Source organism: Bizionia sediminis, from assembly GCF_042684585.1.
Classification (GTDB): domain Bacteria; phylum Bacteroidota; class Bacteroidia; order Flavobacteriales; family Flavobacteriaceae; genus Algorimicrobium; species Algorimicrobium sediminis.
This window is the reverse complement of record NZ_JBHULS010000007.1, coordinates 1-57,288: the sequence shown is the minus strand read 5'-3', so window position 1 is coordinate 57,288 and position 57,288 is coordinate 1. Positions and strand designations below refer to the sequence as shown.

The 57,288-nt window shown below is 38.3% G+C and carries 56 protein-coding genes (1 of these 56 only partly in view); 20 read left to right on the top strand and 36 right to left on the bottom strand.

Annotated features, from left to right (window positions below; translation table 11 throughout):
* Both ftsH and rsfS read right to left on the bottom strand, forming a co-directional pair.
* A protein-coding gene (gene ftsH / locus ACFSQP_RS12280; RefSeq protein ID WP_376894937.1) for an ATP-dependent zinc metalloprotease FtsH crosses the window boundary here: on the bottom strand, window positions 1-917 show its 5' portion. Its footprint begins 1,030 nt before the window's first position; 917 of the gene's 1,947 nt are visible here — the first part of the coding sequence; the start codon lies at window positions 915-917; its stop codon lies off the left edge, out of view.
* A 9-nt stretch (window positions 918-926) separates the two neighbouring features.
* A complete protein-coding gene (gene rsfS, locus ACFSQP_RS12275) occupies window positions 927-1,298 on the bottom strand; it encodes a ribosome silencing factor (RefSeq protein WP_376894935.1) in 372 nt (123 codons plus the stop codon).
* A 95-nt stretch (window positions 1,299-1,393) separates the two neighbouring features.
* On the opposite strand from rsfS, the gene ACFSQP_RS12270 reads away from it, so the two are divergent.
* Window positions 1,394-2,125, top strand: coding sequence for a biotin--[acetyl-CoA-carboxylase] ligase (locus ACFSQP_RS12270; RefSeq protein ID WP_376894933.1), 732 nt, complete (start codon window positions 1,394-1,396; stop codon window positions 2,123-2,125).
* On the opposite strand, the gene ACFSQP_RS12265 is transcribed toward ACFSQP_RS12270, so the two are convergent.
* On the bottom strand, window positions 2,122-2,517 hold the full coding sequence (locus tag ACFSQP_RS12265; RefSeq protein ID WP_376894931.1) for an SRPBCC family protein: 396 nt from the start codon (window positions 2,515-2,517) through the stop codon (window positions 2,122-2,124). The genes ACFSQP_RS12270 and ACFSQP_RS12265 overlap by 4 nt on opposite strands.
* Before the next feature lie 19 nt (window positions 2,518-2,536).
* Entirely contained in the window at window positions 2,537-3,181 is a 645-nt protein-coding gene (pyrE, locus tag ACFSQP_RS12260; RefSeq protein WP_376894929.1) for an orotate phosphoribosyltransferase, read from the bottom strand.
* Between the two features lie 126 nt (window positions 3,182-3,307).
* Here pyrE and ACFSQP_RS12255 point away from each other — a divergent pair, with 126 nt between their 5' ends.
* Window positions 3,308-3,889: an NUDIX hydrolase gene (locus ACFSQP_RS12255; RefSeq protein WP_376894927.1), complete on the top strand. Its 582-nt coding sequence runs from the start codon at window positions 3,308-3,310 to the stop codon at window positions 3,887-3,889.
* A 5-nt stretch (window positions 3,890-3,894) separates the two neighbouring features.
* Here ACFSQP_RS12255 and ACFSQP_RS12250 read toward each other — a convergent pair whose 3' ends face one another.
* The 4 genes from ACFSQP_RS12250 to ACFSQP_RS12235 form a co-directional block, all read right to left on the bottom strand.
* A complete protein-coding gene (locus ACFSQP_RS12250) occupies window positions 3,895-4,593 on the bottom strand; it encodes an N-formylglutamate amidohydrolase (RefSeq protein WP_376894925.1) in 699 nt (232 codons plus the stop codon).
* On the bottom strand, window positions 4,590-5,816 hold the full coding sequence (locus ACFSQP_RS12245; RefSeq protein ID WP_376894923.1) for a glutamate-cysteine ligase family protein: 1,227 nt from the start codon (window positions 5,814-5,816) through the stop codon (window positions 4,590-4,592). The genes ACFSQP_RS12250 and ACFSQP_RS12245 overlap by 4 nt, the downstream gene beginning before the upstream one ends.
* A gap of 2 nt (window positions 5,817-5,818) precedes the next feature.
* Window positions 5,819-7,264 carry a RimK family protein gene (locus ACFSQP_RS12240; protein ID WP_376894921.1) on the bottom strand — a complete coding sequence of 482 codons (1,446 nt, stop codon included), beginning with the start codon at window positions 7,262-7,264 and terminating at the stop codon, window positions 5,819-5,821.
* 146 nt (window positions 7,265-7,410) lie between these two features.
* Window positions 7,411-9,147 (bottom strand): M14 family metallopeptidase, encoded by a 1,737-nt coding sequence (locus tag ACFSQP_RS12235; protein WP_376894919.1) that lies wholly within the window; start codon window positions 9,145-9,147, stop codon window positions 7,411-7,413.
* 98 nt (window positions 9,148-9,245) lie between these two features.
* On the opposite strand from ACFSQP_RS12235, the gene ACFSQP_RS12230 reads away from it, so the two are divergent.
* Window positions 9,246-10,910, top strand: coding sequence for a SulP family inorganic anion transporter (locus tag ACFSQP_RS12230; protein WP_376894917.1), 1,665 nt, complete (start codon window positions 9,246-9,248; stop codon window positions 10,908-10,910).
* Between the two features lie 6 nt (window positions 10,911-10,916).
* Here ACFSQP_RS12230 and coaD read toward each other — a convergent pair whose 3' ends face one another.
* On the bottom strand, window positions 10,917-11,372 hold the full coding sequence (gene coaD, locus ACFSQP_RS12225) for a pantetheine-phosphate adenylyltransferase (protein ID WP_376894915.1): 456 nt from the start codon (window positions 11,370-11,372) through the stop codon (window positions 10,917-10,919).
* Between the two features lie 51 nt (window positions 11,373-11,423).
* Window positions 11,424-12,401, bottom strand: coding sequence for a D-alanine--D-alanine ligase (locus tag ACFSQP_RS12220; RefSeq protein ID WP_376894913.1), 978 nt, complete (start codon window positions 12,399-12,401; stop codon window positions 11,424-11,426).
* A gap of 210 nt (window positions 12,402-12,611) precedes the next feature.
* Here ACFSQP_RS12220 and ACFSQP_RS12215 point away from each other — a divergent pair, with 210 nt between their 5' ends.
* The 3 genes from ACFSQP_RS12215 to yaaA all read left to right on the top strand — a co-directional run bounded on the left by ACFSQP_RS12215 (window position 12,612) and on the right by yaaA (window position 15,081).
* Window positions 12,612-13,154 (top strand): PASTA domain-containing protein, encoded by a 543-nt coding sequence (locus ACFSQP_RS12215; RefSeq protein ID WP_376894911.1) that lies wholly within the window; start codon window positions 12,612-12,614, stop codon window positions 13,152-13,154.
* Between the two features lie 2 nt (window positions 13,155-13,156).
* Window positions 13,157-14,197 (top strand): RluA family pseudouridine synthase, encoded by a 1,041-nt coding sequence (locus ACFSQP_RS12210; protein WP_376894909.1) that lies wholly within the window; start codon window positions 13,157-13,159, stop codon window positions 14,195-14,197.
* Window positions 14,198-14,322: 125 nt separating this feature from the next.
* Window positions 14,323-15,081, top strand: coding sequence for a peroxide stress protein YaaA (gene yaaA, locus ACFSQP_RS12205; RefSeq protein ID WP_376894907.1), 759 nt, complete (start codon window positions 14,323-14,325; stop codon window positions 15,079-15,081).
* A gap of 23 nt (window positions 15,082-15,104) precedes the next feature.
* Here the strand turns inward: yaaA and ACFSQP_RS12200 are convergent, their stop codons facing one another.
* Window positions 15,105-15,236: a 30S ribosomal protein THX gene (locus ACFSQP_RS12200; protein WP_376894906.1), complete on the bottom strand. Its 132-nt coding sequence runs from the start codon at window positions 15,234-15,236 to the stop codon at window positions 15,105-15,107.
* A 262-nt stretch (window positions 15,237-15,498) separates the two neighbouring features.
* On the opposite strand from ACFSQP_RS12200, the gene ACFSQP_RS12195 reads away from it, so the two are divergent.
* Both ACFSQP_RS12195 and ACFSQP_RS12190 read left to right on the top strand, forming a co-directional pair.
* Window positions 15,499-16,743 (top strand): fibronectin type III domain-containing protein, encoded by a 1,245-nt coding sequence (locus ACFSQP_RS12195; RefSeq protein ID WP_376894904.1) that lies wholly within the window; start codon window positions 15,499-15,501, stop codon window positions 16,741-16,743.
* Window positions 16,744-16,899: 156 nt separating this feature from the next.
* A complete protein-coding gene (locus tag ACFSQP_RS12190) occupies window positions 16,900-17,211 on the top strand; it encodes a hypothetical protein (protein WP_376894902.1) in 312 nt (103 codons plus the stop codon).
* Between the two features lie 54 nt (window positions 17,212-17,265).
* Here ACFSQP_RS12190 and hemL read toward each other — a convergent pair whose 3' ends face one another.
* From hemL to ACFSQP_RS12175, 3 genes are read right to left on the bottom strand one after another with little or no spacing between them, the layout of a single operon-like run.
* Complete coding sequence (hemL, locus tag ACFSQP_RS12185) at window positions 17,266-18,552, bottom strand: glutamate-1-semialdehyde 2,1-aminomutase (RefSeq protein WP_376894900.1); 1,287 nt, start codon at window positions 18,550-18,552, stop codon at window positions 17,266-17,268.
* A gap of 16 nt (window positions 18,553-18,568) precedes the next feature.
* The gene (locus tag ACFSQP_RS12180) at window positions 18,569-19,384 is read right to left on the bottom strand and encodes a glucosaminidase domain-containing protein (RefSeq protein WP_376894898.1); all 816 of its coding nucleotides are present in this window, start codon (window positions 19,382-19,384) and stop codon (window positions 18,569-18,571) included.
* Between the two features lie 2 nt (window positions 19,385-19,386).
* Window positions 19,387-20,277, bottom strand: coding sequence for a 1-aminocyclopropane-1-carboxylate deaminase/D-cysteine desulfhydrase (locus ACFSQP_RS12175; RefSeq protein ID WP_376894896.1), 891 nt, complete (start codon window positions 20,275-20,277; stop codon window positions 19,387-19,389).
* A gap of 272 nt (window positions 20,278-20,549) precedes the next feature.
* Here ACFSQP_RS12175 and ACFSQP_RS12170 point away from each other — a divergent pair, with 272 nt between their 5' ends.
* Genes ACFSQP_RS12170 through ACFSQP_RS12160 form a run of 3 tightly spaced genes read left to right on the top strand, consistent with a single transcriptional unit; the run spans window position 20,550 to window position 23,261 of the window.
* Window positions 20,550-20,699, top strand: coding sequence for a DUF5522 domain-containing protein (locus tag ACFSQP_RS12170; RefSeq protein ID WP_376894894.1), 150 nt, complete (start codon window positions 20,550-20,552; stop codon window positions 20,697-20,699).
* 10 nt (window positions 20,700-20,709) lie between these two features.
* The gene (locus tag ACFSQP_RS12165; protein WP_376894892.1) at window positions 20,710-22,704 is read left to right on the top strand and encodes a urocanate hydratase; all 1,995 of its coding nucleotides are present in this window, start codon (window positions 20,710-20,712) and stop codon (window positions 22,702-22,704) included.
* A gap of 20 nt (window positions 22,705-22,724) precedes the next feature.
* Window positions 22,725-23,261 carry a DUF4136 domain-containing protein gene (locus ACFSQP_RS12160; protein ID WP_376894890.1) on the top strand — a complete coding sequence of 179 codons (537 nt, stop codon included), beginning with the start codon at window positions 22,725-22,727 and terminating at the stop codon, window positions 23,259-23,261.
* Window positions 23,262-23,329: 68 nt separating this feature from the next.
* On the opposite strand, the gene ACFSQP_RS12155 is transcribed toward ACFSQP_RS12160, so the two are convergent.
* Window positions 23,330-23,677, bottom strand: a complete 348-nt coding sequence (locus tag ACFSQP_RS12155; RefSeq protein ID WP_376894888.1) for a hypothetical protein — start codon at window positions 23,675-23,677, stop codon at window positions 23,330-23,332.
* Window positions 23,678-23,902: 225 nt separating this feature from the next.
* Here ACFSQP_RS12155 and ACFSQP_RS12150 point away from each other — a divergent pair, with 225 nt between their 5' ends.
* The gene (locus ACFSQP_RS12150) at window positions 23,903-24,094 is read left to right on the top strand and encodes a cold-shock protein (RefSeq protein ID WP_007646460.1); all 192 of its coding nucleotides are present in this window, start codon (window positions 23,903-23,905) and stop codon (window positions 24,092-24,094) included.
* A 135-nt stretch (window positions 24,095-24,229) separates the two neighbouring features.
* Here the strand turns inward: ACFSQP_RS12150 and ACFSQP_RS12145 are convergent, their stop codons facing one another.
* The 15 genes from ACFSQP_RS12145 to ACFSQP_RS12075 all read right to left on the bottom strand — a co-directional run bounded on the left by ACFSQP_RS12145 (window position 24,230) and on the right by ACFSQP_RS12075 (window position 41,309).
* Window positions 24,230-26,314, bottom strand: coding sequence for an alpha-ketoacid dehydrogenase subunit alpha/beta (locus ACFSQP_RS12145; RefSeq protein ID WP_376894887.1), 2,085 nt, complete (start codon window positions 26,312-26,314; stop codon window positions 24,230-24,232).
* Between the two features lie 148 nt (window positions 26,315-26,462).
* A complete protein-coding gene (locus tag ACFSQP_RS12140) occupies window positions 26,463-27,779 on the bottom strand; it encodes a dihydrolipoamide acetyltransferase family protein (RefSeq protein WP_376894885.1) in 1,317 nt (438 codons plus the stop codon).
* Window positions 27,780-27,950: 171 nt separating this feature from the next.
* Window positions 27,951-28,547, bottom strand: a complete 597-nt coding sequence (locus tag ACFSQP_RS12135; protein ID WP_376894883.1) for an acyltransferase — start codon at window positions 28,545-28,547, stop codon at window positions 27,951-27,953.
* 110 nt (window positions 28,548-28,657) lie between these two features.
* Window positions 28,658-29,407 carry an enoyl-CoA hydratase/isomerase family protein gene (locus ACFSQP_RS12130; protein WP_376894881.1) on the bottom strand — a complete coding sequence of 250 codons (750 nt, stop codon included), beginning with the start codon at window positions 29,405-29,407 and terminating at the stop codon, window positions 28,658-28,660.
* Window positions 29,408-29,488: 81 nt separating this feature from the next.
* Window positions 29,489-31,990, bottom strand: a complete 2,502-nt coding sequence (gene paaZ / locus ACFSQP_RS12125; protein WP_376894879.1) for a phenylacetic acid degradation bifunctional protein PaaZ — start codon at window positions 31,988-31,990, stop codon at window positions 29,489-29,491.
* A gap of 201 nt (window positions 31,991-32,191) precedes the next feature.
* The gene (locus ACFSQP_RS12120) at window positions 32,192-33,403 is read right to left on the bottom strand and encodes an acetyl-CoA C-acyltransferase (protein ID WP_376894877.1); all 1,212 of its coding nucleotides are present in this window, start codon (window positions 33,401-33,403) and stop codon (window positions 32,192-32,194) included.
* Window positions 33,404-33,674: 271 nt separating this feature from the next.
* A complete protein-coding gene (locus tag ACFSQP_RS12115; RefSeq protein ID WP_376894875.1) occupies window positions 33,675-34,079 on the bottom strand; it encodes a PaaI family thioesterase in 405 nt (134 codons plus the stop codon).
* A gap of 117 nt (window positions 34,080-34,196) precedes the next feature.
* Entirely contained in the window at window positions 34,197-35,414 is a 1,218-nt protein-coding gene (locus ACFSQP_RS12110) for a 3-hydroxyacyl-CoA dehydrogenase NAD-binding domain-containing protein (RefSeq protein ID WP_376894873.1), read from the bottom strand.
* A gap of 217 nt (window positions 35,415-35,631) precedes the next feature.
* Complete coding sequence (locus ACFSQP_RS12105) at window positions 35,632-36,417, bottom strand: enoyl-CoA hydratase-related protein (RefSeq protein WP_376894871.1); 786 nt, start codon at window positions 36,415-36,417, stop codon at window positions 35,632-35,634.
* Between the two features lie 111 nt (window positions 36,418-36,528).
* A complete protein-coding gene (gene paaD, locus ACFSQP_RS12100; RefSeq protein ID WP_376895037.1) occupies window positions 36,529-37,029 on the bottom strand; it encodes a 1,2-phenylacetyl-CoA epoxidase subunit PaaD in 501 nt (166 codons plus the stop codon).
* A 77-nt stretch (window positions 37,030-37,106) separates the two neighbouring features.
* Window positions 37,107-37,859 (bottom strand): 1,2-phenylacetyl-CoA epoxidase subunit PaaC, encoded by a 753-nt coding sequence (gene paaC, locus ACFSQP_RS12095; RefSeq protein WP_376894869.1) that lies wholly within the window; start codon window positions 37,857-37,859, stop codon window positions 37,107-37,109.
* A 257-nt stretch (window positions 37,860-38,116) separates the two neighbouring features.
* On the bottom strand, window positions 38,117-38,401 hold the full coding sequence (gene paaB / locus ACFSQP_RS12090; RefSeq protein WP_376894867.1) for a 1,2-phenylacetyl-CoA epoxidase subunit PaaB: 285 nt from the start codon (window positions 38,399-38,401) through the stop codon (window positions 38,117-38,119).
* A 62-nt stretch (window positions 38,402-38,463) separates the two neighbouring features.
* Window positions 38,464-39,420 (bottom strand): 1,2-phenylacetyl-CoA epoxidase subunit PaaA, encoded by a 957-nt coding sequence (gene paaA / locus ACFSQP_RS12085; RefSeq protein ID WP_376895035.1) that lies wholly within the window; start codon window positions 39,418-39,420, stop codon window positions 38,464-38,466.
* A 176-nt stretch (window positions 39,421-39,596) separates the two neighbouring features.
* Complete coding sequence (gene paaE, locus ACFSQP_RS12080) at window positions 39,597-40,670, bottom strand: 1,2-phenylacetyl-CoA epoxidase subunit PaaE (RefSeq protein WP_376894865.1); 1,074 nt, start codon at window positions 40,668-40,670, stop codon at window positions 39,597-39,599.
* 69 nt (window positions 40,671-40,739) lie between these two features.
* Window positions 40,740-41,309: a TetR/AcrR family transcriptional regulator gene (locus ACFSQP_RS12075; RefSeq protein ID WP_376894863.1), complete on the bottom strand. Its 570-nt coding sequence runs from the start codon at window positions 41,307-41,309 to the stop codon at window positions 40,740-40,742.
* Window positions 41,310-41,383: 74 nt separating this feature from the next.
* On the opposite strand from ACFSQP_RS12075, the gene ACFSQP_RS12070 reads away from it, so the two are divergent.
* Complete coding sequence (locus tag ACFSQP_RS12070) at window positions 41,384-41,695, top strand: rhodanese-like domain-containing protein (RefSeq protein WP_376894862.1); 312 nt, start codon at window positions 41,384-41,386, stop codon at window positions 41,693-41,695.
* Between the two features lie 35 nt (window positions 41,696-41,730).
* On the opposite strand, the gene ACFSQP_RS12065 is transcribed toward ACFSQP_RS12070, so the two are convergent.
* Genes ACFSQP_RS12065 through alaS form a run of 3 tightly spaced genes read right to left on the bottom strand, consistent with a single transcriptional unit; the run spans window position 41,731 to window position 46,052 of the window.
* Window positions 41,731-42,357 (bottom strand): DUF4230 domain-containing protein, encoded by a 627-nt coding sequence (locus tag ACFSQP_RS12065; protein WP_376894860.1) that lies wholly within the window; start codon window positions 42,355-42,357, stop codon window positions 41,731-41,733.
* A gap of 40 nt (window positions 42,358-42,397) precedes the next feature.
* A complete protein-coding gene (locus tag ACFSQP_RS12060; RefSeq protein WP_376894858.1) occupies window positions 42,398-43,360 on the bottom strand; it encodes a GSCFA domain-containing protein in 963 nt (320 codons plus the stop codon).
* 55 nt (window positions 43,361-43,415) lie between these two features.
* Window positions 43,416-46,052, bottom strand: coding sequence for an alanine--tRNA ligase (gene alaS / locus ACFSQP_RS12055; protein WP_376894856.1), 2,637 nt, complete (start codon window positions 46,050-46,052; stop codon window positions 43,416-43,418).
* A 214-nt stretch (window positions 46,053-46,266) separates the two neighbouring features.
* On the opposite strand from alaS, the gene ACFSQP_RS12050 reads away from it, so the two are divergent.
* From ACFSQP_RS12050 to ACFSQP_RS12030, 5 genes are all read left to right on the top strand, one after another.
* Complete coding sequence (locus ACFSQP_RS12050) at window positions 46,267-47,238, top strand: M23 family metallopeptidase (RefSeq protein ID WP_376894854.1); 972 nt, start codon at window positions 46,267-46,269, stop codon at window positions 47,236-47,238.
* The gene (locus ACFSQP_RS12045) at window positions 47,238-47,567 is read left to right on the top strand and encodes a MerR family transcriptional regulator (protein ID WP_376894852.1); all 330 of its coding nucleotides are present in this window, start codon (window positions 47,238-47,240) and stop codon (window positions 47,565-47,567) included. The genes ACFSQP_RS12050 and ACFSQP_RS12045 overlap by 1 nt, the downstream gene beginning before the upstream one ends.
* Before the next feature lie 156 nt (window positions 47,568-47,723).
* On the top strand, window positions 47,724-48,320 hold the full coding sequence (locus ACFSQP_RS12040) for a LemA family protein (protein WP_376894850.1): 597 nt from the start codon (window positions 47,724-47,726) through the stop codon (window positions 48,318-48,320).
* A 5-nt stretch (window positions 48,321-48,325) separates the two neighbouring features.
* The gene (locus tag ACFSQP_RS12035; RefSeq protein WP_376894848.1) at window positions 48,326-48,763 is read left to right on the top strand and encodes a TPM domain-containing protein; all 438 of its coding nucleotides are present in this window, start codon (window positions 48,326-48,328) and stop codon (window positions 48,761-48,763) included.
* A 5-nt stretch (window positions 48,764-48,768) separates the two neighbouring features.
* Window positions 48,769-49,593, top strand: coding sequence for a TPM domain-containing protein (locus ACFSQP_RS12030; protein ID WP_376894846.1), 825 nt, complete (start codon window positions 48,769-48,771; stop codon window positions 49,591-49,593).
* A 32-nt stretch (window positions 49,594-49,625) separates the two neighbouring features.
* On the opposite strand, the gene ACFSQP_RS12025 is transcribed toward ACFSQP_RS12030, so the two are convergent.
* Complete coding sequence (locus ACFSQP_RS12025; protein WP_376894844.1) at window positions 49,626-52,454, bottom strand: outer membrane beta-barrel protein; 2,829 nt, start codon at window positions 52,452-52,454, stop codon at window positions 49,626-49,628.
* Window positions 52,455-52,693: 239 nt separating this feature from the next.
* Window positions 52,694-53,998 (bottom strand): ribosome biogenesis GTPase Der, encoded by a 1,305-nt coding sequence (der, locus tag ACFSQP_RS12020; protein WP_376894842.1) that lies wholly within the window; start codon window positions 53,996-53,998, stop codon window positions 52,694-52,696.
* Window positions 53,999-54,129: 131 nt separating this feature from the next.
* Between der and ACFSQP_RS12015 the strand changes: the two genes are divergently transcribed.
* Window positions 54,130-54,630 (top strand): GTP-binding protein, encoded by a 501-nt coding sequence (locus ACFSQP_RS12015; RefSeq protein ID WP_376894840.1) that lies wholly within the window; start codon window positions 54,130-54,132, stop codon window positions 54,628-54,630.
* Between the two features lie 148 nt (window positions 54,631-54,778).
* On the opposite strand, the gene era is transcribed toward ACFSQP_RS12015, so the two are convergent.
* Window positions 54,779-55,657 (bottom strand): GTPase Era, encoded by an 879-nt coding sequence (gene era, locus ACFSQP_RS12010; RefSeq protein ID WP_376894838.1) that lies wholly within the window; start codon window positions 55,655-55,657, stop codon window positions 54,779-54,781.
* Window positions 55,658-55,943: 286 nt separating this feature from the next.
* On the opposite strand from era, the gene ACFSQP_RS12005 reads away from it, so the two are divergent.
* Window positions 55,944-57,134, top strand: a complete 1,191-nt coding sequence (locus ACFSQP_RS12005; protein ID WP_376894836.1) for a tyrosine-type recombinase/integrase — start codon at window positions 55,944-55,946, stop codon at window positions 57,132-57,134.
* Window positions 57,135-57,288: the final 154 nt, after the last annotated feature.

The following is a 57,288-nucleotide window of genomic DNA, read 5'->3' as shown; positions in this document are numbered from 1 at the left end:
CGTGCACGACCAATGGCGTCTATTTCATCGATAAAAATTATGGCTGGCGATTTTTCTTTGGCTTGCTTAAATAAATCGCGCACTCTAGAAGCTCCCACGCCTACAAACATTTCTACGAAATCTGAACCAGACAATGAAAAGAAAGGTACTTTAGCTTCGCCAGCTACAGCTTTGGCTAATAAGGTTTTTCCTGTACCTGGAGGGCCAACAAGCAGTGCCCCTTTTGGGATTTTTCCACCAAGTGTAGTATATTTATCCGGGTTTCTTAAAAAGTCGACAATTTCTTGTACCTCTTCTTTAGCACCTTCTAAACCTGCCACGTCTTTAAAGGATGTTTTTACTTCTGTATTTTCATCAAACAATTTGGCTCTGGATTTTCCAATGTTAAACAATTGGCCACCAGCACCGCCACCGGCACCACCAGACATACGTCTCATAATAAAAATCCAAACAGCAATTAAAATAATGAAAGGTAGTAGGCCAATTAAAAAGTCGCCCCACAAATTTTGTTCTGTTTTGTATTCTATTTTGGGCTCCGGATCTAAATTTTCAGACTGAATTATTTTAGATATTTCATCCTCGAAATTCTGAAGGTCTCCAAATTCAAAACGGTAATTAGCCACCTTTGTTGCAGAGGGCAATAATGGTGCTGGCTTGGATTTTTTGTGAACCTCTTTCGTTTCTGCCTCGGGCGTTAAGTATACTTTTGCCTCGCGCCTGTTTACTATTTCAACTTTATCTACATCGCCATTTCTTAAAAATGTCATGAATTGAGAGGGCGTTGTTTGCTTGACTTCATCAAAGCCACTGCCTCCCAAAATTTGCATTGCTAAAAAAATTACGATGGCGCCACCATAAATCCAATACATATTGAATTTAGGTTTCTTGTTTTTGTTGTTTTTGTTATCCTTTGTCATTAATATGCCTTAATAGTTTGTTTCAATTACCGTTGTTTTTGCGTCGCCCCACAAACCTTCAATATCGTAGTACTCCCGAATGTGCTTTTGAAAAACATGAACCACTACATTTATGTAATCCATTAACACCCACTCGGCATTATCAGTACCCTCAATATGCCATGGTTTATCCTTAAGTTCTTTACTAACTTTTTTTTGTACGGCGTTTACAATGGCATTTACTTGTGTATTAGAAGAGCCTTCACAAATTATGAAATAGTCGCAAACCGTGTTTTCAATGTCGCGTAAATCTAAAATTCTTATTTCCTTACCCTTTACGTCCTCAATACCGCTTAAAATGGTTGCAATTAGCTGGTCTGCATTGGTTTTTTTTTCTGCCATTCAATAAAATTAATTTGTGCAAAGTTATTATTTTTTAGTTCTTTATAACCTAAAAAAATCATAAGTTTTTACGCACGTTTTCAATAAATTCTAGAATGCTTATAATCAAACTTAATGCCACCAATTCCACCAACTCGTATTTACGGGAATTAAGCAATAATAAGCAACTAGAAGACTATACGGTTGTAACAGCTAAACACCAGTTACAAGGACGCGGCCAACGGGGTACCAATTGGGAATCTGAAACAGGAAAGAACTTGACATTTAGCGTCTTAAAGGACATTTCGGGTATACCTATTACCGATAACTTTTTTGTTAGCGTGGTAACGGCTTTAGCGGTAAGGGCTACTTTAAATGATTTTTTAATTCCCAATTTAAGCATTAAATGGCCTAACGACATTTTGTCAGCAAACAAAAAAATTGCTGGCATATTAATAGAAAATAATATTAAAAAGAATGCTTTAGGCTCCAGCATAATTGGTATTGGCATAAACGTGCACCAAACATATTTTGAAAACTTACCACAAGCATCCTCATTACAACTTATTACCGGAAAAACATTTAATCCAGACCATTTGCTTTTAGGCACCATTACGCACCTAAAATTTTATTTTGAACAATTAAAACAACATAAACAAAAGTTATTAAAAGCGGAGTATGAATCCTTTTTATTCAGAAAAAATAAACCATCTACTTTCAAAAAAATAGATGGTTCGGTTATAACGGGGTACATTCAGGGCATTACGGATTCAGGTCGTTTATGTGTGTTGGAACAAGACGCCGCTATTGAGACGTACGACCTAAAACAAATAAGGCTGCTTTATTAAACAGCTTTTGGCATATTGGTAGCCAAGGTTTCAATAAATTTTGAAATAGGGCCTTTAATCATCATAGCCATCATACTATTAAATTCGCCCGAAAAAGCAAGCTGCACTTCACTGGAATTGGCATCTATTTCTTGAATATGGCCGGTTAACGAAAAATCTAATTTTCCGCCAGCGGCACCCAAAACAATTTTACTATTTGGAGTAACTTCCTTTTTTTTCAAAATAATTTCTGGCATGCCTTTTAAAGCAAAAAGAAATTTATCGTCTCCTAAAACCTCAAATTTGCTGATGTTTTCAGGCATTAATTTTTCGAAATTTTTAATATCCGACAAAAAGTTAAAAACTGTATCTGCCGATTTTGGAATGGTTGTTTTTGGCGATTCTAAATGCATATTATTGTATTTTAATAGGTTATTGGGCTTGCCATTTGGACGGATTCGCGTTCCACGATGCCAAAACAGCTTGTTCCTTATTTGATATATAATTGGTATTGTAGGCTTCTTCCAACAACGATTCGTAGTCGCTTAAGGTATGAACTTGAAGCTGCTCTTTGTCAAAATTTTCTTTGGAAATAGCAAAACCATAGGTAAAAATTGCCATCATACCCTTAACGTTGGCATGATTGTCTTTAAGCGCTTTTATGGCGTTTAAACTGCTTTGTCCGGTGCTAATTAAATCTTCTACCACAACCACATTTTGGCCTGGTTCCAGATGACCTTCTATTTGATTTTGGCGTCCATGTTGTTTTGCCTCTGGCCGCACATAAATAAAAGGTAAACCTAAATACTCTGCCACCAACATACCAATACCAATAGCACCAGTAGCCACACCCGCTATAACGTCTGGCTTCCCATAAAGCGTTTCTATTTGCTTGGCCATGGTTTCGCGAATATAATTTCTAATTGGTGGGTAGGATAATATAATGCGATTATCGCAATAAATAGGCGATTTCCAACCGGAAGCCCAAGTAAATGGCTTGTTTGGTTGCAATTTTATAGCATTAATCTGAAGCAGTACTTCAGCAGTTTTACGAGCGGTGTGTTTATTAAAAATCATACGGGCAAAATTACACTTTTTTACCTAATTTCATTTTTTAAATTACTTTTAAAATATTTTTTTTAATTGTAACGCCTTCTCTTATTTTTTTTACATTTACCAAACTTAATAGCAACTAAAAGCCCTATGTATAAAGTTTTTGTTAACGATAAACCAATTATCTTAACAACAAAAGTTGAAAAAGAAACAGCATTTAAAAATTATTTGCTAAAATCTGTTTCAATAGAAAAGGTTATCAAAACACTTCATAAAAAATCTGTTAACGAGGTTCACTTAATACACGAAAAAGAGGACAAATTACTAAAACACTTTTTAAAAAAACTACCAAATGTAGTGGCCGGAGGTGGCAAAGTATACAATAACCAGGGCGCGGTGCTTTTTATTTACCGCAACAATAAATGGGACTTACCCAAAGGTAAAACCGAAAAAAAAGAACCCATAGAAACTACCGCTATTAGGGAGGTAGAAGAAGAAACAGGTGTTACTGGTTTAAGCATAACCAAGCCCTTGGAAACAACTTATCATATTTTTAAACGCCACGGTAAGTATAAAATTAAAATTACCTATTGGTTTGAAATGACTACAAATTATGCTGGCCCTTTAGAACCACAAGAAAATGAAGGCATTACTAAAGTAGCTTGGTTGAATGAAACAGAAGTAGCCCATGCTTTGGAAAATAGTTACGCCAATATTAAATTACTTTTTTAGTAACATTACAAAAGCGCATATAGCTGCCTTTCCGTGGCGCTTACCGCTTGAATAAGCGCTTTTTTAAGATTGTTTGGCATGGTATTATTGGCAGCAAATTTCTGATTAATTTCTAACTCAATGCCTATATAATTCCCTGGGAACTGTTTGCGTAAAAAAGTTGGAAAGCCATCAGATTTCCCTAAATAAGGTTTATTAAACCGAATGCGATAAGGCACCATTTTCTCCAATTCCTTTTTAAAAAAGTTACAAACCTGCCTTTCTGTTGCGTTTCTTGAGTCGAAAAGCAACCCAATATCCACAGGGCGCTCCACCCCATTCCATACAGGTGTAAAACTATGTACCGCTACATGCAAAACGGTTTGCTGTAAACTAACAAGTGTTTCTATTTTCCGAATTACAGCGCTTCGATAGGGTGTGTAATACGTTTGCAATAGCTGTTGTTTTTCTGATTGTGATAACTTTTGGGTATATTCGGAAAACAATTGAATGTGATGAACCGACCTGTTTAACTCCACCAATAATCTAGATGTTGTACTATGTGCCGAAAATACGGCTGCTGGTTTTAAGCTATGGTACACATCTAAAGCTCCAATATCCCAACCACGATGTGTATTTAAAATAGCTTCATGCCCTTCAAATAGGTACTTGTAAGCTGCAGGAATAAAGTTTCCACCATGCTCACAGGTTACTAGTAAACTCATGGTTTAAACATAACATTGTTATTTAAACAAGCTGCCAATTCTTGATACACATTTTTTATATGCATTTCCGAATAATTGTTATTTACTGCCTTTAAGATACGTGTGGCTAACGTACCTTGACTTAAAATACAGTCTAAAGCCTCGTAATGACTTGGGTGAATACTATCCTTGGAAATTTGATACAAATGCTGCCAAAGCGCTTGAGCAGAGATAGGTTGGGCAATTCCAAAAAGTTTTAAATAGGCTGTATTTGAAATTTGACACCGCTCTCCTTCCCGAATAATAGGATCTAACAGGGCAAATAAATCTTCTTTGGGCCATTGTTTTTGTTCGTTTAGTGGCGCCAGTTTCTTGCCAACAAGCAGCTTTAAAACAGCTATAATTAGTGCGCATATAGCTAAATCTGCTTTTGGACATTCTTGAACATCTACCAAACGAATTTCAATAGCATTTCTGTCAAATCGGGCAATAGCGCCACGCGAATTCAAGAAATGATGATCTAAAATACCCTGCGAATCGTGCGGTTTTATAGCGCGTTTTATAGGTTCAAAAATAGTTGCGTAATAATCTACTTTCGTAAAAGCACGCTCTGGGATTACCATACCGGTAAGCTCTGGAACCGCTTTCTGATTGGTTTTGTAATATTGTAAACGGGTATCCAGAAACCCTGTGTTTTTACCTTCTAAAATTGGTGAACTGGCACACAAACCAGGAATAAGTGGTAAAAGCACCCGAATAGCTGCATGTAATTTTTCGAACTCTTTATCGTCATAAAACGGCAGATTTATATGTGTACTTTGCACGTTACTCCAGCCATGGCCTTTGCAATTAAAAATTTTGTTATACAACTGATAAACATCACTATAACTGTGTTTCCAAAGTTCTGTATCGGTTAATGGATTTAATTTAGGATGGGCCGCTGTAGGTAATAAATGTGCCTGAAAGTATTCCAACAACCTATTAATTTCTAGAATATTGTTATGAAATAATTCCGACAAATTATCTAAACTTTGTGCAGGACCATTTGTTTTTAGCTCCACCACATGAGCCACCAACTCATTACTCCAAGCAACTGGCCCATTCTCTATATCGGCCATAAGTTTGCCCGCTTTTTTTGTGAATAACTTATCTACTATAGGTGCCGGTTTAAACGAATTATAAACCAACATATACTCTAATTCGATACCGTAAACCTCAAACAAATGGTAACGTTTAGCACTCATAATTAATCAATTCTGTTTTTTAAAGCCGTTAAAATAGTGGTATAAACGGCATCGCCATAATGGGCGTCTTCCACACCAAAATCTATATTTGGATTGTCGTTAATTTCAATAACCATTGGTTTATTGTTTACCACTTTAATATCTACGCCGTACAATCCTTTTCCCATGAGTTTGGCCGATTTTAAAGCCATATTTAATACGTTTTTGGGTACTTTTTCCAGAGGCAAACATGCTGCATTACCGTCTTGGTCGTCTTTACGCTTGGCATTCCAGTTGTAAATTTGCCAGTGGCCTTTAGCCATATAGTATTTACAGGCATAAAAGGGTTTATCGTCTATAATACCAATACGCCAATCGTAATCCGACGGACAAAATTCTTGAGCAATAATTAAATCGGACTCCTTGAGCATGCTAGTAACAAGTGCCAAAAATTCAGCTTCTGTTTCAGCTTTTTTTACACCAAACGAAAAAGTAGAATCTGGTGCTTTTAATACGCAAGGCAACCCTACTGCCGCAAGAACCTCATGTTTGTTATCCTTATGAACAATAATTGTTTTAGGTGTTGCTATATTGGCGTTATTTAAAGCCTCTGCCATAAAAACTTTATTACAGCATTTTAAAATAGCATCTGGGTAGTCCACTATAGCAATGCCATCTTGCTGCGCTTTTCTGGCAAATGCATAGGCTTCGTTATTAACCTCGGTGCTTTGCCTAATAAGTAAGGCATCGAATGAGGTTAAACGCGATAAATCCTTGGGCTCTATAATTTCCGCATAGATGTTCATTTTTTCGGCCAAATCAACAAATTTTTTAAGCGCCTTGGCATTGCTAGGTGGCGCCGGATCGTTGGGGTTAACCAAAATAGCTAAATCGAAATCCGATTTGTTTAATTTTGGAATATCGTAGCGCTTTTTAGCAAAATACTGATTGGCAAACTCATGCACACTGGCCATGTGCTCGTTAGGAATTTCCGATTCCGAAATAGCGCGTATGCTTTGTATATGCCATTTAGTGGTATGATTGAATTTAATGCGCAAAAAAGGGACTTGAAAATGCTTGTAAAATAAAGCGCTTAACTCCTTGTATTTTTGTGCCACATTCTGACCAAAATAAATACTTAACGTAAAGTCTTGCGATTTAATGTTTTTAAGACTTGTTTGGATAACGTCGTCAAATTCATCCGAAACAATACGCACCAGTTTTAAAGCTTTTAAGTCTACAATATTTTTAACCGTAGGAATTGGCAAATGCCCCCTAGCTTCAGCCAAAAGAGACACATAATAACCTTTAGATTGGTAGGAGTAATCTTTACAAAGATTAAAAATTCTTGCTTTCTTTAAAAGCGCATACTTTGGGTTTGTTAAGTAATCTTGTGAGGAAATTACGGTGATGTTTTCAATTGAAAAATTCCATTTTTCTGGTTGATTAACAACAATATATTTATTCATTTTTACGCATCAAGCGATTTTGTATTTTTATCAAAATTAGTCTTTTTTTAAATAGAAAATACATCTTCAAAAAAAGTTTTTTAATTTATGAGATAAAAATACAAATAACTAATATTCAGTGTACTAAACTTAAAAAAAACAGTTATTTAATCGACTCTATAAACTGGATATTGCTTGTAGGCGGGCTCTGAATTACTGGAGTGTTCGTACAGCCAATATAATTGCGCATAGCTATTGGAAGCAAAGGCGGTATCGGTTAGTTTCTTTTGTTCAAACGCTTTCCTCAACGGAGTGTTATTAGTTAGCATTTTTTCGGCTGTATCCTCAAAAACATAGGGCGAAAATCCTTCCTTTCGCTGCAAAATGGTATCAAAAAAATTCCAATTAAAAAATGAATCTGGCGCGATTGGTTCTAAAGTTTCCAAAAGATAGCGCCTACTAGCTTGGTTGGTAGGCACCCAATAGTCGCCTGCTCTAAATGTACGTGTTTCCTTAATGCCGGACACCTGCGTATTGTAATGCTGATAATGGCCTTCGTAGGGCGTTTTTCGGGTATCGAAATTAGTTATTTTATACAATGTAACAGCCATTGTAGTATCGGTTTTAAAGCGTTTCATAAATACCCTATTTCGTTTTAAACGCGCTATTACCTGGTGCCAGCCTTGCGGAATAATATATGCCTCTGGTATGGAAACCTCCTGTTTTGGTTGGTAGGTATTTTGATACTTAACCGGTTTTTCAAAGGGCCTATTTTTATGAAACTTTAATCGTAGTTTTCCCGTTACTGCGCTGGTTTCCATGGTACTTTCATAACCTTTAAAATTAAAAACAGTAGCTTTGGTAGTATCCACTTCCCAATCTAAAACATAGTTCAGGTCATTGGCTTGTGCTTCAAAAGCAGCTTTTCTTAAAGCCGTTATACGGTATCCCTCGCGTTCGGTAATGGCTAGCATGCTGCGCATAATTTCGTAAGTTCCTTCCACACGTTGTTTGTAGGGTTTTAGCATATGTGTTTCCACCATCATACCCAAAACATGCCACAAAGCTGTATACCCAGTAGAATACCGAGGGTAATCTATAAATTGCTGGAAACCGAGTTCTGGCGGCCGATTAAAAACATTTACATAAGGCGTTATGTCCCAATTTTTTTGTTTCAAATCGGTTTCTAAAGCAGGTATGATAGTTGTTTGCAAAAAAGCTCCTAAAGGACCACCAAGTTTGTTATGTTGGGTAAATAAATGGGTAAGTGTATACTGATAATCGGCACCATTACTTACGTGATTGTCTATAAAAACATCCGGCTGAACCAAATGAAATATATCTGTAAAGGTTTTTGCATTCTCGGTATCTAATTTTATAAAATCCCGATTTAAATCGTAATTCTGGGCATTCCCGCGAAAACCATAAGCCTTTGGTCCTATTTGGTTGGCCCTAGTACTGGAGTTTCTATTTAAACTACCGCCCACATTATAAATAGGTATGGTGACTAAAACGGTGTTTTGTGGCGTACTAATTCCACCTTGTGCTATATCCCGAAACAACATCATGGTCGCGTCTATTCCGTCACTTTCGCCAGGATGAATACCGTTATTTATTAAAATCACTCGCTTATTGCGGCGTATTTTTTCAAAATCGAATTGGCCATCTCTATTAAAAGTTACTAGGTGAAGCGGCTCACCTGAATCTGTGTTACCAATAGGCATAATATGAATTGTGGCATGGGCGCTTGCTAAATTTTCATAAAATTGAATGGTCTCGGAATACGTAGCTGTTTCCGTGCCATTACTCTGCTCAAAAACAGTTAAAAAGGTGTTGGTAGTGGATTGTGCCTTGGTAAAATTAAACCAAAAAAACAGCAGAAAAAGCAGACCAAAAAAACGCATAATTGAGTATTTATTGGGTAAAATTAGGCAAAATATTGGAATATAACCTTGTAAGTGTACATATTAACTGTACTTTTGCACCCTCAAAAAAAAGCATCATGACGGCATTTTTAAAAACCTTTACAAACAACCCGAAAAACGATATTTTAAGCGGCATAACCGTTTCGTTAGCCATGATTCCTGAAGTGGTAGCCTTTGCATTTGTTGCACAAATAGATCCATTAATGGCACTATCTGGCGCGTTTATAGTTGGTTTAATTGCGGCTATTTTTGGAGGCAGACCTGGTTTAATTTCTGGTGCCGCAGGTGCCGTAGCGGTTATTTTTGTTAGCATGATAGCAGAAGGCCACACCAAAGGCATGCTATTTGAGCAACCCGTTGAAAACATGGGGTTCTTTTACTTAATGGCTTGTGTTATTTTAATGGGAATAATTCAAATTTTAGCTGGGGTATTTAAATTGGGGCGTTTTGTTCGCCTTATTCCGCATTCTGTCATGCTAGGGTTTGTAAACGGTTTGGCCATTGTCATATTTTGGGCACAGGTTAAAATGTTTTCGCACAAAACCTTAAAAGTTTCAGAGGAAGGTGTAAAAGAATACGTAAGCACCTTTATGACCGGAACAGAATTATACCTTATGATAGCCCTTGTTTTATTAACCATGGGCATAATTTGGGGCTTACCAAAACTAACAAAAAAAATTCCAGCTGCCTTAACGGCTATTTTGGTAACAACCTTAATCACCATTGGATTTAATTTAGATGTTTCTACGGTTGGTTCCTATATTATTGAAGGTGGCGGCACGGGTTTAAAAGGCGAACTGCCGACTTTAAATTTAGAACTTTGGGAAAAATTACCACTCAATTTAGACACCTTAAATTTTATTTTGCCTTATGCATTTTTAGCAGCTTCTGTGGGCTTAATAGAATCTTTAATGACAATGAACTTGGTAGATGAACTAACCGACACCAGAGGCAACGGCGACCAAGAGTGTATTGCTCAAGGTACTGGTAATATTATGTCGGGGCTTTTTGGAGGTACTGGTGGCTGCGGTATGATTGGCCAAACAGTCATTAACATTAATGCTGGAGGTCGTGGGCGTTTATCGGGTGTTATAATGGCCCTTACCCTTTTAACCTTTATTTTATTTACCGATAAACTAATAGAGCAAGTCCCTATTGCAGCCCTGGTGGGCGTTATGTTTATAATGGTGATTGAAACCTTTGCGTGGTCCAGTTTCCGTATTATTAAAAAAATACCAAAATCCGATGCCTTTGTACTCGTAATTGTATCCACCGTAACCGTAATTTTCGATTTGGCCATTGCGGTATTTGTTGGGGTTATTATTTCGGCCTTGGCCTTTGCCTGGGAAAATGCAAAACGTATTAGAGCGCGCAAACGCATGCGTGAAGATGGCACCAAAATATACGAAATATGGGGACCCTTGTTTTTTGGAAGTATAAGCGCTTTTAACGAGAAATTTGACCCAAAAAACGACCCAGAATACATTGAAATCGATTTTGTAGAATCACGCGTTAGCGATCATTCAGCATTAGAAGCCATTTACAATTTAGTAGAAAAATATGAAGCCGAAGGCAAGTCTGTAAAACTAAAACACCTAAGCGAAGACTGTAAACAATTGCTTCGAAAAGCCAGTCCTAAATTTAAAGACCTGATTATTGAAGATGTAGACGACCCGCGTTATCATTTAGCTGCTAATCCAGAGGAGTTTCCAAAACCCTTATCCGAGTACACCTTTAAATAACAAAAACTATTTTACCCGAACGCTACTAGGCACCAATTTGGTATAATCTCCCTTATTACGAATTACATCCCGAACAATGGATGACGATATGTAGGACGTATTGGCAGCAGTTAATAAAAATACGGTTTCAATAGGAGCTAAATCTCGGTTTGTATGCGCAATTGCTTTTTCAAATTCGAAATCGCCTGGATTACGCAAACCCCGCAAAATAAAATCGACGTTATTTTCTAGGCAGAAATCTACCGTCAGCCCTTTATATGAAACCACTTTTACACGCGGCTCTTGGGCAAAAGCGCTTTCTATAAACTGAATGCGTTGCGCCAAGGAAAACATATATTGCTTATCGGCATTGACACCTATGGCCACAATAACCTCATCAAATAAATTGACGGCGCGTTTTATTATATCGTAATGACCCAGTGTAATAGGATCAAAAGAACCAGGAAATATAGCTTTTTTCATATCCGCGTTAAGTTAGTAAATTTTTAGTTATTGTAGTTGCTTTTGCTTGGGCTACTGTAAAGCTTCGTTAATAGCATTTTGAAACAATTGTGCTCGGGAAATGCCAGCTGCTTCAGCCTGCTGCGGTAAAATACTTGCTTTGGTTAGGCCTGGAACGGTGTTTATTTCTAATAAATGTGGTTCGCCGTTTTTAAAAATAAATTCGCTTCTGGTAAAACCAGTCATCTTTAAAATTTCGTATATTTTTTTTGCTATAAGGCGCACTTTTTCGGCATCTTCTTCCGAAATACGGGCAGGTGTAATTTCCTGCGATGCCCCTAAATATTTGGCTTGGTAATCGAAAAAATCATTTTCGCTTACAATTTCAGTAATGGGTAATACCGTAGTGTTTCCTTGATAGGAAATAACACCAACAGACACTTCAACCCCATCCAAAAACGATTCAATAATAACCTCATTATCTTCTTTGTAAGCAATTTCTAAAGCAGCTTTAAAATCGGCTTTTTTGTACACTTTTGTAATACCAAAGCTACTTCCAGCGCGGTTAGCTTTTACAAAACACGGCAAACCAACCTTATTAATTATGGCCTCCTCGTTTAGCTCATCGCCTTTGTTTATATAATAACTTTCAGCTGTTTTTATTCCAAATGGCTTTAAAACACTTAAGCAGTCGCGCTTGTTAAAAGTTAAGGCAGCCTGATACATGTTGCAACTGGTATGAGGCATGTTAATTAGTTTAAAATACGCCTGCATGATGCCATCTTCGCCAGGCGATCCATGAATAGCATTAAACACGCAGTGAAATGTAATTTTCTTGTTGGAAACGGTTACCGAAAAATCGTTTTTATCAATGGTAAACTCCTCAGACGTATCGGTAACGTAAACCCATTTCTCTTTAAAAATATGTACTTTGTAAACATGGTACACCCCTAATTCTTGTAAGGTTTCATAAACTACTTGTCCGCTTTTTAGCGAAATTTCGTACTCGCTAGAGTAACCACCCATAATAATGGCAATATTTTTTTTCATATTTTTAAAAACTACTAACAGGAACCTTTTTTTGCATCGTAAACGAATTAAAATAAGTACAAACCTTATTAAAGTTGAACCAAATTTACTAGCTACCAACAGGCAGTATTATGGCAGCGAAAATATCACATATAAATCAAAACTAAAAACAGTTCTGTTTTTATATCTTTGTCCAATAAAACCAAATGCATGAGCCTTTTAAAATTTTTAATGAGTAAAGTTTTTCTTAAGCAGATTATTCTGGCTATTGTTGGGGTAGTTGTTATATGTTTCATTTTACTAAAATGGCTAAAAATTTCTACCAATCATGGCGAATTTAAAACCGTTCCAGATTTAAAAGGAGCTTCTATAGACGTGGCTAAAATGCACCTTGAGGACAACAATTTACGTTTGGAAGTTCTCGACTCTTCAAATTTTAACCCCGATTATCCTAAATTTTCAGTTATCGAGCAAGACCCTATTGCCGGAAAAAAAGTAAAGGATAATCGCAAAATATACGTTACTTTAAATCCGTCTGGCTTTCGAAAAGTAAAAGTGCCGGACCTTAAAGAAAAAACTTTCAGGCAAGCAAAACCAACTCTAGAGGCGCTTGGCTTTTCAATAGGAAACATTACCTACACCGATTTTTTAGGTGAAAATGAAGTAGTTACTTTAAAACACAACGGCATTGAACTAAAGGCCGGCGACGAATTACCAAAAACATCAAAAATAGATTTGGTATTGGGTAATGGCAACAGACCAAGTTCCGAATAATTATGGCAAATTACACCCCAGAGGACACAAACGAATCGGACGATTTATTTGAACATTACGCATTTACTGCCGAAAAAGGGCAAACACCACTACGAATAGATAAATACCTCATGAATTTTATTGAAAACGCCACGCGCAATAAAATTCAGGCAGCAGCAAAAAACGGTAATATTTATGTAAACGACCAACCGGTAAAATCCAATTATAAAGTAAAACCACACGACAGTATACGGGTTCTTTTTGAGCATCCACCTTACGAATATTTACTAACCCCAGAAAATATACCACTAAATATTGTGTATGAAGATGCAGATTTATTGGTTATTAATAAAGAAGCTGGTATGGTTGTGCACCCCGGGCATGGCAATTATTCTGGGACCTTAATTAACGCTCTAATTTATCATTTCGAAAATTTACCAAACAATTCTAGTAATAGACCAGGATTGGTGCACCGGATAGACAAAGATACTAGCGGCTTGTTGGTTATTGCTAAAAATGAAGCGTCTATGGCTCATTTATCCAAACAGTTTTTCGATAAAACAAGCGAACGCGAATACATAGCCTTGGTTTGGGGAAATGTAGCAGAAGACGCCGGCACCATTACTGGGCATATAGGACGACATCCCAAAAACAGACTTCAAAACACCGTATATTTGGGCGATGAAAGCCATAAAGGCAAACCCGCCGTTACGCACTATCACGTTTTAGAACGATTAGGCTATGTTACCCTTGTTTCCTGTAAACTAGAAACTGGACGCACACACCAAATTCGTGTCCATATGAAGCATATTGGCCATACCCTATTTAATGACGCACGCTATGGCGGCGAACGTATTTTAAAAGGTACCACTTTTACAAAATACCGCCAATTTGTTGATAACTGTTTTAAAGCTTTACCCAGACAAGCTTTACACGCAAAAACACTGGGTTTTAAACATCCTAAAACAGGAGAAACCATGCGTTTTGATTCTGAAATTCCGGAAGATATGCAGGTTTGTATAGAAAAATGGCGTAACTACTCCAAACATCAAGAATCCGAATAGGTTTCATTTATAGTAATATAAAAAAGAATAGCCAACGTCATGGTTTTAATTCGGTTTGTAATTGTAACTTTACAGATATCAGGAATTCGATAGTGAACTAATTTGAAATTTTAAGCTTTATATTCATGAAACTTCTTATATCGCCAGCCAAATCGTTGGATTACGAAACTAAAGTACCAACCACCAAACATACCGAGGCTGTTTTTTTAAACGAAGCCGAACGCTTAAACAGTGTTTTAAAAACGAAATCGGCTAAAGACTTGTCCGAACTTATGGCAATTTCAGCCAATTTAGGACAGCTTAACTATGAGCGCAACCAAGAATGGGCTTTACCCTTTAACACCAAAACAGCTCGGCAAGCTATTTATGCCTTTAATGGCGATGTTTACCGCGGTTTAGACGCTTATACCATTCCCGCAGATAAAATTGAAACCATGCAACAAACGGTACGCATTTTGTCTGGCCTTTACGGTGTATTAAAACCGCTAGACTTAATTTTGCCATATCGCTTAGAAATGGGCACCAAACTTGGCGTAGATGAAAACAAAAACCTGTATGAATTTTGGAAAACTAAAATAACAGACGCTTTAAACGCCGAACTGGAAGATGATGATATTTTGTTAAATTTAGCTAGTAATGAATACTTTAAAGCGGTAAACACGAAGGAATTAAAGGTGCCTGTGGTACAAATAGATTTTAAAGAATATAAAAACGAGACCTACAAAACAATTGCCGTATATGCCAAAGCAGCCCGCGGCTTAATGGCACGTTTTGTGATAGATACCCAAGCTAAAAACTTGGACGATATAAAAGCGTTTAATTTAGATGGTTACGGATTAAGTGATGCCTTATCATCCAAAAACAAACTGGTATTTACCCGCTAAAAAACACAAAGGCCTGATTTATTTCAGGCCTTTGCTTTTTTGTCTACACTAATTTTGTCCTCCGGCCTAACACGTTTTTTAATTTTAGGACGCCTTACGCCATAAGACCCTCTGTTAATTTTTCCTCGCTTTGTTTTTTTATCGCCTTTTCCCATTTTATCTGTTTTTTTATTGACCTTAAGTTACCAAAAATTAATGAGGTTAAAAAACTATTTTCGTCTTGTTTTTAAATGACTTCAATAGTTTGTTACTCCTAAAAACATCCCTATTTTTCTGATCCACCTGTGGTTGATAAAAATAAATTCAATTAAAAAAAGGCAGAATTCATACTAAAAAATTAATATTTTAGATAAATTTTTACATTTATTTAGGTTTTTAAGTCTTAAAAATAGTATTTTAACACCCAAAAAAATAAAAATGAAATCTACTAGTTTATTCTTACTTATGTGTTTGGTGCTTATGGCATGCTCCAAAGATGACGAAACAGTTACCGTACAACAGTGTTCAAAACCAACCAACGGTACGGCCATTAATATAAGCGATACTAGTGCGCAAATTACTTGGAACGATAGTAACGGTGTTAGTAATTTTACATTGGAATATGGTCCTACAGGGTTTAGTTTGGGTTCGGGAACCATTGTAAATAGCACCAACCCGTTAGCCACTTTAAATAACCTAGCAGCTAATACAACCTACGATGTATACCTTAAAACAACCTGCACGGTAGATAACGTAAGTATGTATTCCGAGGTTATAAACTTTACCACCGCGGCACCAATGGTAATACCACAACTATTACCAAACTTATCTGACTTAAATTTATTTGTTGGAAATTTAGCCGATTTAACACCGAGCTCGCGCGCTTTTGAATATAACCTAAACACACCATTATTTACAGACTACGCGCACAAGCAACGCCTAATTGCCTTGCCTCCTGGCACGAGTTTAGATTATGTGGATAACGATTTTCCTGACTTCCCAGATAACACCTTAATTTCTAAAACCTTCTTTTACTTCAACGATGAGCGTAATGAAGCGTTAGGAAAGAAAATAATAGAAACGCGTATCCTAATTAAAATTAATGGTGAATGGGAACTGGGTAACTACAAGTGGAACGCAGCGCAAACAGATGCTGTTTTAGATGGTAATTCGCATACGGTTCCGGTTTCATTCACGAACACAGCAGGCGCAACGCTTTCAGTAAATTACGGTATCCCATCTATGTCTCAATGTATCGAGTGCCACAACAATAACAACATAATTACACCTATTGGTCCTAAATTAAGAACCATGAATTTTAATAACCAGCTACAAGATTTTATTAACGCTGGCTATTTAACCAACTTAACAAACCCAGATAATGTAACCACCCTACCTAATTGGGAGGATACTAGTTACACATTAGAGCAACGAGCAAGAGCTTATTTTGATGTAAACTGTGCCCATTGCCATTCCGATGGCGGTTTATGCGAAATTCAATCGGATTTACGTTTAACCTACGAAACCCCATTTGCCGAATCTATGATATTAGAGCGAAGCGGTAGTATTAATAATAGGATGCGCAATTACAACGAAGGGTTTAGTATGCCTTTAACGGGTACTAGCATGGTACACAACGAAGGATATGGCCTAATTAGACAGTATTTAAGCTCTTTAGAATAACATAACAAAAAACATAAAAACATACAACGTATTTCAAAAAAAAGGCGTGCGTTGTTGTTATAAAAGCTACTAACCAAAACCCCAAAAAACATGAACTTAAAACGCATTTTTACACTTGTGCTTTTTATATGCAGCGTGCCATTTTATGCACAGAATATGGCCGATAGCGATGCGCTGATTGCTAAATCAGCAGAGCTGCAAGTGCTCCATTTCGCCCAAGCATTGCAGCTTAACGACAAACAACAAGAACAAGCTCAAAACATTATTTTGAACTATTTAAAAACAGAAAAATTTAAAAACCTTATTACCAATAAACCAGACAAATTTCAGCCCAATCAAAATAAAGAACAGCAGGTTAAGCAAATTAATAGAGCACTTTTAGATATACCACAGTTTCAAAGGGAACTAACAAGTATATTAAATGAGAGTCAGGAACAAAAAATTAATAAATTAATTCCAAGAGAATAATTTACACCTGTTGAAAAACTAAAAAGCGATCTGATTTTCAGATCGCTTTTTTAATTATAGGCTCGCAGCTACTACATTCACGGCTTCAATAGTTTTGTCTAAATCTTCATAGCTCAAAGCATCAGTTATGAACCAAGTTTCAAAGGCACTTGGGGCAATATAAATCCCTTCTTTTAGCATGCCATGGAAAAAGGCTTTAAAAGTATCGTTATTACCTTCTGCTGCCGATTTAAAATCTACCACCGGTGTTTTGCTAAAGTGCACAGAGATCATGGAACCAATTCTATTAATAGTATGCACCACCCGATGTTTTTCTAGGGCCATAGCCATACCTTTATGTAAATAAGCTGTTTTTTCTTCTAACCTGTTATAAACAGCATTATCTGCATTTAAAGCTTCTAACATGGCTAGTCCGGCCGCCATAGCCAATGGATTTCCACTTAAAGTACCCGCTTGGTAAACAGGCCCAATAGGTGCCAGATAATTCATAATTTCCTCGCGTGCAGCAAAGGCTCCCACAGGCAATCCACCTCCAATAACTTTGCCAAAGCACACAATATCGGCTGCAACACCTAATAGCTGTTGTACGCCGCCTTTGGTTAAACGAAAACCGGTCATTACCTCATCAAAAATAAGTAAAATATTATGTTCGGTACACAGGGCTCTTAGACCTTCCAAGAAATTACCTTTTGGAGGAATACACCCCATGTTACCGGCTACAGGTTCAACAATAATGCAAGCTATTTCATCTTTATTGGCATTAAGTAGTGTGCGAACACTCTCCAAATCGTTATAGGTAGCCAGTAAGGTATCCTTGGCCGTACCTTGCGTAACACCCGGACTGTTAGGCGCACCAAATGTAACGGCGCCACTACCTGCTTGAATTAAAAAGCTATCGCTGTGTCCATGATAACAACCAGCAAACTTTATTATTTTATCCTTACCAGTAAACCCTCGTGCTAATCTTACCGCACTCATGCAAGCCTCGGTACCCGAATTAACAAACCGTATTTTATCGATGTTTGGAACCATAGAAACAGCCAATTCTGCAATTTTTGTTTCTATTTCGGTAGGCGTCCCAAAGGAGGTTCCTAGTTTTGTTTTTTCAATAACCGCGTCCACAACAGGCGGATAAGCATGACCCAAAATCATGGGGCCCCATGAGTTAATATAATCTATATAAGTGTTATCATCGGCATCAATTAAATACGGTCCATGCGCTTTTTTAATAAAAATTGGTGAACCTCCAACGGCTCCAAACGCTCTTACTGGCGAATTGACACCACCTGGAATTACCTTTTCTGCTTGTGCAAATAGTGCACTACTTCTTTTATATTGCATATAATTTGCTTAAAATTTAGTTGGCTTTAACAATAAGTATGTCGCCAATTTGTAAATTATTTGAAGTTAAGTTGTTTAGTTTTTTTAAGGTTTCAACCGATGTATTATAGCGGCGTGAAAGTGAGTATAACGTATCGCCTTTTACCACCCGATGACCGTTAATTGGTTCAGATACTGCGGATACTGTGGTTCTTTTTCCTACCACCACCTCGTCATATTCGTACAAGTTGTAGCGCTCAATTAAGCTAATTAATTTATCCGGATATTTTCTATCGGTGGCGTAACCAGCCGCCTTTAATTCGCGTGCCCAGCCTTTATAATCTGTAATATCTAAATCAAAAAGCTTGTAATAACGGCGGCGCTCGGTTAAAAACAAGGAATGATCGCGGTAGGAATATTTGGCATCTGTGTATTTTCGGAAACATTCCTGGGCTTCGTCATCATCATGATAAATTCGAGCACCAGTCCATTCATGACATTTAATACCAAAATGGTTTTTAGCTTGAACAGCTAGCCGCCCACGCCCGGAACTCGACTCTAAAATGCCCTGTGCCAATTTAATACTGGCTGGGATTTTATATAAACGCATTTCATCTTGCGCGATGGCGCTGTAGGTAGCAATATAAGCTTCCACAGGACTTAAATTTGCCACAGGTTGTTCTGGTTTGGAAGCAGGCGTTTCTGCAATTACCTTGGGTGTTATTACTGGTTTTTTTGAAACAACACGCTCCTTTTTATGCTGTTGTTTTTTAGATTTTGAACGAATATTCTTTTTCGAACCACAACCAAAAAGCAATAGCCCCATTATAAGCAAGATAACAATACGCCTCATTCTTATTTTATTTTTGTCATGTTTTTATTTTCTAAAACACGATTCATTCCTACAATACCTTGTAAACCTCCTGTATGAATCATTAATATCTTGGAACCTTCCGGAAAATAGCCTTTTTGTAACATATGAAACACCCCATAAACCATTTTACCCGTGTAAATGGGATCTAACGGTATGTTAAATTGTTCTTTAAAGTTGTTAATAAAACTAATTAATTCCGAATTTATTTTAGCATACCCACCAAAATGATATGCCGTTATTAGTTCCCAATTTTTTTGTTGTGCAAATTTACTAATATCTTTTGTTAAAAAATCACCTTTTAACGCCGGAAACCCCAGAATTTTTTGATGCACGTTTGCCGAATTAATTAAACCAGAAATGGTTCCGCCTGTACCCACAGCACAAGTAATATAATCGAATTGCGCATCGGCTTGTGTTAAAATTTCTTCGCAGCCTAAAACAGCCAATTCATTTGTCCCGCCCTCTGGTACGATGTAAAAACTACCAAACTTGTTTTGTAACAGTTGTAAAAATGCGGGGGTAGCCTTTTGCCTGTAGGCCTCACGCGAAACATAATATAATTGCATCCCCTGACTTTCGGCAAAGGTTAATGTACTATTAGGTTGTTTTTTATACTGTAATTCCTCGCCGCGTATAACACCAATTGTACCGAAACCGAAACGCTTCCCTGCTGCTGCCACTGCTGCAATGTGGTTGGAATAAGCACCTCCAAAGGTTACTAATTGCGAAAAATTTTGCGCTTTAGCCTCCAAAATATTGTATTTCAGCTTTCTGTATTTGTTACCAGAAACAAACGGATCTATTAAGTATTCGGGTTTTAAATACAATTGGTTTTGCAGCTGAATGTTAGAAATATCAGGAATTTTGAACATTTTTTAATTGTTTAGCACTCGTTTTGGAGTTGGCTATTTGGTTGTAAATTCAAAAATAACCGCAATTTTTAGAAAACCCGTTCAATTGGCTATTTTTAACACTTAATCAGGCAGCTTTTTAGCTACGGTTTCTAACAAATTGCAAGCCTAAAGTCACCCTAATATTGTTGACCAAAAAATTGTAAAATACGTTACCAGATTTGAAACTATATCCCGCCAAAAATGTTGCTAGCTGTTCTTAAAAACCGTCCAATTTGCCCTATATTTGTAATATGAAAAAGATAATACCGTTAGAAGAGGGCGATTTCTACCTAACTCCGGAAGGATATCGCTGTTTTACAGAGCAATACCATTTAAAGCGCGGCTACTGTTGCGAAAGTGGTTGCAGACATTGCCCTTATGGTTTTAACAAAAAAAAATAACACCTTACTTATGACATTTCAAGAACAAATACTTCAAGGAATACCAGACAATTTACCACCAGTAAAGCCCTACAATCCCGACATTAATCATGCCCCCAAACGAAAGGCTATTTTAAGTCCGGAAGAAGAAAAATTAGCTTTACAAAATGCGCTGCGTTATTTTGAGCCCAAACATCACGAAACTCTTTTGCCCGAGTTTAAGGAGGAACTAAAAACGTACGGCAGAATATATATGTACCGGTTTCGTCCAGAATATGAAATATACGCCAGACCCATAGATGCTTATCCGGCCAAAACAAAGCAAGCTGCAGCCATTATGCTAATGATTCAAAATAATTTAGATCATGCGGTGGCGCAACACCCACACGAACTAATAACCTATGGTGGTAATGGTGGCGTGTTTTCAAACTGGGCACAGTACCGGTTAACTATGAAGTATTTAGCTGAAATGACCGAAGAACAAACATTAGTTATGTACTCTGGTCACCCAATGGGCTTATTCCCATCTCATAATAATGCCCCACGGGTAGTAGTAACTAACGGCATGATGATTCCTAATTATTCCAAACCAGACGATTGGGAAAAATACAATGCCTTGGGTGTTACCCAATACGGGCAAATGACAGCTGGCAGTTATATGTACATTGGACCACAAGGTATTGTACATGGCACAACCATAACCGTTTTAAACGGCTTCAGAAAAATAAATAAATCGCCTAAAGGACACCTTTTTGTAACTTCTGGATTAGGTGGCATGAGTGGCGCGCAACCTAAAGCTGGTAATATAGCTGGCTGCGTTACGGTATGCGCCGAAGTAAACCCAAAAATAACCCAAGTTAGACTAGACCAAGGTTGGATAGATGAAAAAATAACCGATTTAGACGCCTTGGTTAAGCGCGTTAAAACCGCCAAGGGGAATAAAGAAGTGGTATCTATTGCCTATTTAGGAAACATAGTAGATGTTTGGGAGAAATTTGATGAAGAAAATATCCATATCGATTTAGGCAGCGACCAAACCTCCCTACACAATCCATGGGCTGGTGGCTATTACCCAGTAAACATGAGCTTTGAAGAAGCCAATAATTTAATGGCTAGTAATCCTGAATTATTTAAAGAAAAAGTACAAGAAACATTACGTCGCCATGCCAAAGCAATAAACAAACATACAGCAAAAGGCACCTACTTTTTCGATTACGGAAACGCTTTTCTACTAGAATCGTCCCGGGCTGGAGCCAATGTTTTATCCGATCACCCAAGTCACGGCCGCGAGTTTAAATACCCAAGTTATGTGCAAGATATTATGGGACCTATGTGTTTCGATTACGGCTTTGGTCCTTTTAGATGGGTGTGTGCCTCTGGTAATCCAGAAGATTTGGCCAAAACCGATGCCATTGCATGCCAAGTTCTGGAAGCTATAATGAAAGAAGCACCAGAAGAAATTAAACAGCAAATGGCAGATAACATCCAATGGATTAAAGGCGCTCAAGAAAATAACCTTGTAGTGGGTTCGCAAGCGCGTATTTTGTATGCCGATTCTGAAGGCCGCATAAAAATTGCACAAGCCTTTAACGAGGCTATTGCGGCGGGCAAAATAGGACCAGTAATACTGGGCCGCGACCATCACGATGTATCTGGAACCGATTCACCATACAGAGAAACTAGTAATATTTACGACGGCTCCAGATTTACAGCCGATATGGCTATCCATAACGTTATTGGCGATAGCTTTAGAGGTGCTACTTGGGTAAGCATTCATAACGGCGGTGGCGTTGGCTGGGGCGAGGTTATAAATGGTGGCTTTGGTATGATTATTGATGGTTCTAAAGAGGCGGAAACACGATTAAAGTCCATGCTTTTTTGGGATGTAAACAATGGAATCTCGCGCAGAAGCTGGGCCCGAAACGACGAAGCTATCTTTGCTATAAAACGGGCTATGGAAGCGGAACCTAATTTAAAAGTTACCATACCAAATAAAGTAGACGATGCATTAATGGATTCGCTTTAACCTTTAAACATATCGGTATCATGAAAAAAACAATTTTAACTACGGTAATGGCGCTTGTTTTAGCTGTTAGTTTTACGTCTTGTAGCTCGGTACAAGTAGTTGCAGATTACGACAAACAAGTAAATTTTGACACCTTTAAAACATTTGCTTTTTATAAGCCTGGGATAGACAAAGCCGAAATTAACGATTTAGATAAACGCCGCATTTTAAGAGCTATCGAAGCCGAAATGCAAGCAAAAGGTTTTACTAAATCTGAAAACCCAGATTTATTGGTAAGTATTATTGCCTCCTCACGCGAAAAAATTGACGTTTATAACAACTACTACGGTGGTTGGGGCTGGGGCTGGAATCCTTATTTTTATGGTAATTACAATACAGTGTCTACCTCAACAGAAGGAAGCTTGTATATCGATTTAATTGATGCCAAAAACAAAGCTTTAGTATGGCAAGGCCAAGGGGTTGGTTACCTAACCGGAAATATGGAAACCAAAGAAACCCGTATACAAGAGTTTGTGACAAGTATTTTGGCAGCATACCCGCCACATCAGAAAAAATAATGTTGAGAAAATGGTACAAAAAAAAAGCGACAAAATATGTCGCTTTTTTTTATACTATCTTTACTTGTTTACTTTTTATTCTGTAAAGAAGTTTGATATGTTTTAAACTGGCTAGCTGTTAAAACCTTTTTTAAACCTTCTTCTGCACGTTGGTTCATGGTCTTAATACCTTCTTGTCTAAATGAATCCGAAACATCTTTCTTTAGCAATTCACTCATGTTTTGCTCAAAATCAACTAGCACCTTAAATACGTCGCCTTGCTGATCGCCTGTTAAATTCACAAGCTGGTGTATTTCATATGTTTTTTGTTTCGCAATAGCCTCCGGACCTACTTGTCTGTCAGTTTGTGCGCTTGACATTTGCATGCCCACAAAAAACAATGCTATAAAACTAAAAAGTGAAATGTATTTTTTCATAATAAGTAAAAATTTATATACATGATTAATAAGGTCTAAATATACAAAATATATCCATATTTTAACAAAAACGTATTTTTTATTAAAAAAAACTAACAACTCCCTAGTAATAAGTCGCTAACATATTAAAAAGTCTGTTTTAAATAATCATAAAAATACTTTACAAAAACCACTTGGGAACCAATTTATTACGCTACCTTTGTGACTTAATTTAATAAATATATTATGAGTACTGGTACAGTAAAATTTTTTAATGACTCTAAAGGTTTTGGATTCATAACAGAAGAAGGAAACAATAAAGAGCATTTTGTTCACATTTCTGGCTTAATCGATGAAGTAAGAGAGGGAGACCAAGTTGAATTCGATTTAACAGAAGGTAAAAAAGGATTAAACGCGATTAACGTAAAAGTTATCTAATTATATACTTTTAAGACTTTATTTAAAAAGCCTATCATTTTCATGATAGGCTTTTTTTGTTGGTATAAATTTGGTTGTATTTTCGCTTATTTAGTTTTCCCTATCTTCATACCAAGGTCACTACAACCTTACATACTAATAATTTAATAATGCAGTTATTTTATTTTTAACTTTTTCGGTGGACGGAATCATGGTCTTCTCTAAAGTAGCATTTAACGGAATAGCCGGCATATTTTCACTTCCAATAACCATAACAGGCGCATCTAACTGCTTAAAGCATACCTCCTGAATTTTTCCTGCCAAGGCACCAGCAAAACTGTTGCTACTTGGTTCTTCAGTAACTACCAGACATTTGCCTGTTTTTTTAACAGACGCCATAACCGTGTCTTCGTCCAGAGGGTATAAAGTGCGTAAATCTATAATTTCAATACAATCTTGCAGCCCTAATTCTTCCGAAGCATTCATAGCCCAATGAACCCCCATACCATAGGTAACAATGGTAAGCGTTTCCATATGCTCTTGTTTCCATATTTCTTGCAAAACCCAAGCTTTTCCAAATGGCAGCATATAATCCTCCGCTGGTTCTACAGAGGTTGCCCCTTGTGCTCCAGGTACTTTGGACCAGTACAAGCCTTTATGTTCCAATATCACAACTGGATTGGGGTCGTAATACGCCGCTTTCATTAAACCTTTTAAATCGGCGCCATTACTTGGATAAGCTATTTTAATCCCTCTAATGTTTGTTAAAACACTCTCTACCGAGGAGGAATGATAAGGCCCACCACTACCATAAGCACCAATAGGCACGCGTAAAATCATACTAACGGGCCATTTACCATTGCTTAAATAGCAACTTCTGCTAACCTCGGTAAATAACTGATTTAAACCAGGCCAAATATAATCGGCAAACTGTACTTCCACAATCGGTTTTAAACCAACCGCACTCATACCAACCGTAGACCCCACAATAAAAGCCTCCTGTATAGCCGTATTAAAAACCCGTTCATCGCCAAATTTTTGTGCCAATGTAGCCGCCTCTCTAAACACACCACCTAATCTGCCTCCCACATCTTGTCCATATAAAAGACATTCTTTATGTGTTTTCATAAGTTCTTCTACGGCAAATAAGGCACAGTCCACCATAACCACCTTTTCTGCACCCTCTGGCGCACGCTCACCCTGCTCCTGGGTAATAGGAGTTGGCGCAAAATCGTGTGTAAACAAGTCCTCGGGCTGTGGATCGGAAGCCTGTAAAGCCGTTTCAAAATCCTTTTGTACCGTTTTTTTGGCTGCCTGCTCCAACGCCGCTATAGCCTCTGCGGTAAAACCATTATCCACCAATTGCGATTTAATAACTGGATACGGGTCTCTGGTTTTGGCCTCTTCCAAATCATCGCGATACCATTCCATTCTTACACCAGATGTATGATGATTTAATAAGGGCACTCTGGCATGTACTAAAAATGGTCGGCGTTCCGTGCGCATTGTATTAATTACGGCTTCTAAGGTTTCATAACAAGTAGTAAAATTAGCACCGTCAATACTTATAGCCTCCAAACCATGAAATCCTTTGGCATATTCATAGGCGTTTTGAGCGCGGGTTTCTGCAGCATTTGCAGAAATATCCCAACCATTATCTTGCACTAAAAACAAAATTGGTAGTTGCTTTAATGCAGCCATTTGAAACGCTTCAGCCACCTCGCCTTCTGTAACAGAGGCATCGCCTAACGAACATACCGTAATAGGCCGTTTTTTAGCCAACTCCATGTCTGATACCGCTACATGCGTATTGGTTAAACCCTGTTGCTCTATATATTTCATACCCATGGCAGCCCCTGTTGCCGGAATAGCTTGCATCCCCGTTGCAGAAGATTGATGCGGTATTTTTGGTTTATCGGCGTCCTTTAAACTGGGATGACTGTAGTAGGTCCGGCCCGCTGAAAATGGATCGTCTTTTTTGGCGAGTAATTGCAACATTAACTGTTCAGGTTTTACACCAAACGACAATAACATCGCATCATCTCGGTAATACGGATAGGCATAATCCTGTGGCAGCAATTGCATACCTAAAGCCACTTGGATGGCCTCATGACCGCGCGAAGTAGCATGCACATATTTGGATACTTGCTTAAAATTTGCCTCATACAACTCTGCCATACTTTTGGCCGTGCTAATTATGGAAAATCCTTTTTGTAATATATTTTTGTTTATTTTACTCATAGCTTATTTTTTTATGGCGTTACCCAAGGGGTCGGGCTTTCCGCTATATCTTTTTTGAAAAACCAAAAAAGGATGCCGCATCAATCCCTAACGCAATACAACACAAACATGCTTGTTATTTACAAAAACATGTGTCGTTTGTTGCTTATTACACATTTCTATTTACATCAAACTGTTCAAAGTAATCGGCTACCCGGCGCACAAAACTACCTCCCAAATAACCATCCACAACGCGGTGATCAAAGGATAAGGATAAGTACATCATGCTGCGTATAGCAATTTCATCGCCTGTTTCTGTTTCTATCACTTCGGCACGTTTTTTAATTATGCCCAAAGCCAAAATAGCTACTTCTGGCTGATTAATAATTGGCGTGCCCATTACGCTACCAAAAGTTCCCACGTTCGAAATAGTAAACGTACTGCCTTTAATATCGTCCGCCGCCAATTTGTTATCGCGTGCCTTAGCTGCTAAAGCGTTTACGTTTGTGGCTAGCGCTCTTAAATCTTTTGTATCGGCATTTTTTACCACCGGAACAATTAAATTACCGCTTGGTAACGCGGTTGCCATACCAATGTTAATGGCGTCCTTAATTATAATTTTATTACCATCTACAGATGCATTTATATTTGGGAAATCTTTTACGGCTTTTGCTACAGCTTCCACAAATAAAGGGGTAAAGGTTAAACGCTCGCCATATTTTTCTTCAAAAGCTTTTTTATGCTTGTTGCGCCAATTTACCATATTGGTCATATCTGCCTCTACATAAGCCGTTACATGCGGAGCCGTGTGTTTGGAATACACCATATGATCCGCAATCATTTGGCGCATTCTGTCCATTTCTACAATTTTGCCTTTACCTTTATCGAAGGTCAATTGCGGTATTCTGTAAGCTGTTGGATCATGGGCTACTGCCTGGCTAAATTGATAAGGCCGGCCTGTATCCAAATACTTAAATAGATCGCTTTTTCGGAGACGCCCCTCATGTCCTGTACCGGGAATTCGGGCCAGTTCTTCAAAACTAATATGTTGTTGTTTGGCTATTTCTATAATAAGCGGCGAAAAAAATGTATTCGCATTAACCGCAGCCGTTTTAAAACTAGGTGCCGCGCTTGGTGCTCCTGCCGCTTTGTTGGCATCTTTTTTAAGTTTTTGGGCTTCCGGGGCAACTTTGGTTTCAGACTTTTTAACTGGTTTTAAGGCCTGTTCTGCATCCTCTGCTACTTCTATAACAGCTATTTCTTGCCCTACTGGAACCACATCTTTGGCTTTATGGTGTATCGTTATTAGTTTACCACTTACGGGAGCTGGCACTTCATTATCTACTTTATCTGTGGCTACTTCCAAAATTATATCGCCTTCTTCAAAATATGCGCCTTCAGAAACCAACCAATTTATAATGGTTCCTTCGGTGATACTCTCGCCCATTTTGGGCATTTTTAATGAAAATGTATTGGTTGTGCTCATGTTTTCTATTTACCTTGTTTTAACAGCGGTTTTCAATCTGTTACATTTTATCTGGTTGTTTTACAAGTTTGTGTGTGTTTTATGCGTTAGCGATTGAACGGTTTGTTTGAGCTCTCTCGACTTTTGTCGTGAAGCGAGTAGTGAAAGCGCGACCCCTGCGGTAACGCCCCACTAATTTTTCATAAAATCGCGTAAGGTTTTATACACATTTTCTTGAATTTTCATGTTTTCGGGTACCTCGCGCAAAGGTTCTACCGCTTGCAAGCTATCATGGCATTGGGCTGGTAATTGCTGGTACAACTGGGTTCCCTTTGTTTTCCATGCTATCATAGCGTCCGATACTTGTTTAACTACCTTGGCCGGATTTCCTACTACTAAACTGCGTTTTGGTATTTTGGTTTCTGCTTTTACAAACGCCATAGCACCAACTATACTTTCGTCGCCAATTTCGGCATCGTCCATTATTACTGCATTCATGCCAATTAAACAATTTATACCCAAATTAGCGCCGTGAATAATGGCGCCGTGACCAACGTGGGCACTTGCTTTTAAGGTAATAGATTTACCAGGAAACATGTGTACCGTACAGTTTTCTTGAACATTTACGCCATCCTCCAGTATAATTTGCCCCCAGTCGCCACGAATAGCCGCACCAGGACCTATATAGCAATTTTTTCCTATGATTACGTTTCCGGTAACGGCAGCTAGCGGATGCACAAAACTTGATGGATGCACCACAGGGGTAAAGTTGTTAAATTTATAAATCATAGTTTGCCGTATATTTATCGGGGTTGTTTACTTTGGTTTTGTGCGCTGCAACCCAAAATAGCACGGGCGTTTTGTCTGCAAAAACAAATTTGCAAATACCTGCTATTTTATTATTTAAATCCTTTTAATTTTTCTTTAGTAAATTCGGATAACACCAATCGGCCGCTAGTGGCAGCACGCTCGGCTAGCAAGGCATCCCAATTACTGGTACCTGTCCAAAATACTTTTTTCATTTCGGCCATAGCCTCTGGATTATAAGTGCACAGTAATTGCGCTGTTTGATGCACAGCTTCATCCAATGCCTGGGTGTTTTCGTACACCTCGGTATAAAGTCCTTTTTGTTTGGCCCATTCTGCCGGATAAAAGGTATTGGCATTTATAGCTATTTGCGACATAGCACTTAAGCCCATTTTACGCTCTATAGCAGGACCTACAACAAAGGGACCAATACCAATGTTTAGTTCGCTTAACTTAATGGCTGCAAATTTAGTTGCCATACAGTAATCTGTTGCGGCGGCCAAACCAACACCACCACCAACGGTTTTACCCTGTATACGACCAATTATAAATTTTGGGCAGGTACGCATGGCATTAATTACATTGGCAAATCCAGAGAAGAAAACTTTCCCTGTGGCTTCGTCGTTTATGTTAATGAGCTCGTTAAAGCTAGCGCCGGCACAAAAGGTGCGGTCGCCCCCACTTTTTAAAACCAGTACTTTTACTTCTTTATTTGTACCAGCATTGGTAATGGTTTGGGCTAACTGGGCTAAAACATTGCTAGGCAAAGAGTTATGCGCTGGATGAAAAAACTCGATGTGCGCGATACCATTGTTTATGGTTTGTGTTACGTATGGTTCCATTTGTAATTTTATGCTTTCCCTAAAAAAGGGTTTTAATTATACGGTTAATTTAATGGTTACTGTTTAATAAAAACTTGATGTTTACAGCAGCTTAAACTGTTCAAAATGATGGTTTAAATGTTTACGCTCCAACAAATACCATTCGTATTTGTTTAAATGGCCAAACACAATATTTTTTAAAACAGCTTCTGGATGTTGTTCAAAATACAACAGATACTTGTCGCGCTGTTCTATTAATTTAGTAATAGCTGTTTCTAAATCTGGGTGTTGTAATGGCGCTAGAGTATTTGTTTCCAACAACGGAAAATTGGTACCTTTTGGAAACTTCTCGTAATTGTATAAGCTGTTGTGAACTTTTTCTAATATTTTTTCGGGTGTGGCTATTTCAAAATCTTGAATGTCGCCCGCCGCTATTTTATAGGTAAACTCCAAATGTTCAACCATGTGCTGCGGTGTCATTATACCCCATTGTGGTTTTGTATCTGGTGTTAATTTTTTAAGGTATTTAGTAATTGTTTCTGTGGTAAGCTCTTCAAAAACCGTTTGCTTTTTCTCCACCATAGTAAGTACGGTTGCAAAGGCAACTTTTTCGTGTGTAAGTGCATCAAAAACTTCTACATACCATTTTACAATACCACTTGGATGCTCGGCGGAGGCCACATCGCGATCAATTTTTTGCTGACAAGTTAAGCGTACATAAATTGTATCGTTATGGTATAAAGGGCGTAAAAAACGACATTCTTCCAAACCATAATTAGCAGCAACAGGCCCTTTGTTAGGGTAAACGAACAAACCTGCCGCAGCCGAAATTATAAAATAACCGTGAGCGGTTCGTTTTTCAAAAATACTGCCATCCAATGAGGTAATATCGGTGTGCGCGTAGAAATGATCCCAGGTTACATTGGCAAAATTAATAATATCCGTATCGGTTAAAGTCCGGTTATGCGTTTTTAACGACATACCCGGCTGAATATCTTCCCAATGGTATTTAAAAGGGTGTTGTTCTGCCTCCTTATAGTCTGCATTTTGCTGATAAATACCAGTAATTTCGGTTAAAGTAGTGGGCGACCCTTGTATAGCAGTGCGTTGCAAGTAGTGTTTTATGCCACGCATACCGCCCATTTCCTCGCCACCACCAGCACGTCCTGGACCACCGTGTACCAAATTAGGGAGTGGCGAGCCATGCCCTGTACTTTCCTTGGCCATATCGCGGTTTATAACCAAAATCCGACCATGATGACTGGCTGCTTGCACCACATAATCTGTTGCTATTTTGTTATTGTAAGTTGCTATAGAAGACACTAACGAACCTTTACCCATGTGGGCCAGCGTGATTGCTTCGTCCAAATTTTTATAAGGCATTATGGTGCTTACTGGACCAAAGGCTTCCTTTTCATGAACCGCTAAATTGGTAAAAGGCTGGTCTTCGCGAAGCAAGATAGGTGCTAAAAAAGCGCCTTTTTGGGCATCGGCACCAATGGTTTCCACGGTATCTAAATTACCGTACACTATTTGTGCTGTTTTTGCTAACTCCTGAACACAGTCTTTAACCTCATTAACCTGATCTTTACTTACTAAAGCGCCCATACGTACTTCTTTTAACCGCGGGTCGCCAATGGTAATTTTATCCAGAGCCTTCCCTAAGGCTATTTGTACGTCTTCTACTAGGTTTTCTGGAACAATTATACGGCGAATGGCTGTACATTTCTGACCACATTTTACGGTCATTTCATTGCGCACTTCTTTAATAAATAAGTCGAATTCTGGGGTACCAGGCACGGCATCTTCTCCTAATACCGATGCATTTAGCGAATCTGCTTCCATATTAAAGGGTACAGACTCCTCCAAAATACGTTTATGCGCTTTTAATTTTTTTCCAGTCGCTGCCGATCCGGTAAAAGTCACCACATCCTGCGATTCTACGGTATCCAAAATAGTACGAGCCGAACCCGTTATTAACTGCAAAGCACCCTCTGGTAAAATACCCGAAGCAATAATTTCGCGCACAACAGCTTCTGTTAAAAAAGAAGTGTTTGTGGCTGGCTTTACTACTGCCGGCACACCAGCCATCCAGTTGCTAGCACATTTTTCCAGCATGCCCCAAACCGGGAAATTAAAGGCATTTATATGCACGGCAACCCCTCGTTTTGGGACCATGATATGATGGGCCATAAACCTACCACCACGCGACAAATCGATTGGATCACCTTCCACATGGTATGATTGATTTGGAAATAATTTTCGTAACGAAGCATTTGCAAATAAATTTCCAAAGCCTCCTTCAATATCTATCCAACTATCAATTTTTGTAGCGCCGGTGCGGTAACTTAATTCGTAAAACTGATTTTTTCGTTTGGTTAAATATAGCGCCAAGCTTTTAAGCATATTGCCGCGTTCTTGAAAAGTCATTTTTCGCAATTTCTCGCCACCTTTCGTCCGACCGTAATGAAGAATTTCTTCAAAATTTAGGCCTTCGGTATCGGACAAAGCCACAATATCTCCAGTAACGGCATCAAACATAGGTACGCCTTCGCCTGTACCTTCAACCCAATTGCCTGTTACGTAATTCTGTATTTTTTTCATCTTTAGTGCCATGCTTCCTTAAGAGAAGGCTTGTTTAGTAATTTATATCTTATCTTAAAAGTTGTATAAGCTTTGTTTTGTCTTATTTAAGGCTTAATTCTGTTCATTGTTACTTTTTAAAACGCTGTTAGCTTCTTTACTGCTAATTAGTTTTGCCCCATTAACAAGCTGTTATAAAAAACAAAAACCAACTGCAATTTGTTAGGCTACGTTTTCAATTATAGCCGCATAACCCTGTCCTACCCCAATACACATAGTTATTAAGGCATATCGTTTTCCAGTTTCTTTAAGCTGTAACGCCGCCGAATAGGCAATTCTGGTTCCTGTTACGCCCAAGGGGTGCCCAATAGCAATGGAACCTCCGTTAGGATTTAAACGCGGATCGTTGTCGGCCAAGCCCCAAGCTCGCGTGCAGGCCAAAGCCTGTGCTGCAAAGGCCTCATTAAGCTCAATAACATCCATGTCCGCCAGCGTTAAACCGGCCTTTTCCAAGGCTTTATTAGCTGCTTCTACAGGACCAATTCCCATTATACGTGGCGCTACACCAACAACCGCCGAACTTACAATGCGTGCTAACGGCTTAAGTTGGTATTTTTTTACAGCTGCATCCGAAGCTATAATTGTAGCGGCAGCACCGTCGTTTAAACCAGAAGAATTTCCGGCGGTTACGCTACCACCTTCCGGCTTAAAAGCACCTCGTAACTTTCCTAAAACAGCCAAGGTTGTTTGTGGTTTTACAAATTCGTCTGTAGCAAACAGAATAGGCTCTTTTTTTCGCTGTGGAATTTCAACGGTCATAATTTCTTTTGCTAATCGGCCATTTTTTTGAGCTTTAGCAGCTTTCATCTGGCTCCAGTAGGCAAATTTATCTTGGTCTTCCCGAGAAATTTGATACATATCTACCAAATTTTCAGCTGTTTGCCCCATGCCATCCGTGCCATAAAGTTTGTGCATTTTTGGATTAACAAAGCGCCAACCAAAGCTAGAATCGTACATTTTGGCATCTGTACCAAAACCTTTAGAAGGTTTGGCTATTACATAAGGCCCGCGGGTCATGTTTTCTACACCACCAGAAATAAAAATATCGCCATCGCCAGCCTTAATGGCGCGGTTAGCATGAATAATTGCCGATAAGCCAGAACTGCACAATCTGTTTACAGTTTCGCCAGGAACGGTTACTGGTAAGCCTGCTAACAGCAAAGCCATACGCGCCACATTTCGGTTATCTTCGCCTGCTTGATTGGCACAGCCTAAAATAACATCGTCGTAGGCACTTGCTGGAATGTTTGGATTTCGTTTTACCAGTTCGGCTATAACCAATGCTGCCAAATCGTCCGTGCGGACTGCAGATAAAGTACCTTGATAACTTCCTATTGGTGTTCTAATACCATCTATAATATATGCGTCTTTCATTTGTAATACCCCAAATTTGGGTGTCTTTTAATGTTGTTTTTTTGGCATTCCCTAAAGGTCGGGCTTTCCGTTATATCTTTTTTACATGTTTAGTGGCTTCTTTTCAATCCACTTTGTCATTTATTTTAAATTTTCAACCAAACTAATTAGTAGTAGCTTGTAAAAAAGGATGCCACTGCAATCCCTAATGCAGGCTTTTACCTGTTTTTAAAATTTATCAAATTTAAGAAAGTCTTTTTACTTATTAAAAATCCTTCGTAAACAGTCTGTTTTAAGTCCACTCTTTCCCAGTTCGGTAAACCACGCCTTTAAAAAGGGCTACTAGTTGGTCTGCGCGTTTTACTTCAATTATATTAAAACCAAGCTTGTTTTTTACGCTTTCTATTACCGATTCGGCTATAATATAATCACCTTCGTTTAAAGCTTCTATATGGTTTATACTCGTTTCAATAGATACGGCGTATTTTCCATGGGTGTTGGCCGCAAAACCAAAGGCAGTATCGGCTAGTGCATAACTAATACCACCATGGGCCTTATTCATACTATTAAGCATCTCTTTTCTAATAGTCATGCCCAACTTTACCCGGCCTACTTGGCAGTCTAAAATTTCTATGCCCAGCCACTGGCTGTAAGCATCCAAACGCAACATATTATGCGGTATTTTTTCTCCGTCCATGGGTTTGTGTCAATCTATTAAATCAGGTTATATAACATGGCCGTTTTGCATTATTTCTATTCCATGCATACCGTTATCAGCCTGTTTTTTTTTAAGTCTTACTAAATTCTGTTTTCGTTAAAAAAAGGTTGTTTGCTCGGTTTGCATTTGGCGTAACAGCGGACTACAGCGGTAGCGGTCTTCCCGATAGGTATTGTAGAGCGCATCCATTTCAGTTACGCACCAATCGATGCCTTTATCATCTGCCCAAGCCAATAAACCTTTCGGGTAGTTTACACCTTTAGTCATAGCATTATCAATATCCGTAGCCGATGCAATATTTAAAAATAAGGCATCAGCAGCCTCATTAATAAGCATTACTAAAATACGGTTACAAATACTTTGCATTTGTTCTGTATTGGCAGGTTTTTGGGTTTCTTCCGGCAATACCATTTTGCCGTTATTATCGTATTCATAAAAACCAATACCCGATTTTCTACCCAGGTAACCAGCTTCTGAAAAACGCTTTTGGGTAAACGAAGGCTTGTAACGTGGATCGAAGTAAAAGGCATTAAATACGGTTTCGGTAACGGTATAGTTAACATCGTTACCAATAAAATCCATAAGCTCAAAAGGCCCCATTTTAAAACCACCAATGGTTTTCATGGCCGAGTCGATTGTAAAAAAGTCGGCTATCCCTTCTTCGTAAATACGCAAGGCTTCGCCATAAAACGGCCTAGCCACTCGGTTTACAATAAAACCTGGTGTATCTTTGGCAACCGCAACGGTTTTGTTCCAACTAGAAATTGTATCGATGGTTAGCTCCAGCGTTTCGTAAGATGTTTGAATAGCCGGAATAACCTCCACTAACTTCATTAGTGGTGCCGGGTTAAAAAAATGAATCCCAACGCAACGTTTTGGCTGTTGTAAGGAAGCGGCTATGGATGCCACAGACAAACTTGAGGTGTTTGTGGCTATAATACAAGATTCGGATACATAGGATTCCAATTCTGTAAACACCGATTTTTTAACCTCTAAATTTTCTACTATGGCCTCGATAATTACATTTGAATCGGCTAAATCTTTTAATTGAGTTACATAGTTAATCCGATTTTGGATATTATTTTTTTCTGTTGCATCTATACGTTGTTTAACAACTAAACGTGCTAATATTTTCTCTAAAGCCGTTTTAGCTTTGTCTAAAGCAGCTTGATTGGTGTCGAAAATATTAACTTGACATCCGGCTGTGGCTGCTACTTGGGCAATACCACTTCCCATAGTGCCTGCCCCTATAATACCAACAACATGAATTTGATTTGGTTTATTAGTTGGTTTTGTGTGATTAGTTTCACTCATATTTTTAAAACTCTTTGTATTGTTACGGTCTCTTTTTATTCTGAACTTGCTAGGCAATGCAAGCACTGGTTGTTTCTACTTAAATTATTTGCAGCAGTTTAAAATGTATTGATTTTGGTTTAACGTTTTCTAAACACTGGGAAACGTATGTTACCATGCCGGTTTAGAAAACGCTACACATCTTTTTTTTCCACCCAATTTGCTCAATTTTTATAGGTTAGTGCCCTTTAAATTTCGGCGTTCGTTTTTCTACAAAGGCGGTTACCCCTTCTTTATAATCCGCAGTGTTAGCCGCCTCTATCTGGTATTTAGCTTCCAAAGCTAATTGTTGTTCTAGGTTGTTGGTAAGCGATGCGTTTAGGCTTTTTTTAATTAAACCAAGTGCCTTGGTTGGCATTTGCGCCAACTTTACAGCTAACTGTTGTACCTCATCGGTAAAAGTATCCTGTGGTAGCACCTTATATATCATACCCATATGCTCCGCCTGGATTGCACCCACCTTATCGCCCAACATGGCTAAAGCCGATGCTTTTTGGAAACCTACCAAGCGTGGTAAAAAAAATGTACCAGCGCTATCTGGTATAAGACCAATTAAACTAAAAGCTTGTATAAAGCTCACTTTTTCATGCGCTACAACCACATCGCAGGCCAATGCTATGTTAGCACCAGCACCGGCTGCTACCCCATTAACAGCACCAATTATAGGCTTTTGTATGTTCCGAATACGGGTAATGATGGGATTGTAATGTTCCTCTAATATTTTCTTGAAGCCTGGATTGTGTTCAGGGTTGGTTACTTCTTTTAAATCCTGTCCGGCACAAAATGCTTTTCCGGTTCCAGTAAGGACAATGGCTCTTACGGTTTTGTCCTGTTCGCAGTCATCCAGCGTTTTTTGGAGAAGCAGCGCCATGTCCCGGTTAAAACTATTAAACACCTCGGGCCTGTTAAGCGTAATGGTGGCTATATTATTTTCAATATTTAAAAGTATAGATGGGTTGCTCATTATTAAATGGTTTCTTTGTTGGTTTGGTTTGCTAATTTACAAGTCGTTTAAATAAAAAGACCAAACCTTGTAATATTTTTAGGCATGGTCTTTTTTATAATCGTGTTTGTGTTATTTTAAACATTTAAAATAATCGAAAGGTTCTTGGCAGTCGTCGCATTGGAATTGTGCTTTACAGGCTGTAGACCCAAACTGACTAACCATTTTGGTGTTTTTAGAACCACATTGCGGGCAGGTAACCAAGCGTTTGCCGTGCAGTAGAACATCTTTATCTGCCTCCTCATTTAAGGGTGCGGCTATACCGTAATCTTCTAGAGCCTTACGACCTCGGGGTGTAATCCAATCGGTGGTCCAAGCAGGTGCTAAAATTAAATCTACATGAGCAGTATATCCTGCTTTTTTGAAAGCAGCTTTAATGTCGTCGCCAATAACATCCATTGCAGGGCAACCACTGTAGGTAGGTGTAATTTCAATTTTTACCAAGTCGTCTTCCAAACAGGCGCTTCGGACAACACCCATATCCATAATAGATAGCACGGGTATTTCGGGGTCGGATACGCTTTCTAGAATAGGAATTAACGTTGGATGGATGCGTTGTTTTGTTGCTGCCATAAGTTCTAAAATATCGTTCGTGGGTTTTAATACTGCTTGTTTAAAAAGTTCGTATACCGTTTTATGCGCATTGGTTGTTACCACTCCATATTTGGATAAGCCCGTTGCATGTACTGCAATTCAGCCAAAATATATCCCATATGCTCGGTATGAATACCTTGTTTTCCACCTTTTTGAAAGTATTTAGATTCTGGTACTTGTAGTGTAGCCGTTTCTAAGGTTTCAGAAATTTGGTTGTAGTAGGCCTCTTTTAATTTGGAAACATCCACACCTACACCTTCTACTACCATTGCCTTGTCTGCTTCGGTTTGATGAAACAACTCATCGGTATAAGTCCACAAATCGTTAATAGCCGTTTGCATGCGTTGGTGACTTTCAGGTGTCCCATCGCCCATACGTTTAATCCAATCCGATGAAAAACGTTTATGATAACTTACCTCTTTAATCGATTTTTTTGCAATGGCTGCCAGGGTTAAATCGGTACTTTTTTGTAATTCGGTTAAAAATAGGAAGTGATACACATCAAACAAAAATTGACGGGCCATGGTATAGGCAAAATCGGTGTCTGGTTGCTCTACCAACAACACGTTTAAGTATTCTCGCTCTTGGCGTAGCATGGCTATATCGTCCTCTGTGCGCCCATCGGCGGCAATTTTGGCGGCATATTGGTAATAGCTGCGCACTTGGCCAAACAAATCTAAAGAAATGTTGGTACAGGCAATGTCTATTTCCAAACTGGGTCCGTGTCCCGTTAGAGCGCCCATTCGTTGACCAAGAATTAACGAATTGTCTGCAATGCCCAGAATGTATGAATATAAATTATCTTTCATGTTGTTACGTTTAAATTTGAAATAAATAGGATTTACAACGGCACCCGATACTTGATATTTTAAATCAAGTACCTTTAAAGCTGTTAATAGCACCAAACAGCCTACGAGTTAGCATACTATTTTATTTGGCTTAATACTGGGTACAACGCTAAAATCAAGACTGCAAACCAATTTTAGCCGCAAGCCAGCCAACAAAAACCAATATTAGCCCATTTTACAGAGCCTAAAACACACTGGCTTTAGAAAATTTTGATGCGTTACATGTGTTTTACCTCGTCCGGTAAATCGTAAAATGTAGGATGGCGGTACACCTTATCCTGTGCTGGTTCAAAAAGCTCGCCGCTGTGCTCTGGATTGGATGCTGTAATATTTTTAGACTCCACAACCCAAATACTAACACCTTCGTTACGTCTGGTGTAAACATCGCGTGCATTTTCCAGCGCCATTTCGGCATCGGCAGCATGCAAACTCCCAAAATGACGGTGTTCTAATCCGTTTTTACTTCTAACGAATACTTCCCAAAGTGGCCAATTATTTTTCATATGTATTTGTTTTCAACAAGGTTTAAAATGTCCTTATTGCAATTAAATTTTTTTATTCTGTTTTAAACCGCTTGTTTTGCTTTTCGTTCCTGTTGTTTTTGTGAGTAGGCCATTGCTGCGTCGCGTACCCACTCGCCGCGCTCCCAGGCGCCAACACGCGCTTTCATGCGTTCCTTGTTCATAGGGCCATGGCCGTTAACTACCTGCCAGAACTCGTCCCAATTAATTTCGCCAAAATCGTAGCTACCGCGTTCCTCGTTCCATTTTAAATCTGGATCTGGAATGCTTAGCCCTAGTAAATTGGCTTGTGGCACGGTTTGATCTATAAACTGTTGGCGTAAATCGTCGTTCGATTTGCGTTTAAGTTTCCATTTCATGGATTGTTCGGTGTGGACTGAAGCGGCATCTGTTGGACCTAACATCATTAAGGATGGCCACCACCAGCGGTTTAAGGCATCTTGTGCCATATTTTTTTGTTCTGGTGTACCGTTTGCTAGTTTTAGCATGATTTCGAAACCTTGGCGCTGATGGAAACTTTCTTCCTTACATACGCGCACCATGGCTCGGGCATAGGGCCCAAAAGAGGTACTACAAAGCGGCACTTGGTTAATAATGGCTGCACCATCTACCAACCAACCTATAGCGCCAATATCTGCCCAGGTAATTGTTGGGTAGTTAAAAATAGACGAATATTTTGCCTTGCCAGTATGCAATTGCTCGTACAACTCATCGCGCGATACACCAAGTGTTTCGCAGGCCGAATAGAGGTACAAACCATGGCCGGCTTCGTCTTGAACTTTTGCTAGTAAGGCAACTTTACGCCTTAAAGAAGGTGCTCTTGTAATCCAGTTACCTTCTGGTAACATACCTACAATTTCCGAGTGTGCGTGCTGTGAAATTTGTCGGATATGTGTTTTGCGGTATTTTTCTGGCATCCAATCTTTAGGTTCAATTTTTTCGTCGCGCGCAATGCGGGCTTCAAATTGTTTTTCTAAATTTTTTACATTTTCTTCACTCATAAGCATCACCCATACCGGTTTTACAACAGGATTTACTGGGATTTGTTTTTTTGGTTACTACTGGTTTTTGCGTTAGGGATTGAGGCTTTGTTGGAGCTCCTTGCAAAGAGCGACTGCCGAAAGCCCGACGCTACGTAGCCCCAAGCTACGTGGCGTAACGCCCTAATTATTTGTGGTTACACATCAAAATCTACTACTAGTTTATTGGTAGTTGGTACGGCTTGACAGCTTAGTACGTAATTTTGAGCGACCTCTTTATCGTCTAATGCGTAATTAATTTTCATTTTTACGGCGCCTTCTTTAACTTGGCATTTACAGGTGCTACACACACCACCTTTGCAGGCGTAAGGCAGATCAGCGCCAGCATCTAGGGCACCATCCAAAATGTTATCGAAATGATCTGCCATAACAAAATGGAATTCCTTACCACCATCGATAATGGTTACTTGGGTACCGTTTACTTTTTCTTCCAGAGCTTGGGCTATATGTTTACTTTTTTCTGCTGTGCTTCCAGAATAAAATAGTTCGTAATGTATAGCCTCTTTAGGCATTCCGGCGGCTTGCAATTCGTCTCGGATAAGAAAAATCATTTCTTGTGGGCCACAAATAAACGCATGATGGGTATCTGCTACATTTACAAATCTGTTGGTTAAAACTGCTAGTTTTTCTTTATCGAAGCGCCCGTTTAAAAACGGGATATCGCGTTGCTCTTTTGTTAGGAAATAAAATACTTGAAAGCGTCCTAAAAACACATTTTTTAGGTGTTCTATTTCCTCTTTAAATATAATAGATTTTACCGTTTTATTTAAGTAAAATAGCTTGAAAGTGCTGTTAGGCTCCGATTGCAAATGCGTTTTAATAATGGACAACATAGGTGTTATACCACTTCCGGCTGCAAATGCTATATAGTTTTTGGCCACTTCTGGCTGGCAGTCAACATAAAACTCGCCATGTGGTGGCATAACGCCCAATACATCGCCTTTTTTTAAGGTATTGAAGGCGTAATTTGAAAAAACACCACCCGGAATAGCCTTAACTGCTATCCGCCATTGGTTATCCATAGGACTTGTGCAAAGCGAGTAATTACGACGGATATCGGCGCCGTTAATTTGGGTACGCAGGGTAACATGTTGCCCTTGCTTAAATTGAAATGTCTCTTTTAAGTTCTCTGGAACATCCAAGGAAATTACTACGGTATCGGTTGTTTCCTTATAAATATCTGCAACTGCTACGTTGTAAAAATCTGCCATATTGAAATTTTGCTTAATATAACTAACAACCGTTAGTCTTGGTTACAAATTTACAAAATAAATTACTAATTATTTGTTAATTCCGTGTATTAGTACGTTGGTTAAGCTTTTTGAGAGTTCGGTGGTGGTAACCTCTTCTTTTTTAGGAATCCATAAATATAGCGATCGCAGGGTGGATAATATGGAAAACAGCATAATTTCGATATTGGCATCCACGATTTCGTTTTTATGAATACCGGTTTGGAGAATGTTCCTAAAATCGGCTTCGTAGGCCGTTCGCAAAGATAAATAGTATGCGCGATTTTCCTCTAAATGCATCCAATCGTTATTTAAGGAAGCCATGCCATTGGGATTTTTTGCGGTAATAGCCACATGTAATTGTACCACAGCCTCCACTTTCTGAATACTACTGGTATTGGCTTGTTTGATATCGTGCATTCCTGCGGTAAAGGCCTCCGCTAGCGATAATATAATGTTGTTTAAAATTTCTTGTTTGGAACTAATATGGTTGTATAAACTAGCTGCTTTTATACCCATGGCGGTTGCTATGTCGCGCATGGTTACGGCACTATACCCTTTTTCTTTAAACAACTTGGTTGCTGTTTTTATAATTTCTTCTTTTCTAGTTTCTGTTTTCAAGTTGCTATTAAATTTGAAAGTGTGCTTCTATTTAACTATATTAAGTGTGGTAAAAGTATAGAAAAAGAAAGACTATGGGTATTTTAGATTTTATTTTTGGTGTGAAAAAACGCCAAATTAAAGCGTTCTTGAACCAAGATGCTGTTATTTTGGATGTGCGTACGAAACGCGAGTGGGAATCTGGACACATACCTGGCGCTATGCACATCCCGTTGAACACGTTACCAAACCGCATAGAGACTATAAAAAAGTTAAACAAACCCGTTATTGTATGTTGTGCTAGCGGTGCGCGTTCCAGTAAGGCTGCCAAATACTTAAATTTGCAACACATTAACGCTATTAACGGCGGTGGTTGGCAGCAACTCCTAAAACAGCACGCCAACTAATTTCGGCGCGTTTTAACTTCTTTAATTTTTCTGATTTAAAAAATGGGTGGTATGGTTATATTTTGAAGCGCCTCTAGCCCGTTAATTGATTGCTGTTTATATTCCAATGTCCAACCAAGCGAGTTTGTAAGAATATAAAATTTAGCCAACTCACTAATTAATCGGTTTTGTGCATTTTTGTGTAAATCTGATTGCTTAACTTTTTTAAGCAAGGCGTCCTTTACCATGCTATTAATATGGTTGTAATCCTTTGCTTCGAAAGGATTCAAGAAATCGGCTTCAATATCGTAGTATTCTAAATCTGGATGAATTTTTATTTCCGGTTTGGGTATGTTTAACAACGACAGCGTTTTGGTTTCTTGGTTTATGTCGTATTCCAATTGTGCCAAATCGAAAGCAATAAATACATCGGCATTTACTACGATTAAGGCTTTTTTATTAGAAGTTAAATAAGGTCCTAAAATTTGTTTGGAATTATTGTAATTTAACACCTGACTAAAATGTCCTTCGGTAACAATAAGCTTTCCTACTTGTTTTATTTGCTCCTGAATAAGTGCTGAACTAGCCACTAATTGCGCTTCCTCCTTTTTTTGGGTGCTATAGGTTTGAAACAAAAATAACGCGAGCACCGTTACAATGATCCCTAAAAGTATTTTTTTCATATGTGAATTTACAAAAAATTAGCGTAGCGCAGGTGGTTTGCTAAAATGTCATATGCGGAAACTTTTCTTTGAGGTCGCGCTGCTGCGCTTGTAACTTTTTCAAGAAAGCTTGATGCGCCTCACTAGCTGGGTTAAATGGTTTATGCTGCAGTCCTTTTTGTATACTAGCAACCAAATCCATTGTAGGCCAGGCTGTTTCCGAAATCCAAGCTGTTTTAAAAGCATTCCAAATGTAAGCAATTGCGGTGGTATTAGGGTGTATCATATCTGGCTCATAAAACCGATAGTCCCGCAGCTCGTCCATCATAATTTCGTAGGCAGGAAAATAATGATAATAGTTTTTAGATTGCGCTGGCGCATCCTTCAAAAATTGATGAATAGCTGCAAATAAATGCGCTTTGCTTTGTGTGTTTTCAATAAAACCATCCTTTAAATGCCGCACCGGAGAAACCGTGAACACGATAGTTGCCAACGGATTAATGGTATTGATAGCCGTTACCATATTTTGAATAGTATTTTGAATAGCAGCCACTGAAAGCAATTCTTTTTTAAAATGCTTCTGCGGTACTTTATGACAATTGGCAACTACGTTATTGGTTTCTATATGGTTATATACCCAAGCAGTCCCGAAGGTTACAATAATATGCGACGCTGCTTTTAGCGCTACGTGGGTGCGGTGCAACGCTTTATTGAGCAACCCCACACAAGTACCAGAATCTGTGGCGCTTAAAGAAGAATGCGCCTGGAATGACTGCCAACGGCTATTATGTTCAAACACATCGGTAATGGTGAATTTCTCATTGTTTACCGCCCGACTTACCAGGTGTTGTATGGCAAGCGGATGAAACAAGACACCAAAAGGGTTTTGTGTAGTTTTAAACTGGTATTGCGCCAACAAATGGCCCATATTTTCTACAAAGCAAGATCCTAACAGCAATACCTGCGCCTGATAGTCTATGGTATTTTGCTGTGGCTTTATAGGAACCTTTGTTTGTAATTTCATTTTACAATATGGGCGTTTATTTTAATGGTTCTGATATGCTTATTTAGAACGCTAACTATTTAGGCAAAAAGGCTTTTACGGCCTCCAAAGCCTTGTTTAAACCCGCCGGATTTTTACCACCTGCCGTGGCAAAAAATGGCTGACCGCCACCACCGCCTTGTATGTGTGCTCCCAACTCTTTTACTATTTTGCCAGCATGCAGCCCATGGCTGGCCACCAATTCTTTAGAAATATAGCAAGATAAAAAGGCTTTCCCGTTATTTTCAGATCCAAATACTAAAAATAAGTTTTGGTATTTGTTACCGAGTTCGAAACAGACATCTTTTATACCTGCGGCATCCAAATCTACTGTTGTAGCCAAAAACTGCATGCCGTTTATGGTTGTTAAAGCTTGCTCCAAATGCCCTTTTAAATGTTTAGCCTTATCCTGAAGTAAGGTATCCACCTGCTTTCTTAAACTATTATTTTCCTCTTGTAAATTTTGTATGGCTTGTATTGGCTTGGAGGTATTAAGCAGCGATTTCATATCAATAAAAGCCCTGTTTATTTCTATAAAATAATCTTTTAAAGCATCGTTTGTTATGGCTTCAATACGCCTAATTCCCGCGGCAACAGCACCTTCAGAAATTATTTTAAAGAACCAAATATCGCCCGTGTTTTTAACATGGGTACCGCCACACAATTCCACAGATTGTCCAAAGCGCACCATCCTAACGGTATCGCCATATTTTTCGCCAAACAGTGCCAAAGCACCTTCTTCTAATGCTTTGTCAATGGGTACATTACGTTGTTCTTGAAGCGGTATTTTACTAGTAATTCGCGCATTAACAAAAATTTCTATATCCCGAATATTTTCAGTTGTAAGCTTGGAAAAGTGCGAAAAATCAAAACGCAAATATTTAGAGTGCACCGCACTACCTTTTTGCTCCACATGCGGCCCTAAAACTTCACGCAAAGCCTGGTGCAGTAAGTGTGTAGCTGTGTGGTTGCATTCGGTGCGGTAGCGTTGTTGCGCATCTACAACCGCTTGAAAATAATGCGTCATATTTTCAGGCAAATCTTTTACAAAATGGATGGTTACATTGTTTTCTTTTTTGGTATCTAAAATGTAAATAATATTACCGTTGGCATCTTCCAGATAACCCTTATCACCTACTTGGCCACCACCTTCGGCATAAAAAGGCGTAATGTTAAAAACCAACTGATACATAGCGCCATCCTTTTTAGAAGTTACTTTTCTGTATCTAGTAATTTTTACCTTGGCCTCTAAAGCATCGTAACCAATAAATTCCTGAACGGCATCGTCCACCAGCACGGTCCAATCGGCTGTTGTCATTTCGCTTGCCGCACGTGAGCGGTTTTTCTGTTTTTCTAGATGCGCATTAAACCCTTTTTCATCCAATTTTAAGCCTTGTTCCGACAGAATTAAAGCGGTTAAATCTATTGGAAACCCGTAGGTATCGTATAATTCAAATGCCTTTTCCCCTGAAACTGTATCGCCTGTGGTATTTTTTATAACCCCATCCAAAAGCAACAAGCCTTGCTCTAGGGTTCGTAAAAAAGAAGCCTCTTCTTCTTTCACCACATTTTCAATAAGTTGTCTTTGACTTTTAAGTTCTGGAAAGGCCAAACCCATTGTTTTACTTAACACATCTACAAGGCGGTAAATAAACGGTTCTTTCTGATTTAAAAAAGTAAAACTATACCTAATGGCACGTCTTAAAATTCTTCGAATAACATAGCCAGCACCTGTATTACTTGGTAATTGTCCGTCTGCAATTGAAAAAGCTACCGCTCGAACATGATCGGAGATAACCCGAATAGCAATGTTCACTTTTTCTTGTTCGGAATTACTTTTTACATCTGTATGTTGGTATTTTTTGTTGGTAATGGTTTCAATTTCTCTAATAATTGGTGTAAACACATCGGTATCGTAGTTGGAGGTAACACCTTGTAATACCATACACAAACGTTCAAAGCCCATACCAGTATCTATGTGTTTATTTGGCAAGGCTTCCAAAGTGCCGTTAGCCTTTCGGTTGTATTGCATAAATACCAGATTCCAAATTTCCACAACTTGCGGATGATCCATATTTACTAATTCTTTACCCGGTATTTTGGCCTTTTCGGCTTCTGGCCTTATATCTACATGTATTTCACTACAAGGCCCACAAGGACCTTGGTCGCCCATTTCCCAGAAATTATCTTTTTTGCGCCCCATTAAAATCCGATCCTCTGGAATTAAATCCTTCCAAAAATTATAAGCCTCTTGGTCCATAGGGATGCCATCGGCCTCGTCGCCTTCAAAAACAGTTACGTACAGAATATTTTTATCTATTTTGTAAACATCCACTAACAACTCCCAAGCCCAAGCAATAGCTTCTTTTTTAAAATAATCGCCAAAACTCCAATTTCCTAACATTTCAAAAAGGGTGTGGTGGTAGGTATCGTAACCTACTTCTTCCAAATCGTTGTGCTTTCCAGAAACACGCAAACACTTTTGTGAATCGGCTATTCGGGTGTTTTTTGGCTGGGCATTACCTAAAAAATACTCTTTAAAAGGTGCCATACCAGAGTTTACAAACATTAAGGTTGGGTCGTCTTTTAAAACCATTGGCGCGGAAGGCACAATGCTGTGTTTTTTATCTTTAAAAAACTGTAAAAAGGTAGCACGAATTTCTTGAGATGTCATAAATGAACTTGCTTTGTAAGCTATTGTTAAATTGCTGCTGGACAAAAAACAAACCTACGAATACAGTAAAAACCGGTTTCCCTGGCGCTAATTGTGTTCCTTACAAACGGGAAACACCTATAGTATTCTTATTATTTTGTAAATTTGCCTGCCCTTAACGCAGAATAATTAATAAATGTATTTTATGTATCTGCAAAAATAGTAAATTTAGCCAATGAGTAAGGTAAAATATTATTACGATTCCGAAACGCTTTCCTACAGGAAAATTGAGCGCAAAAAAAGGCGCACGGTAAAATACATTGCCGTATTTTTATTGGCCGCGGGCTTGTTTGGCTTTTTAACGGTTTTTATTACCAGTCAGTATATTGAATCGCCCAAAGAAAAAGCGCTTAAGCGCGAACTATCCAATATGCAGTTGCAATTTGAACTGTTAAACAAAAAAATGGACGAGGCGCAAACCGTTTTAGAGCACATAGCAAACCGAGACGACAACATTTACCGCTTGTATTTTGAAGCCAATCCCATTCCCGAGGAACAGCGCCGCGCAGGCTTTGGTGGTGTAAATCGTTATAAAAATTTAGAAGGTTTTGACAATTCCAAACTGATTATAGAAAGTAGCAAACGTTTGGATATGCTTACCAAGCAAATAGTTGTACAATCTAAATCGTTGGATGAAATTGCCAAACTTGCCGCAGAAAAAGAAAAGTTATTGGCAGCCATACCGGCCATTCAACCAGTAAGCAATGAAGACCTAACGCGCATGGCCTCTGGTTATGGCTACCGGACAGATCCGTTTACCAAAGCACGCAAATTTCATTATGGAATGGATTTTACCGCGCCACGCGGAACTCCTGTTTACGCCACAGGCGACGGAGTAGTTGTACGTGCAGACAGCCGTTCGTCTGGCTATGGAAACCACATTCGAATAGACCATGGTTTTGGTTATGTTAGTTTATACGCTCACCTATATAAGTACAACGTTAAAAAAAATCAGAAGGTAAAACGTGGCGACGTTATTGGTTTTGTTGGTAATACGGGGCGGTCTGAAGCGGCACACTTGCATTACGAAATTTTTAAAGACGACAAACGCATTAACCCGTTAAACTTCTACTACGGAAACCTATCGGCTGAAGAATTTGAAGAGCTTTTAAAACACGCATCATTGGAGAACCAATCATTAGATTAATGCATATAAATTTGCCCGAAAAACGGTATTATGGCATTGGCGAAGTTGCCAAGGCTTTTGGTGTTAACGCATCACTTATCCGCTTTTGGGAAAAAGAATTTGATGTATTACAACCCAAAAAAAACGCTAAAGGGAACCGCAAGTTTACACCAGAAGACATACACTATTTAAAACTTATTTATCACCTAGTAAAAGAACGTGGCTTTACTTTGGAGGGTGCCAAAATTCATTTAAAAGAAGACAAACAGCAAACCTTACATACCTTTCAAATTATAGCAAAATTGGAATCCATAAAAAATCAGCTTCAAAAAATTAAAGAGCAGTTATAGCGCTTCCCACCAAACCGCCGGTGTTGAAAATTTTAAAATGAACCCACCCCATATCCTGTTGGTACATAAGTAAGCATTAAAATGAGGCTTCATTTTAAACGATTAAAACAAATTAAGTAACTTTACACATAAACAAACTAAACAAAACTAAAATTTATGAAAAAATGGTTAATCCCCGTTATTGTAATTGGATTGCTAGTAGTAGCCTTATACTCATGGGCTGTTGGATTTAATAATACGGCTGTAGAATTTGAAGCCGATGCCAAAACAGCTTGGTCCGATGTTGAAAGTGCGTACCAGCGAAGAAACGATTTAATTGGTAATTTAGTTAAAACTGTACAAGGTGCAGCAGATTTTGAGCGCAATACCCTTACCGATGTTATTGAAGCACGATCTAAGGCCACAGCCACCAATATTGATGCAGGCAATTTAACCCCTGAAAATCTTGCAGAATTTCAACAAGCGCAAAGCGGCTTAACCAGTGCTTTATCGCGTTTATTAGTAACTGTAGAACGTTATCCAGACATAAAAGCCAATCAGAATTTTTTGGAGTTACAGGCTCAATTGGAAGGCACCGAAAACCGTATAAATGTAGCAAGAGATCGTTATAACGAAGCGGTAAATATTTACGACAAGCATATTAAAAAATTTCCAGGCACCTTGCTAGCGGGTCTGTTTGGTTTTGATGCCATGTCTCGATACAGTGCCGATGCTGGCAGCGAAAACGCCCCCGATGTAAACTTTGAATTTTAACTACGATGTCTGAAATTGAAAACTTTTTAAGTCCGCAAGAAGAACAAGCTATTATTGCGGCCATTCAAGAAGCTGAAAAAAACACATCGGGAGAAATAAGAATTCATCTTGAAAAAACTGCTAAAATAGATGTTTTTGACAGAGCGCTTGAGGTGTTTCACATGCTAAAAATGACAAACACCAAGCACCAAAACGGGGTTTTAATTTATGTAGCTGTTGCCGATAGGAATTTTGTAATTTTTGGCGACAAAGGCATAAATGAGGTAGTAGGACCAGACTTTTGGGACAGCACCCGCAATGCCATTCAGTCCGCCTTTAAAGAAGGACGCTTTAAAGACGGATTAGTAGCTGGTGTTTTACAAGCTGGAATGGCGTTAAAACAGCATTTTCCTTGGGAACAGCAGGATACCAACGAGCTACCAAATAGTATTTCAAAAGGATAATATACATGCCAAACCAATTACCGTTTAAGTTAGTTACCGCCGTACCTAAATATACTTTATGTTTATGGATGCTTTTTTTTAGCATGCCGTTTGCCTTTGCGCAATTTAACATTCCGGCCATACCTAAAACACAAACCAGTGTATACGACTATATTGGCTTGCTAGCGCCAGCAGAAAAAGCCGCCTTGGAAAGTAAGTTAATACGGTATTCCGATACAACATCCACACAAATTGTAGTAGCTATTATCGCGTCTACTCAAGGTGAAAACATTAACTACTTGGGCGCCCAATGGGGTCAGAAATGGCAAATTGGACAAGCTAAAGCGGACAACGGCGTGCTTATTTTACTGGCCCACGACGACAAAAAAATTGCCATAAACACTGGTTACGGTGTAGAACATTTGCTTACCGATGCTATGAGCAAACGCATTATAGAAACCGACATTATTCCCTATTTTAGAAACAACGATTATGCCGGTGGTTTAAACCGTGGTACGGAAGCTATTTTCGAGGTATTAACAGGTGCTTACACAAAATCGGTTACCACAAAAAAGGAAGGCCCTCCTGCTGTACTGGTTTTACTGTTATTTCTAATTTTTATCTTTATACTTATAGCCATTTCTAAAAAAGACAAAGGTAGTGGCCGCGGAGGTTCTGGCGGCAAAAAAGCTGGTGGTTTTGATGTTTGGGACGCCATAATATTAAGCAATATGGGGCGGGGTGGTTTTGGAGGCTCCAGAGGCGGCGGTGGCGGCTTTAGCGGCGGTGGTTTTGGTGGCGGCTTTGGCGGTGGCGGCTTTGGTGGTGGTGGCGCTTCTGGCGGCTGGTAAACATTAGTTTAATTTAGTTTTTGGAGTCGTTTTTAATTCAGGTAATCATTGCCCGAATTGGTAGTACCTTTGCTTCCTAAACTGTTAAATTTCCAACTAAAACTTAACATAACATATTGTTCTAGCACGGTACTTTGTGAATCTTGAATAAAATTTTCAGTAGCTGTTCTTCTTGCGTTGCTATTTTGATTTAACAAATCGTATATTTTTAACGTTAGGGTACCTGTATCTTTCAAAACAGTATAAGCTAGAGTGGTATTCCAAAACCAAGCGCTTTTTTGAAAACCTTCAGCAATATTTGGGTTGTAATTAAAATTTATATCGTTTCGCCATTCAAACTTTTTAGGAAGGTATAACGCGGTATTCAAGTTTAAGTCGTGGTTTAAAAAATCTTGATTGTCAAAACTAGCAATGTTATAGGTGTTTTTTGTAAAAGCTACCGAATAGCGCGGCCTAAACTCCAAAACATCGTTCCATGTAAAGCGCAAGCCAATTTCTGGCGAAAGGGCTTGCACCTTGCTAGCGTATTGCACGTTGTTATTAAAGTTAATATTTCTTCTAAAACTTCCGTTTATACCTACACTTACTTTAATGGTTTTTACACTATCTAGCTTTACATCCTTACTGTAATCCATGTTGGCATATACATTGTAACTTCCGTTTACATTGGCATAGGTGGTTGTTCTTACAAAATTAGCATCTACTGTTGTTTTTGCTACCACTTGATTTTGAATAACATTACCGCCAAAATAGGAATAAAACCCGGTGCGTTTCTGCCAATCGAAGGCATTAAAACCAAAATTTATACGATGGTTATTAGCTGGTTCCAAATTAGGGTTACCTACTATGGTATTTAAAGGGTTGGACACATCACTAAAAGACTGTAATTGGCTTAATTGCGGTGGCTGGTTACTTAAGCGGTAACTTGACCAAAATGAAGCCTTCGGACTGAATTTATAGCGCAAATAGCCACTTAATTCGGCAGCCTCAAAATGTCTTTTTATAGAAGCCTCTGGGCGCAGTATGTCGGCGTTTTCTAATAATCTATAAATATAATCCACGCCAATATTAGCAGACCATGTATCGTTTTGATAGCTTAAACTAACTCCTGGAACCACGCGTTCATCTAGGTACTCAAAATCTGTACTTTGTTCCGCATCAAACAGTGTGTAGTTACCTTCAGTATCGGCATTAAATGTGCTTTTAGTGTCGGTGCTATTATTTCTACCATATTCGAAATTCATATTAAGAAATAGCTTTTTAGCCAAAAGGGGTAAGCGGTATTTTATATAAGCTTGTAAGTTGTTAATCTGCCCTTGGCCTTTAGTTATTTGGTTTCGTTTAATGTTGTCTATTAAAATAAAATCAGGGTTATTGGGGTTTAAAGGATTTTCGCCATACACATTAGTTACGCTAGTAAGCTTGTTGTTGGACTCGCGCGTATTAATTTGGTTGTTTATATCTAAGCGTATAAAAGCGCCTTTTTGGCCAAATCGTTTGGTAATGTTGAAAGCATTACTAAAGTTTTTACCAAAATTTTCCGAAAACGAATTGGATTCCGACTCGTTGGTTATTTGGTTTTCGGTGTTTAAGCTGGTTTCATTAGCTTTATAGGAATTGGTGCTTTTGGAGTACCTAAAAGAAGGATCGATATTTATTAAAAAGGTAGAATCTATTTTTATATCGAAACCCATATTGGCGGAATGGCTATCGCTATCGTTTAATGAGGTGGTGTTACTATTGGTAAAATATCGGGAATCGGGTAAAATATTTTCGCGTTGGGTAGCTGTTTTATTTTCTGAACTGCTCCCTGCAAAAAAATAATCTGCAGACACCTCTGTTTTTTCGCTAATATTATCGGCATAATTTACACCAGCATTTTGCGATTTGGTAATACCTTGGCCACCACCAAAGGAGCGCCCATCTATGGAAAAAGCGCCATTACTTGAACGCGTCATGCTATAACCACCACCAAACATTTTTCGTATTTCGCCAAAGCTAAATCCTGGGGAATTTATATTATTTCCGCCAAGCAAAAAACTTATGCGCCTGTTGTTATTAAAATAATTAAACATTCCTGCACCTTCGTACCGGTTGTCTGTTCCGGCTCCTGCGGCTACACGTCCAAAAACACCTTTATTATTTTCTTCTTTTATGGTTAAATTTATGGTTTTATTTTCGCCATCTACCGTTTCGCCAGAAAAAGCCTCTGCTTTGGTTTTGGTATCCACCACCTGTACTTTTTCTATTAAATCTTTGGTTAGGTTTTTTGTCGTTATGGTTGGGTCGTTTCCAAAAAATGGTTTCCCATTTACCAATATTTTATTAACCGCTTTTCCATTTATTTTTATACTCCCGTCTGTATCCACGGCTACACCTGGCAGTTGTTTAAGCAAATCCTCCACGGTAGCATCTTTTTTGGTTTTAAAAGATTGCACGTTAAATTCCACTGTATCCTTTTTAATAATTATTGGAGCAGCCGATTTAATTAAAACCTCATCTAGGGCGTTACTTAATTCTAGCTGAATGGTTTTTAAGTCTATTTTAGAATGCTTTAAATCTATGTTTTTCTTATAAGTTTTATAGCCTAAATGTGAAATGTATACGGTAACCGATTTATCGGCTATTCTATCCTCCAGGGTAAACTGCCCTGCTCTATCTGAAATGGTGTATGTAATTACGGTGCTATCTGAAAGACGTTCTAGGTGAATGGTTGCCGACTCCAAAGGCAACTGGTCGTTTGCCGCTATAATTTTCCCTGAAATTTCAATTGGTTTTATCTGCGAAAAAAGCGTTGCGCCGGTAAAAAATAAAACCAAAAAGAAAAGAGGTGCGATGTATGAATTGTGACTTTTTTTCATAAAGAATAAAATATTGGCATGCTATTTATATAAAACGAATATAGCTGATTTTTGTACTAACGGTTAAGAAACCAATAAAAAAATTAGCCGGAACCAATGCCTCTTGCATTGAAAATGTTAGCTCTTATATTGGTTGTATAGTGCAAATTTTATTTTTTACGTTGTTAGCGGTTGTTTGCCATAAAAAAAAACCATTTACTGGAATAAATGGTTTTTTTATAGGATAGCACAGGTTTGCTTTATTTTTTTCGCATGTACACACTTACAGGTACACCATGAAAATTAAAATGTTCGCGCAATTTGTTTTCTAAAAAGCGCTTATAGCCATCGCGTACATATTGGGGCAGGTTGCAAAAAAATGCGAATTGTGGTTGTGGTGTAGGCAGCTGCATAATGTACTTAATTTTTACATATTTCCCTTTGTAAGCAGGTGGCGGATAGTTTTCAATAATGGGTAGTAAGGTTTCGTTTAGCTTACTTGTTTTTATTTTTTTGTTTCGGTTGTTATACACTTCTACAGCCGTTTCTATTGCCTTATAAATACGTTGTTTATTGAGGACCGACATAAACACGATAGGGACATCGGTAAAAGGTTCCATTTGTTGGCGAATGTATTTTTCAAATTCGCGCATGGTTTGGGTTTCTTTTTCAACCAAATCCCATTTATTAATAAGTACCACAATACCTTTTCGGTTGCGTTCTGCTAGCCAAAAAATATTTTGTACTTGGCCATCAAATCCGCGCGTGGCATCTACTACCAGTAAACACACATCGGCATGTTCAATGGCACGAACGCTTCGCATAACCGAATAAAACTCTAAATCTTCTTTAACTTTAGATTTTTTTCGAATTCCCGCAGTGTCTACCAAGTTAAATTCGAAGCCAAAACGGTTGTATTTTGTATCTATAGCATCGCGGGTTGTACCTGCAATATCTGTAACAATGTATCTATCCTGACCAATTAAGGCATTAATAAAGGACGATTTTCCAGCATTAGGCCTGCCTACTACTGCAAAGCGTGGTAAGTCTTCCTGAACTGTTTCTTCCTTTTCTGGCAGTGCTTTAACAAGAGCATCCAGCAAATCGCCTGTACCACTACCGTTAATACTTGCTATGGTGTAATAGTCGCCAAGGCCTAAAGCGTAAAATTCTACGGCATTTTCTGCACGCTGACTATTATCGACTTTATTCACCACTAAAAATACCGGTTTAGATACTTTTCGCAATAGTTTGGCAACATCTTCGTCCATTCCTGTAACACCAGATTCCACATCAACCATAAAAATAATGGCGTCTGCCTCTTCAATTGCTATTTCTACTTGTTTGTCTATTTCCACTTCAAAAACATCATCGCTTCCTTTAACATAACCACCGGTATCGATTAGTGAAAATTCTTTTCCATTCCAGTCGCTTTTTCCATAATGGCGATCTCTGGTTACCCCACTGGTGGCATCTACAATAGCTTCCCGACGCTGAATTAACCGATTAAAAAAGGTTGATTTTCCCACGTTTGGACGACCTACAATAGCTACAATATTACTCATGTTTTTATAAAATTTGCTGCAAATATAACGATAAGCTAATGATTTCGTTATATTTAGTACCTGTTTAAAACAGCGAATTAAAAAATAACATTTATTTAAGTTAAATATTAGCTGTTAACACCTGAATTATAATGAGTTTACAAAAAAAAGACATTGTACTGCGCCCCAGATTTAAGCGAGACATACAGCAGCCTAATACGGTTGTTTTAGATTTGTTTAAAGCAGCCAAGCAATCGCAAAACAGGTATATAATATCTGTTATTGACGATCATGTATTTTTAAAGTTACCAAAGCACAAACAGCAATTTTGGTCGCCACAGTTACATTTAGAAATTAAAGAAAATGGTCCGAAAGCAGCCATTTTACACGGATTATTTGGTCCGAATCCAACTGTATGGACGATGTTTATGTTTTTTCATTTTTTGGTAGCCAGTTTGTTTATTGGTTTTGGCATTTGGGCTTATTCCAATTGGACACTTAACACTAACTACAGCCTACAAATGGGTGTTATGGCTTTTATGGTTTTTGTTTGGTTTGCCTTGTATTTTGCTGGTAGAATTGGAAAGGACTCCAGTAAAACTGAAATGCAGGAGCTTTATTACTTCATGGAAACTATTTTAAATAAAATTTAAACGTTAGGTTATTAACATGCTAACCAGCTAATTATTAGCATACTTTTTTAGCTTCCTTAACAACAAACCTTTTGCAATAGTTTGTAAACTGGCCAAATGCGTTGTAAACCAGGTTTAATTTTGTTTTGTAAGTTAGCGGTTGCATGGGTTAATTATAACCAAAACGCTTAAGCTGCCGTTGGTTAGAACGCCAATTTTTATTAACCTTTACATACAGTTCTAGATGTACTTGTTTGCCAAAAAACTTTTCCAAATCCTTTCGGGCTTCTACCCCTACTCGTTTAAGTGCAGCTCCTTTATGGCCAATAATAATACCTTTTTGCGTATCGCGTTCTACCATAATAACAGCGCGCATTCTAATAATGGTTTCTTCCTCTAGAAACTCTTCAGTATCAATTTCAACGGCATAAGGAATTTCCTTTTTGTAGTGCATTAAAATTTTCTCGCGAATAATTTCGTTCACAAAAAAGCGTTCGGGTTTATCTGTTAATTGATCTTTAGGATAAAATGGCGGTGATTCTGGTAGCAATGCAACAATTCTATTGAATACTGTTTCAACCTGAAACCCTTCTAAAGCTGAAATAGCCATTATTTCGGCATTTGGAACTTTCGTGGACCAAAGTTGCACTTGGCTTTCCAGTTCACTTTGGCTTGAGGTATCAATTTTATTTAACAGCAAAAGAACCGGAATTTTGGCGTTGGTTATTTTGTTAAAAAACGCCTGATCTTTTAGTTCCTTTTCGCCAATTTCCACCATGTATATTAAAACATCTGCATCATCGAAAGCCGATTTTACAAAATCCATCATAGACGCTTGTAACTCGTAAGCTGGTTTAATTATTCCTGGCGTATCGGAAAGCACCATTTGAAAATTATCGCCATTTACAATGCCTAATATCCTATGTCTTGTAGTTTGCGCTTTGGAGGTGATAATGGATAATTTTTCGCCTACAAAGGCATTCATGAGTGTGGATTTCCCTACATTGGGGTTTCCTATAATATTAACAAAACCAGCTTTATGCGTCATTTTTAGTAGATTTTACAAATGCAAAGTTACAACCTTGAATTATTTATTAGGTGTTTACTTCAAATTTTAGTTGATTTTTGTTTACCCAATTTACTAAAAGCAATATAAAAACGCATAAACCTACTTTAGCACTTAAGCCATTGGTTAACTGTATAAGTTAATAGTGTTAGCATTACCAAACACCCCTGCCCAGTCCAGTGTTTGCTTACTTGGTTTGTTACATTCAGGAACCCTAGTTAACAACCTAAATACCATTATTTTAAGCTTTTTTTATTATATTGTAATCATGAAAACCAGTATAACTCTGAAACCACTGCAACATAAAAACAAAGCACAAATTGCTATTGGTTTTACGTACAACCATGCAGTTAAAACCTATGTTAAAGGTTTTAAAGGCGTTTTATGGTCCAGAACCCACAGTACTTTTTATGTAGCTTTTGCGCCACATGCATTACATGCTTTATTTGAATATTTAAGAAAAGGAAGGTATTACGTAGATTATAGTGCTTTTATAAAAAAGAAACCAGAAACAGTAAAACCACCTGCAAAAACCAAAATGTACAACGCTTTAAGCCTCCAACATAAAAATATATTAAAGCAATATGTTTTACACCTTAAGGGCAGGCGTTTAAGTGCAGCAACTGTAAACACTTACAGTTATTTTGTTCTCCGTTTTTTGTTTGAATTTAAAACGCTACAAATAGAAGGCTGGCGTACCAAGCACATACATACTTTTATGAGTAAGGTCATGGCCAAAGAAAATTACAGCATTAGTAGCCACAGACAATGTGTTAGCGCTTTTAAATATTTGACCAGCTTGTTGGATTTACCCGATTTTGATGCTTCTGACTTTAAACGACCAAAAAAGGATAAAAAATTACCTACTGTAGTATCTAAAGAGGCTGTAATTAGGTTAATACAAGTTACCAAAAATTTAAAGCACCGCGTTGCTATAGCGCTTTTATACTCTTGCGGGTTACGGGTTGGCGAACTGCTAGCGCTTAAACCAAGCGACTTAAACTTTGAGCGCCAGCAGGTTTTTATACGGCGTGGCAAAGGCCGGAAGGACCGCATGGTTGGTATGGCTACTACTATACAACCTATGTTATTAAATTACATAAACACTTACCAACCGCAAGCGTACTTAATAGAGGGGCGGGATGGGGCTATGTATAGTGCTAGTTCTGTTAGAAGATTTTTAAAAGATGCCTGTAAGCTAGCGGGCATAGCACCGGCAATTTCGCCTCATGCCTTGCGCCATAGTTATGCCACACACATGTTAGAAAACGGCGTAGATTTAAGATACATACAAACTTTATTGGGGCATAGCAAGCCAGAAACCACAATGGTTTATACGCATGTTGCAAAAAGCCAATTAATGCGTATAAGCAATCCGTTGGATGTAACGGTAAACGCCATTCGCAGCACCAAAAAAGATGCAAAAAAAGTTACGATATCCCGACAATTTAACAAATAAACGTGTATATTTATACTCATATAACCAGTTGGCAACAATTTGAAAAAAAATTAATAATTTAAAGACCATCCGACTTACGGATTAATATAGATAAGTAGATTATTAATTGTTTTGTTTATTTTAAGCCAACAGGTCCATAAGCAGAAAATCTGTG

Coding starts and splice junctions, on each gene's coding strand:
- ACFSQP_RS12135 (WP_376894883.1), bottom strand. CDS start 28,547: ATGATTTATAAATTTAACAACTTTACCCCTGTGGTGCATCCATCAAGT.
- ACFSQP_RS12025 (WP_376894844.1), bottom strand. CDS start 52,454: ATGAAAAAAAGTCACAATTCATACATCGCACCTCTTTTCTTTTTGGTT.
- der (WP_376894842.1), bottom strand. CDS start 53,998: ATGAGTAATATTGTAGCTATTGTAGGTCGTCCAAACGTGGGAAAATCA.
- alaS (WP_376894856.1), bottom strand. CDS start 46,052: ATGACATCTCAAGAAATTCGTGCTACCTTTTTACAGTTTTTTAAAGAT.
- ACFSQP_RS12115 (WP_376894875.1), bottom strand. CDS start 34,079: ATGGACGGAGAAAAAATACCGCATAATATGTTGCGTTTGGATGCTTAC.
- ACFSQP_RS12195 (WP_376894904.1), top strand. CDS start 15,499: ATGAAATCTACTAGTTTATTCTTACTTATGTGTTTGGTGCTTATGGCA.
- rsfS (WP_376894935.1), bottom strand. CDS start 1,298: ATGGCAGAAAAAAAAACCAATGCAGACCAGCTAATTGCAACCATTTTA.
- ACFSQP_RS12245 (WP_376894923.1), bottom strand. CDS start 5,816: ATGAGTGCTAAACGTTACCATTTGTTTGAGGTTTACGGTATCGAATTA.
- ACFSQP_RS12180 (WP_376894898.1), bottom strand. CDS start 19,384: ATGAGGCGTATTGTTATCTTGCTTATAATGGGGCTATTGCTTTTTGGT.
- ACFSQP_RS12230 (WP_376894917.1), top strand. CDS start 9,246: ATGACGGCATTTTTAAAAACCTTTACAAACAACCCGAAAAACGATATT.
- ACFSQP_RS12030 (WP_376894846.1), top strand. CDS start 48,769: ATGCCAAACCAATTACCGTTTAAGTTAGTTACCGCCGTACCTAAATAT.
- ACFSQP_RS12005 (WP_376894836.1), top strand. CDS start 55,944: ATGAAAACCAGTATAACTCTGAAACCACTGCAACATAAAAACAAAGCA.
- ACFSQP_RS12215 (WP_376894911.1), top strand. CDS start 12,612: ATGAGTAAAGTTTTTCTTAAGCAGATTATTCTGGCTATTGTTGGGGTA.
- yaaA (WP_376894907.1), top strand. CDS start 14,323: ATGAAACTTCTTATATCGCCAGCCAAATCGTTGGATTACGAAACTAAA.
- paaD (WP_376895037.1), bottom strand. CDS start 37,029: ATGGCAGCAACAAAACAACGCATCCATCCAACGTTAATTCCTATTCTA.
- ACFSQP_RS12250 (WP_376894925.1), bottom strand. CDS start 4,593: ATGAGTTTACTAGTAACCTGTGAGCATGGTGGAAACTTTATTCCTGCA.
- paaE (WP_376894865.1), bottom strand. CDS start 40,670: ATGGCAGATTTTTACAACGTAGCAGTTGCAGATATTTATAAGGAAACA.
- ACFSQP_RS12070 (WP_376894862.1), top strand. CDS start 41,384: ATGGGTATTTTAGATTTTATTTTTGGTGTGAAAAAACGCCAAATTAAA.
- ACFSQP_RS12220 (WP_376894913.1), bottom strand. CDS start 12,401: ATGAAAAAAAATATTGCCATTATTATGGGTGGTTACTCTAGCGAGTAC.
- paaB (WP_376894867.1), bottom strand. CDS start 38,401: ATGAAAAATAATTGGCCACTTTGGGAAGTATTCGTTAGAAGTAAAAAC.
- pyrE (WP_376894929.1), bottom strand. CDS start 3,181: ATGATTTTTAATAAACACACCGCTCGTAAAACTGCTGAAGTACTGCTT.
- ACFSQP_RS12200 (WP_376894906.1), bottom strand. CDS start 15,236: ATGGGAAAAGGCGATAAAAAAACAAAGCGAGGAAAAATTAACAGAGGG.
- paaZ (WP_376894879.1), bottom strand. CDS start 31,990: ATGAAAAAAATACAGAATTACGTAACAGGCAATTGGGTTGAAGGTACA.
- ACFSQP_RS12060 (WP_376894858.1), bottom strand. CDS start 43,360: ATGAAATTACAAACAAAGGTTCCTATAAAGCCACAGCAAAATACCATA.
- coaD (WP_376894915.1), bottom strand. CDS start 11,372: ATGAAAAAAGCTATATTTCCTGGTTCTTTTGATCCTATTACACTGGGT.
- ACFSQP_RS12190 (WP_376894902.1), top strand. CDS start 16,900: ATGGCCGATAGCGATGCGCTGATTGCTAAATCAGCAGAGCTGCAAGTG.
- ACFSQP_RS12270 (WP_376894933.1), top strand. CDS start 1,394: ATGCTTATAATCAAACTTAATGCCACCAATTCCACCAACTCGTATTTA.
- ACFSQP_RS12160 (WP_376894890.1), top strand. CDS start 22,725: ATGAAAAAAACAATTTTAACTACGGTAATGGCGCTTGTTTTAGCTGTT.
- paaA (WP_376895035.1), bottom strand. CDS start 39,420: ATGAGTGAAGAAAATGTAAAAAATTTAGAAAAACAATTTGAAGCCCGC.
- ACFSQP_RS12110 (WP_376894873.1), bottom strand. CDS start 35,414: ATGAGTGAAACTAATCACACAAAACCAACTAATAAACCAAATCAAATT.
- ACFSQP_RS12045 (WP_376894852.1), top strand. CDS start 47,238: ATGCATATAAATTTGCCCGAAAAACGGTATTATGGCATTGGCGAAGTT.
- ACFSQP_RS12240 (WP_376894921.1), bottom strand. CDS start 7,264: ATGAATAAATATATTGTTGTTAATCAACCAGAAAAATGGAATTTTTCA.
- ACFSQP_RS12140 (WP_376894885.1), bottom strand. CDS start 27,779: ATGAGCACAACCAATACATTTTCATTAAAAATGCCCAAAATGGGCGAG.
- ACFSQP_RS12210 (WP_376894909.1), top strand. CDS start 13,157: ATGGCAAATTACACCCCAGAGGACACAAACGAATCGGACGATTTATTT.
- ACFSQP_RS12105 (WP_376894871.1), bottom strand. CDS start 36,417: ATGAGCAACCCATCTATACTTTTAAATATTGAAAATAATATAGCCACC.
- ACFSQP_RS12235 (WP_376894919.1), bottom strand. CDS start 9,147: ATGCGTTTTTTTGGTCTGCTTTTTCTGCTGTTTTTTTGGTTTAATTTT.
- ACFSQP_RS12015 (WP_376894840.1), top strand. CDS start 54,130: ATGAGTTTACAAAAAAAAGACATTGTACTGCGCCCCAGATTTAAGCGA.
- ACFSQP_RS12145 (WP_376894887.1), bottom strand. CDS start 26,314: ATGAGTAAAATAAACAAAAATATATTACAAAAAGGATTTTCCATAATT.
- ACFSQP_RS12040 (WP_376894850.1), top strand. CDS start 47,724: ATGAAAAAATGGTTAATCCCCGTTATTGTAATTGGATTGCTAGTAGTA.
- ACFSQP_RS12165 (WP_376894892.1), top strand. CDS start 20,710: ATGACATTTCAAGAACAAATACTTCAAGGAATACCAGACAATTTACCA.
- ACFSQP_RS12175 (WP_376894896.1), bottom strand. CDS start 20,277: ATGTTCAAAATTCCTGATATTTCTAACATTCAGCTGCAAAACCAATTG.
- ACFSQP_RS12170 (WP_376894894.1), top strand. CDS start 20,550: ATGAAAAAGATAATACCGTTAGAAGAGGGCGATTTCTACCTAACTCCG.
- ACFSQP_RS12255 (WP_376894927.1), top strand. CDS start 3,308: ATGTATAAAGTTTTTGTTAACGATAAACCAATTATCTTAACAACAAAA.
- paaC (WP_376894869.1), bottom strand. CDS start 37,859: ATGAAAGATAATTTATATTCATACATTCTGGGCATTGCAGACAATTCG.
- era (WP_376894838.1), bottom strand. CDS start 55,657: ATGACGCATAAAGCTGGTTTTGTTAATATTATAGGAAACCCCAATGTA.
- ACFSQP_RS12035 (WP_376894848.1), top strand. CDS start 48,326: ATGTCTGAAATTGAAAACTTTTTAAGTCCGCAAGAAGAACAAGCTATT.
- ACFSQP_RS12265 (WP_376894931.1), bottom strand. CDS start 2,517: ATGCATTTAGAATCGCCAAAAACAACCATTCCAAAATCGGCAGATACA.
- ACFSQP_RS12155 (WP_376894888.1), bottom strand. CDS start 23,677: ATGAAAAAATACATTTCACTTTTTAGTTTTATAGCATTGTTTTTTGTG.
- ACFSQP_RS12050 (WP_376894854.1), top strand. CDS start 46,267: ATGAGTAAGGTAAAATATTATTACGATTCCGAAACGCTTTCCTACAGG.
- ACFSQP_RS12065 (WP_376894860.1), bottom strand. CDS start 42,357: ATGAAAAAAATACTTTTAGGGATCATTGTAACGGTGCTCGCGTTATTT.
- ACFSQP_RS12150 (WP_007646460.1), top strand. CDS start 23,903: ATGAGTACTGGTACAGTAAAATTTTTTAATGACTCTAAAGGTTTTGGA.
- ACFSQP_RS12130 (WP_376894881.1), bottom strand. CDS start 29,407: ATGGAACCATACGTAACACAAACCATAAACAATGGTATCGCGCACATC.
- hemL (WP_376894900.1), bottom strand. CDS start 18,552: ATGCAATATAAAAGAAGTAGTGCACTATTTGCACAAGCAGAAAAGGTA.
- ACFSQP_RS12120 (WP_376894877.1), bottom strand. CDS start 33,403: ATGAAAGACGCATATATTATAGATGGTATTAGAACACCAATAGGAAGT.